This is a genomic window from Pseudomonas sp. VD-NE ins, assembly GCF_031882575.1.
Lineage (GTDB): Bacteria > Pseudomonadota > Gammaproteobacteria > Pseudomonadales > Pseudomonadaceae > Aquipseudomonas > Aquipseudomonas fluorescens_BZ.
Map to the genome: position 1 here is coordinate 5,085,407 of NZ_CP134772.1, position 57,671 is coordinate 5,143,077.

Below are 57,671 nucleotides of genomic sequence, written 5' to 3' on the forward strand. Positions count from 1 at the left end.
GCCGATCGAGGTGTAATGAGCTTTCCGCCGACCTGAAATACCGAGTCGATTATGGATTCGCTACCGGACTTCCAGGTCGGCGTATCTCTGCAGCATCCCCCCGGTCAGTCCCCTCTCCCGGAGGTAGAGGGGGCCGATCGAAGTGTAATGAGCTTTCCGCCGACCTGAAATACCGAGTCGATTATGGATTCGCTACCGGACTTCCAGGTCGGCGTATCTCTGCAGCATCCCCCCGGTCAGTCCCCTCTCCCGGAGGTAGAGGGGGCCGATCGAAGTGTAATGAGCTTTCCGCCGACCTGAAATACCGAGTCGATTATGGATTCGCTACCGGACTTCCAGGTCGGCGTATCTCTGCAGCATCCCCCCGGTCAGTCCCCTCTCCCGGAGGTAGAGGGGGCCGATCGAAGTGTAATGAGCTTTCCGCCGACCTGAAATACCGAGTCGATTATGGATTCGCTACCGGACTTCCAGGTCGGCGTATCTCTGCAGCATCCCCCGATCGGTCCCCTCTCCCCCTGGGAGAGGGCTAGGGTGAGGGAAAGCTTTTGACTCAATCCGCCGAACGCGGCAACTGCAGAGTCACCCGCAACCCACCCTCACGCAAATTCTGCAACGTCACCTCACCACCATGACTGTGGGCAATATTGCGCGCAATGCCCAACCCCAGCCCATACCCCTGTTGCTGCCCCGCCAACCTGAAGTGCGGCTCAAACACCTGCTCCAAGCGCTGCTCCGGCACCCCCGGCCCTTCATCATCAACGTGCAAGACAAACGCGCTGTCATCGTCATCGATGTGCAGATGCGCGTTCTGCCCATACTTCAACGCGTTGTCGATCAGATTGCCGATGCAGCGTTTCAACGCCAAAGGCTTGCCCGGATACGCCGCCAACGCCCGGCCATGCTGAGTCACGCGACCGTTGCCGTTCGGCGCCAGGTACGGCTCGACCAGACAATCCAGCACATGGTTGAGATCCACCGGCTCGATGTTCTCGTGGATGTCGGTGTCTTTCACGCATTGCAGCGCGCCTTTGACCAACAACTCCAACTCATCCAGATCGCGGCCGAACTTGGCTTGCAGCTTCTCGTCCTCAAGCAACTCGACGCGCAAACGCAAACGGGTAATCGGTGTGCGCAGGTCATGGGAAATCGCGCTGAACAACTGGCTGCGTTCAGTCAGGTAACGGCTGATGCGCTCGCGCATGGTGTTGAAGGCGCGCCCCACTTCGACCACTTCACTGCCACCGCCCTCGGCCACCGGTTCGACGTCAGCGCCCAGCGACAGATCCCGCGCTGCCCGCGCCAGACGTTTGAGCGGCCGGCTCTGCCAGTGCACCAGCAGACCGATGAACAGCAGCAAGAACCCGCTGGTGAGCACGATGAACCACACCTGTTGCGAGGGCAGGCCTTGCTCTTCAAGACTGGTGTACGGCTCGGGCAACAGTGAGGCGATGTACAGCCATTCGCCCGGGGCCATCTGAATCTGCGTGACCAGCACGGGTGGATTGACCGGTTCCAGAGTCAGCGCGTAATGCGCCCACGAGCGCGGCAGCTCATCGAGTTTCAGCCCGGCGTTGAAGATGCGCAGATCTTCGGGACTGACAAAGGTCACCGAAATATCCGTGTCATTGCCGAGGGTCTGGCGCAGCACTTCGTCGACCGCTTTCATCACCGCCGCTTTGCGTGGCGTGACCGGCAACACATCCATGCCCAAAGGTTTGTCGTTGAGAGTCACGACGAAGCGGGTGCCGCCCATGCTGCGCAACTGGTCGAGCACCAACGGTCGATAAGCCACCGGCAACGAGCGGAAGTAACTGACGCTGGCGGTCATCGAATGGGCGAGGCTGCGGGCGCTGGTGACCAGGCCTTCGAGCTGCGTGGCGCGCAGTTGCGAAACCCAGATCACGCTGGACAACGCCTGCGCGAACAACACCGCCAGCAAGGTCAGCAACAACATCCGCCCAAGCAGCGAGCGCGGCACCGGCACTTTGGCGGCGAGTTTACGCAGCGACTCAGTGACCATTGCCGGCAACCACGTTGGCTGCCAGTTGGTAGCCGCTACCGCGTACGGTACGGATCAGCCGTGGCGGTTTCTCGGTATCGCGCAGGCGTTGGCGCAAACGGCTGACGGCCATGTCGACGATGCGATCGAGCGGCATCAGGTCGCGGCCACGGGTGGCATTGCCGATGGTGTCGCGGTCGAGGATTTCCTGCGGGTGATCGAGGAACAGTTTCAGCAAGGCGAAGTCGGCGCCGGAGAGAATCACTTCCTCGCCGTCCGTGTGAAACAGGCGATGGCTGACCATGTCCAGCCGCCACTCGTCAAAGGCCAGTACGTCGCTGCCGCTGCGTTCCTGGCCGAATTGCGCACGACGCAGCAATGCCTTGATGCGCGCTTGCAGTTCGCGGGGGCTGAAGGGTTTGCCGAGGTAGTCGTCGGCGCCGAGTTCGAGACCGATCACGCGGTCGGCTTCGTCGGAACTGGCGGTGAGCATGATGATCGGCACCTGCGCCTGACGCGGATGCTGACGCACCCAACGGCACAGGCTGAAGCCGTCTTCGTCGGGCAGCATGACATCGAGGATCACCAGATCGCTCGGCGCCTCGTTGAGGGCCTGGCGGAAACTGGCACCGTCGGCGGTGGCCCGCACCTGAAACCCGGCGCGGGTCAGGTAGGTTTCCAGCAACTCGCGTATTTCCTGGTCGTCATCGACCAACAATATCGACTTGTTGACTGAGCTCACTTCGAAGGCATCCTTGTTGTTGGAATTGGGGCGGATTATGCCTGATGAACCTTGGAGATTTGTTGTCTGTTCTGGCCTCATCGCTGGCAAGCCAGCTCCCACAAGGATCTGTGTCGTTCACAAAACCTGTGGGAGCTGGCTTGCCAGCGATGAAAGCGACTCGGTATCAAGCTTGTTCGAGGGCCACACCGGCGCCCACCAGGCCGGAATACGGCGCTGTCACCAGCCACACCGGAATGCCTTTGAAGTAATCGCTCATGCAGCCTTTGTCAGCAAAGCTGCGGGCAAAACCACTTTCCAGGAAGAAGTCGGCAAAGCGTGGAATCACTCCACCAACGATATACACCCCGCCACGCCCACCCGTGGTCAACACGTTGTTGCCGGCCACGCGGCCGAGCCAGCAGCAAAACTGCTCGAGCACTTCCAGGGCAATCGGATCACCCGCCAGGCCAGCAGCCGTAATCGCTTCCGGTGTGTCGAGTGTCGGCTCGTGCCCATCCACCGCACAGATCGCCCGGTAAACCCGCGGCAATCCACCACCGCTCAACGCGGTTTCCGCGCTGACATGGCCGATTTCGTTATGGATGTGCTGCCACAACTGGGTTTCACGCGGACTGCTCAGCGGCAGATCAACGTGACCGCCCTCGCCCGGCAAAGCCGCGAAACGACCTTCACCGAGATCGAGCAAGGTGCCGACGCCAAGGCCAGTACCCGGGCCGATCACCACGGCAGGACGCAACGGCTCCGGCGTGCCCTCGCAGACCACACGAAATTCGCCCGGCTGCAAACGGGTCATGCCCAGGGCCATCGCCGAGAAGTCGTTGACCAGCAACAACTGCTCGACCTGCAAGGTTTTGCAGAATGCGCTGCGGCTCAGGCGCCAGTGGTTGTTGGTGAACTTGAATTCATCACCACTCACCGGCCCCGCCACCGACAGGCACACCGAACCGATCGAACCCGGCGCCAGACCGAGCCCGCTCAGATAGAGGCTGATCGCCTCTTCCGGGCTGGCGTGGTCGGCCGTGGCCAGCACCTGAACCGATTCCAATTGCTGGTTTTTCCACAACGCGAACCGCGCGTTGGTGCCTCCGATGTCACCGACCAAAGCCAGTTTCAATTAAGCGTCTCCAGGGCAGAAGTGAAGGCGCTGGCGCCCTGCTCCGCCGAGCTGAAGGCCAAACGCATAAAGCCAAACAGTTCACGACCGCTGCCGATGTTGTTGCCCAACAGGCCTTTGGCAGGTTCGCGCGCTGCAAATTCGGCGGCGTCGACCTTGAGTTCCAAGGTGCCTTTGACGCCATCGACGCGGATGATATCGCCCTCTTGCACGCGCGCCAAAGCACCACCGACATAAGCTTCGGGGCTGACGTGAATCGCCGCCGGGATTTTCCCCGACGCGCCGGACATCCGCCCGTCAGTCACCAGCGCGACTTTGAAGCCGCGATCCTGTAGCACGCCGAGGAACGGCGTCATCTTGTGCAGCTCGGGCATGCCGTTGGAACGCGGGCCCTGAAAGCGCATCACCGCAACGAAATCCTTTTCCAGCAGACCGGCCTTGAACGCATCGGCAAGGTCCTGCTGATCCTGGAACACCATGGCTGGCGCTTCGACAATCTGGTTTTCCAGGGCGACGGCGGACACCTTCATCACACCGCGACCGAGGTTGCCTTCCATCACGCGCAAACCGCCTTCCTGCGAGAACGCACGGGCGACCGGGCGCAGAATGTTTTCGTCGAGGCTGTCGACCGGGCCTTCACGCCAGACCAGTTCACCGTTATCAAGGAACGGCTCTTTGGTGTATTTGCTCAAGCCGTGGCCGAGTACGGTGTTGACGTCTTCGTGCAGCAGGCCGGCACCGAGCAGTTCGCGGATCAGGAACGACATGCCGCCCGCTGCCTGGAAGTGGTTGATGTCGGCTTTGCCGTTCGGGTAGACGTGGCTCAGGGTCGGCACGACTTCGGAGAGGTCGGCCATGTCCTGCCAGGTCAGTTGAATGCCCGCGGCCATGGCGATGGCCGGCATGTGCAGGGTGTGGTTGGTCGAGCCGCCGGTGGCGTGCAAGGCGACGATCGAGTTGACCAGCGACTTCTCGTCGACGATTTCACCGATCGGCATGAAGTTGCCGTTCTGCTTGGTCAGACGCGTAACCTGGTGCGCGGCTTCACGGGTCAGCGCATCACGCAGCGGCGTGTTCGGGTTGACGAACGAGGCACCCGGCAAATGCAGGCCCATGACTTCCATCAGTAACTGGTTGGTGTTGGCGGTGCCGTAGAAGGTGCACGTGCCCGGGCTGTGGTAGGACTTCATCTCCGATTCCAGCAGCTCTTCGCGGGTCGCCTTGCCTTCGGCGTACTTCTGCCGTACGTCGGCTTTTTCCTTGTTGGAAATCCCCGAGACCATCGGCCCGCCCGGGACGAAAATCGTCGGCAGGTGGCCGAAACGCAGCGAACCCATCATCAGACCCGGGACGATTTTGTCGCAGATGCCGAGCATCAGTGCGCCGTCGAACATGTTGTGCGACAGCGCCACGGCGGTCGACATGGCGATCACTTCGCGGCTCGGCAGGCTCAGTTCCATGCCCGGCTCGCCTTGGGTGACGCCGTCGCACATCGCTGGAGTGCCGCCAGCGAATTGGCCGACCGAGCCGATTTCGCGCAGGGCGTTCTTGATCTGTTCCGGGAACACTTCGTACGGCTGGTGCGCCGAGAGCATGTCGTTATACGAAGAAACAATGGCGATGTTCGCCGAGTTCATCATCCGCAGGCTGTGCTTGTCTTCGCTGCCGCACCCGGCCACGCCGTGGGCAAAGTTGGCGCATTGCAGCTTGCCGCGCATCGGCCCGTCAGTGGCGGCGCCGCGAATCAGTGCAAGGTAAGCCTGACGCGTGGCGCGGCTGCGGGCGATAAGCCGTTCGGTGACCTCAAGGACGCGGGGATGCATGTGTAGAACTCCAGGCTAACGGATGTGGCGACCTGATTGTCTATGCTGATCAAACGCCGTTGTTGTTGGAATGACAGACGGCTTTTTTGACCATTCGGACCAGTTGATTCAGGTCACTCGTTGTAGATAAAACAAAATATTGCCACTAAAAAGGCTTGTTTTCTATTTTTATGCGAATAATCTTGTAATTCCAACAACAAAACGACGGTGGCGCTGTTCCATGACTCTTCGAATCGCAATCAATGGTTTTGGCCGCATTGGCCGTAATGTCCTGCGCGCACTGTATACCCAAGGCTATCGACAGGATTTGCAGATCGTCGCCATCAACGATCTTGGCGACAGCTCGATCAATGCCCATCTGCTCAAATACGACACCGTTCACGGCACGTTCGACGCGCAAGTCGAGCATGACAATGAAAGTCTGACCGTCAACGGCGACCGCATTGCGGTCAGCGCGATTCGCAACCCGGCCGAGTTGCCATGGGCGGCGGAAAAGATTGATGTGGTGTTCGAATGCACCGGTCTCTTCACCGACCGCGCCAAAGCGGCTGCGCATATTACTGCCGGCGCGCGCAAAGTGATCATCTCGGCGCCGGCCAAAGGCGCCGACGCTACCGTGGTTTATGGTGTGAACCACGACATTCTGCGCCAGTCGCACCAGATCATCTCCAACGCTTCGTGCACCACCAACTGCCTGGCGCCGGTGGCGCAAGTGCTGCACCGCGAGCTGGGAATCGAAAGCGGTCTGATGACCACCATTCATGCCTACACCAACGATCAGAACCTGACCGACGTCTATCACACCGACCCGTACCGCGCGCGTTCGGCCACGCAGAACATGATCCCGAGCAAGACCGGCGCCGCTGAAGCAGTGGGCCTGGTGCTGCCGGAACTGGCGGGCAAACTGACCGGCATGGCCGTGCGCGTGCCGGTGATCAATGTGTCGCTGGTGGACCTGACCGTGCAGCTGAAAAAAGAAGCCAGCGCCGAGGAAGTCAACGCGCTGATGAAAGCGGCCAGCCAACACTCGAAGATTCTCGGCTTTAACACCCTGCCGCTGGTGTCCAGCGACTTCAACCACAATCCGCTGTCGTCGATCTTCGATGCCAACCACACCAAATCCACCGGCAAACTGCTGAAGGTGCTGGCCTGGTATGACAACGAGTGGGGCTTCTCCAACCGCATGCTGGATAACTGCCTGGCGTTGTGCAACGCCGAGTAACCCCAGGTTATCCCCTATCCCTGTGGGAGCGAGCCTGCTCGCGAATACGATGCGTCATTCAACATTCATGTTGGCTGATACACCGCTTTCGCGAGCAGGCTCGCTCCCACAGTTTTTTGCGCAGCTTTCAAAATCAGGGCTTGACCACTCGACTAGATGATAAGCATTATCATTCGCTTGAAATGGATCAGGTCCTCCCGTGAGTCAATCGCGCTTCAACCACGTCTTCCTCACCCAGCGCACATCCTTGCTGCGCACGCTGGAACGGATGGTCAACAATCACAGCACCGCTGAAGACCTGCTGCAGGAGACCTACCTGCGCGTGACGCGGGCGCTGAGCGAGCGGGCCATCGATCACCTCGAACCTTTTGTTTTCCAGACCGCGCGCAATCTGGCGCTGGATCATTTGCGCGCGCGCAAGATCCACTCGCGAACCATGGTCGATGATGTGCCGCAGGATGTCGTGCACAGCATCGCCGCCCCGGCCAGCAGCGCCGAAGATGCCGCCCACGCCGAACAGATGCTGGAGCGCTTGAACGTGAGCCTCAGTCAACTCAGCCCCCGCCAGCAGCAGATTTTCATCCTCAGCCGTTTGCACGGGAACAGCTATCAGGAAATCGCTGATGAGCTGAATGTTTCCCTCAGCACTGTGCAGAAAGAACTGAAGCTGATCATGAGCATTTGCATCGGCGTCGCCGAACGACACGACAGCAGCGGCAAGCTGTAAGCTTCAGCTCCAAGTAAAAACGAAAAGCAGTACACGCATCTGGCTTGCAGCTTGCAGCTTGCAGCTTGCAGCTTGACGCTAGAAACTGCTTCGCCAGAAGCCCGAGGAAACACCGTGACGGACACCCACCGCTCGCCTTCGCCGGATTCGGTGCAGGACGCTGCAAACGCAATGGACCAGGCACTGGACTGGCTCATCGTGCTCGGCAGCCCGGACGATGAGCAGACCCGGCAGTTCCATGCCTGGCTGGCGGCCGATCCGCTGAATGCCGAAGCGTTCGACAAGGCCCAGGCGATCTGGGACGGCCCGCAAGTCGCCCAGTGCGCGCAAAGCCTGGCGGCCAAACCTGCGAAGGTCACCTTCTTAAAGCGTCTGCGTCCGCACTGGAAACCGCTGGCCACCGCCGCCGTGCTGGTGCTCGGTTTGTTCAGTTTCAGTAATTTGCCGATGCGCCTTCAGGCCGATCACCTCACGGTGGTTGGCGAGCGCCAGCGTCTGCAATTGGAGGACGGCTCGAAAGTCCTGCTCAATACCAATTCGGCATTCTCCAGCACCATCAACGATCAGCAGCGTGTTGCCCGGCTGTTTCAGGGCGAGGCGTTTTTCGAAATCGCCAGCGGCCGCAGTCAACCGCTGGAAATCGATGCCGGACCAGTCACCGCCAGCGTGCGCGATACCGCGTTCGCCGTGCGTTATCTCGACGGCGTGGCGCAGGTCAATGTGCAGCGCGGCGACGTCGATTTGCGCGCCACGCACAACGACGCCCGCGTGCGTCTGACTGCCGGTGAGAGCATCCGCATCGGCCCCAACGGTTTCGACCGCCCGGCCAAACTTGATGCCAACACGGATCTTGCCTGGGTCCAGGGCCGACTGGTGTTCGAGAACTGCCCGCTGAATCAGGTGCTGGCCGAATTGCGCCGCTACTATCCGGGCTGGATCATCAACACCAACGAACAACTGGCCGACGTCGCCGTGACCGGTAATTACCGTCTCGACCAGCCGCTCGACGTGGTTCGTTCCCTCGCTCAGATCACCTCGGCGCAACTGAAAGAATTCCCTGCCCTGGTCATCTTGAACTAAATGAGAATTATTTTTACTCGATAGCCAACGCCAGTACGTCTCGTTATAGCCAATGCAATTGATTCGCAACACGCGAAGCCAATCAGCCCCTATAAAGATTCGTGCGACACGGAGCGCTATCGATGTCCTCACGCCTTACCCGCCAGACTTCCTCCCCTTCTCGCGTCTTGTCGCTGCTGACCGCGGCCATCCTGATGGCCGGCACTGCGCCGCTGATGGCGGCCACCGAGCAACCGACGCGCAACATGGGCGATTACTCGTTCGCCATCGGCCAGCAGCCGCTGGTGTCGGCGCTTAATGCCTTCACCGCCGTGACCGGTTGGCAGGTCGGCTTGCCGGCAGAACTGGGTCAGGGCGTGTCGTCGCCGGGCGTGCGTGGCTCGTTGCCCCCGGAAAAAGCCCTGGAGCGTCTGTTGGTGGGGACCAACCTGAGCTTCCGCAAAATCAGCAATAACAACGTCGTACTGGAAAAGCGCAACGCCAGCGGCACACTCAATCTGGATCAGGTGACCATCAGCGCCACCCGTCAGGAGCAGTCGGTCAATAGCGTGCCGGCTACCGTCACCGTGCAGACCCGTCAGGATCTGGACCGCAACAACGTCAACACCATCAAGGATCTGGTGCGTTACGAGCCGGGGGTTTCCGTCGGCGGCGCCGGTCAGCGTGGCGGTATCAGCGGCTATAACATTCGCGGCATCGACGGCGACCGCGTCCTGACCCAGGTCGACGGCGTCGAAGTGCCGGACGGTTTCTTCAACGGCCCTTACGCCAAGACCCAGCGCAACTACGTCGATCCGGAAATCGTCAAACGCGTGGAAATTCTCCGTGGCCCGGCCTCGGTGCTGTACGGCAGCAACGCCATCGGCGGCGCCGTCAGCTATTACACCCTCGATGCCGACGACATTATCAAGCCGGGCAAAGACGTCGGTGCGCGCCTGAAAACCGGTTACAGCTCGGCCGATGACAGCTGGTTGAAGTCCGCCACCGTGGCCGGCCGCGCCGAGCAGTTCGATGGATTGCTGCACTACAGCCAGCGCGACGGGCACGAGACCGACTCCTACGGCAGCAACAACGGCACCGGTCTGGAACGCACTGCGGCCAACCCGGAAGACGTCAACGCCTACAACGTGCTGGCCAAGATCGGCTGGAACTACAACGAAGACTCGCGTCTGGGTCTGACCTACGAAAAGTACAAGGATGATCGCGACACCGATCAGAAAAGTGCTTACGGCGGCCCGTACTTCAACGGCGCGCCGACCATTCCGAACAGCGTGCTGCCCGGCGGCATGTACCAGTGGCGCACCGGCAACGACACCATCACTCGTGAGCGTTTCGGCATCGAGCACTCGTTCGCCCTCGACAGCCTGCTGGTCGACAACGTTAAGTGGAGCCTCAACCACCAGATCGCCAAGACCGACCAGAGCACCACCGAGTTCTACTACCCGATCACCCGTAAAGTGCTGCGTACTCGCGACACCATTTACGAAGAGAAACAGTGGGTGTTCGACGCGCAACTGGACAAGGCGTTTGCCATCGGCGACACCGATCACGTGCTGACTTACGGCACCACCATCAAGCAACAGAAAGTCACCGGTTCGCGCAGCGGCGACGGCACCTGCCTGGCCGTCGGTCGTGGCTGCACCGCCATCGGTGCGACCAGTACCGCTGACGTGTTGGCCAAGGCCACCGACTTCCCGGACCCGACCATCAACACCTATAGCGTGTTCGCTCAGGATCAGATCAGCTGGAACAACTGGACCTTCCTGCCGGGCCTGCGCTACGACTACACCCAGCTCAAGCCGCACATCACTCAGGAATTCCTCAACACCGTGGCGGCTGACGGCCAAGGCACGGTCAGCGACAAGAACAAGACCTGGCACAGAGTTTCGCCGAAATTCGGCCTGACCTATGCCCTGACCGAAAACTACACCTGGTACGGTCAGTACGCCGAAGGCTTCCGCACGCCGACCGCGAAAGCCCTGTACGGCCGCTTCGAAAACACCACCACCGGTTACAGCGTGGCGCCGAATCCCGACCTGGAACCGGAAAAAAGCAAAAGCTATGAAACCGGTCTGCGCGGCAACTTCGAGCAAGGCTCGTTCGATGTGGCGGTGTTCTATAACAAGTACCGCGACTTCATCAACGAAGACGCCGTGACCCCGGGCCGCAACGAGCTGACCTTCCAGTCGGCCAACATCAAGCACGCCACCATCAAGGGTGCGGAAGTCAAAGGTCGCCTGAATCTGGATGCGTTTGGCGCCCCACAAGGCCTCTACACCCAGGGCTCGATCGCCTACGCCTACGGTCGCAACAACGACAATGGCGAGCCGATCAACAGCGTCAACCCGCTGACCGGCGTGTTCGGTCTGGGTTACGACCAGGACAACTACGGCGGCCTGCTGAGCTGGACGGTGGTGAAGAAAAAGGATCGCGTCGACGACAGCAACTTCAAGTCGCCAGATGGCGTCAGCAGCCAGTTCAAAACCCCGGGCTTCGGCATTCTTGATCTGGCCGGGTACTACAAAGTCACCGACGACGTCACCGTCAGCGGCGGCATCTACAACCTGACCGACAAGAAATACTGGCTGTGGGATGACGTCCGTGGTTACGACAGCGTCGGCGAAGCATCGGTAACGCAACCGGCCAACCTTGATCGCCTGACGCAACCGGGCCGCAACTTCGCGATCAACCTGATCTGGGACATCTGATCCGGTGAACCTCACCGCGCGTGTTCCGGCACCGCGCAGTGAGGTTTTTTTACGCTTGCACGGCGTCTTGTTCGTCTCGTTATCAAGCGCCTCTTTTATCAAGGACATGTCATGACCACTTCGGAAAAAGCCCTGCGTTCGCAACGCTTGAACCAGATCACCAACGAACCGCACAGCAAACTCGATGCGCTGGTGAAGGCGCATGCGCCGTTCGAGACCCGCGCCAACTTCGCCCGTTTTGTCGTTGCGCAGTACCTGTTCCAGTCGGAGCTGGTCGAGCTGTACAACGATGCCGAACTGACCGCCATCGTCCCGGATCTTCCGGCCCGTTGCCGCGCCGAAGCGGCCAAGGCTGACCTCGCCGATCTCGACACCGAAGTACCGGAACCGGTGGCGGGCGCAGTGAAAAACCCAAGCAAGGCCCGCGCACTCGGCTGGATCTTTGTCTCCGAAGGCTCGAAGCTCGGTGCGGCGTTCCTGATCAAACGCGCTGTGGCCCTGGAGCTGAGCGAAACCTTCGGCGCCCGCCACCTCGGCGAGCCGGAAGGTGGCCGTGCCGAAGGCTGGAAAAGCTTCGTGCGCACCCTCGATTCGCTGCAGTTCACTGCCGAGGAAGAAGCCGAAGTCGAGCAAGGCGCGATCGACGCGTTCAACCGCTTTACCGTGCTGCTGGAACAGGCTTACGCCACAGAAGCCGAAATGGCCTGACACAACACACATCCCCTGTAGGAGTGAGCCTGCTCGCGATGGCGTCCTGTCATTCAACATGAATGTCGACTGATACACCGCTATCGCGAGCAGGCTCACTCCTACAGGGGAACTGCGTAAGCCTGTAAGATCTCCCTTCCGCTTCAGAAGCCACCGCGTAGCCCATGCCGCAACCCGCCTCCTCGAAACTCGCCCGTCTGCTGTTCGGCCTGCTGGCCTACGTCAGCCTTGGCATCGGCTTGATCGCCATCGTCGTGCCCGGCCTGCCGACCACCGAGTTCATCCTTCTCGCCGCCTGGGCCGCGACTCGCAGTTCGCCGCGCCTGAGTGCCTGGCTGGAAAACCATCGGCTGTTCGGGCCGATCCTCAGTAACTGGCGCAACGGCAAAATCATCGCGCGCAAGGCCAAAGTCAGTGCGACGGTGAGCATGTTGCTCTGCGCGACTTTAATGCTGGTGATGCTCGACCACGGCTGGCCGGTCTATCTGGCGATTGCCGGGATGAGCCTGGGCAATCTGTGGATCTGGTCGCGCCCGGAATCCATGCGGGTCTGCACTGACCCGTCATCGCACTGAAACATCCCTGTAATTAATCGCTTTTTCAGCACATTCCCCTGCGCAAACGTTTAGCGCTGACCGTCCGTCGGCACGCGCCTCATGCCCTCTGCTTCCACGCCGATGAGCATTGAATGGCGCTGAATGGATTTGGCGAACCGGATAGTTCATATCCGCCTGCCACCCGTTTATTCATTCGCGAGATCGCCCCATGTTCGACTCTCTGTCCATTCGCCTGAAAATCGTCCTGCTCTCCGGCCTGTGCCTGCTCGGTGTAGTCGCGCTGATCGTCGGCATGAACATCTACCAGACCAACCAGAACGACGAACTGGTCAGCAACTCCAGCAACAAATTGCTCACCGCCAGTGTGCAGAATCTGTTGCAAGCCAAAGCCGCCGAACAAGCGGTGCGGGTGCAAAAGACCTTCGGCGAAAGCCTGACGGTGATCACGGCCGTAGCGGATCAGATCAAGGACATGCGCGTCATGGCCGCCAAGCGCTCGCTGGACGCCGGCGCCTTGCGCGAAGAGTTGAACCTGAGCCTGAAAACCGCCTTCGAGCGCAACGACAAAGTGCTCGGCATCTGGCTCGCTTTCGAACCGAACGCTCTCGACGGCAAGGACAGCGAATTCGCCAACGACGCCGCGCGCCAGTCCAACGAAGCCGGACGTTTTGCCACCTACTGGAGCCGCGCAGCCGGCGCCTCACTGAACACGATCATGGTCGAAGAAGACCTGACCAAAACCACCCTCAGCGTCAGTGGCACACCCTACAACAGCTGGTACACCTGCCCTCGCGATGCCAAGCGCACCTGCTTGCTCGACCCGTACGCCGACACCGTCGGTGGCAAGGAAATGCTCATGACGACCATTTCCGTGCCGTTGATCGTCGACGGCAAAGCCATCGGCGTGGTCGGTGTCGATATCGCCCTCGACGCCCTGCAAGCAGCGGCCGTGGATTCCCAGCGCAGCCTGTTCAACAACGCCGGGCACATGCTGATCGTCTCTGGCAGCGGCGTGCTCGGGGCTGACAGTTCCGACGCGAGCAAGGTCGGCAAGAAAATCAGCGACACCCTCGGTGCCGATGGCAAAGATGTGCTGCAACTGCTGACCTCCGGCACACCGAAGATTCTCGAACAAGGTGATTTGATTCGCGCCGTTTACCCGGTCGACCCGATCGGCAACTCGCGCGCCTGGGGCGTGGTCATCGACCTGCCGAAACAAGTGCTGCTGGCCGACTCGGTCAAGCTGCAAGCGGTACTCGACGATGCTCAGGAAACCGGCGTGCTCACCGCGCTGCTGGTTGCCGTGGTCGCCGGTCTGGTTGGCCTGCTGCTGATCTGGCTGACCGCGTCCGGCGTCACCCGACCGATCAACAGCGTCGCCGAAATGCTGAAAAATATTGCCAGCGGCGAAGGCGATCTGACCCAGCGCCTGAACTACAGCAAGCAGGATGAACTGGGCGAACTGGTCAACTGGTTCAACCGCTTCCTCGACAAGCTGCAACCGACCATCGCGCAGATCAAACAAAGCATCACCGAAGCACGCGGCACCGCCGACCAGTCCTCGGAAATCGCCCGCCAGACCAGCGAAGGCATGCAGGTGCAGTTCCGCGAGATCGACCAGGTCGCCACCGCCTCCAACGAAATGAGCGCCACCGCCCACGACGTCGCCAACAGCGCATCCAACGCAGCCAATGCGGCAAAAGGTGCCGATCAGTCGGCCAGGGACGGCATGTCAATCATCGAGCGCAGCACCCGCGACATCAACCAACTGGCCGATGAAGTCAGCAAAGCGGTGACCGAAGTTGAAGCACTGGCAGTCAACAGCGAGCAGATCGGCTCGGTGCTGGAAGTGATCCGCAGCATCGCCGAGCAGACCAACCTGCTCGCCCTTAACGCGGCCATTGAAGCGGCCCGCGCCGGTGAGAGCGGCCGTGGTTTCGCCGTGGTTGCCGACGAGGTACGCAACCTCGCCAAGCGCACGCAGGATTCGGTGGAAGAGATTCGCATCGTGATCGAGCGGATTCAGACCGGTACGCGGGGCGTAGTCGCGACCATGCATTCGAGCCAGACCCAGGCCCACAACAACGCCGGGCAGATTCGTCAGGCGGTGGATGCGCTGGGCAAGATCAGCGACGCGGTGACGGTGATCAGCGACATGAACCTGCAGATTGCCAGCGCGGCCGAACAGCAGAGTGCGGTGGCTGAAGAAGTGAATCGCAATGTCTCGGCGATTCGTACCGTCACCGAAACGCTGACTGAGCAAGCCACCGAATCGGCAGCGATCAGCAGCCAACTCAATGCCCTGGCCAGCCAGCAGATGAAATTGATGGATCAGTTCCGCGTCTGAACGCGCCATTCAATCCACCACAAAACCTTGTGGGAGCTGGCTTGCCAGCGATGGCGGCACTTCAGTCAGTACATTGTTGACTGACACTCCGCTATCGCTGGCAAGCCAGCTCCCACAGGGTCAAGTGGCAACACTGCAATCGGGGATTTCATCTGACTCGGGATTGTTTTGCACTATCATCGCCCTCTCGCTCCGGAGGGCCTTCGATGACTGATTTACTCACGTCCATTCAAGCCGCACTCGGCTTGTCGCACACGCCGATTCCGTTCACCAACAGCGGCGCCCTGCCCTCGGCGTTCGCCGTCACTGACCTTGCCTGCGCCAGCATGGCCGCAGCCGGTCAGGCTGTCAGCCAATTGATCGAGCAACAGACCGGTCACTTGCCCGCTGTAGAAGTCGACCGACGCCTGGCCTCGTTCTGGTTTTCGACCTCGCTGCGCCCGATGGGCTGGCAAGTGCCACCGCTGTGGGACCCGGTTGCCGGCGACTACTCCACACAGGACGGCTGGATCCGTCTGCACACCAACGCCCCGCATCACCGCGCCGCCGCTGAACGCGTGCTCGGTGCCTGCGCCGATCGTGCCGCGATGGCGGCGAAAGTTGCGCGATGGGCGAGTATGGATCTGGAACAAGCAGTGGTCGACGCCAAGGGTTGCGCCGCCGAAATGCGCAGCTGGGCACAATGGCAAACGCATCCGCAGGGGCTGGCGGTAAATGCCGAGCCGCTGGTGAATTTCCTCGATTCGCCGGATGAACACAGCCAACCGTGGCAAGGCTCGGTGGCGCAGCCGTTGGCCGGGATCAAGGTGCTGGATTTGACGCGGGTACTCGCCGGTCCCACCGCCAGCCGTTTTCTCGCCGGCCTTGGCGCCGATGTATTGCGCATCGATTCCCCGACCTGGAACGAGCCCGGTGTCGTCCCGGAAATGACCCTCGGCAAACGTTGCGCGCGACTGGATTTGCATGACCCGGCGGATCGTGCGGTGTTCGAAAGTCTATTGAAGGACGCCGATATTCTGCTGCACGGGTACCGCGCCGACGCACTGGAAAATCTCGGTTTCGGCGTTGAGCGTCGCCGCCAGCTCGCGCCGGGCCTGATCGATGTCGGCCTCAATGCCTACGGCTGGAGCGGCCCGTGGCAGAACCGCCGCGGCTTCGACAGTCTGGTGCAGATGAGCAGCGGCATTGCTGAGGCCGGGCAGCGCTGGCAGCAGGCAAACAAACCGACGCCGTTGCCGGTGCAGGCGCTGGATCATGCGACGGGGTATTTGATGGCGGCGAGTGCGCTCAGATTGCTGACTGAGCGGTTGGCGAATGGCCGAGCGGGCTCAGCGCGATTGTCGCTGGCGCGCACGGCGAAACTGTTGATCGAGCATGGGCCGGGGACAACGCAAGCGTTGCGCGTCGAGGATGAACAGGATCAAGGTTTGCTGGTGGAGCAGACCCCGTGGGGACCGGCGCATCGGTTGCAGGTGCCGGTGAAGATCAGCGGCACACCGATTCAGTGGGCGTTGCCGGCTACAGAATTAGGTTCACATCACCCTCAGTGGAATTAAAAGCCCCTCACCCTAACCCTCTCCCAGAGGGAGAGGGGACTGATTAGGGGATATTGAAGAGATTCACCGACCTGAACGCTTGGCGCTGAATCCATAATCGACTCGGTCTTGCAGGTCGATGGACAGAGCAACACACCACGGTCGGCCCCCTCTCCCTCCGGGAGAGGGCTGGGGTGAGGGCTGCAATTTCAGGCCGAGCGACGATGTTTCAATCTGCCCGGCTCAAAGATGTCCACAAAAGCTGCGCCGCATACCCTCGATAAGGCCGCCAGGCCTCGGCCCGTAAAGACAATTCCCGCGCTGCCGGCCGCTCGCCTTCCAGCACCTCCAGCGCTCGCAACAACCCGACATCCCCGGTCGGAAACCCATCCAGATCGCGCAACTGCCGCAACGCAATGTACTGCGCGGTCCACTCGCCAATCCCGTGCAACGCCAACAACCGCGCCACGCCACCCTCGCGATTCGGTTCAAACAATGAAGGCTCATCCAGCAACGCCTGCGCCACACCCGACAGCGTCCGCCCACGACTTTTCGGCATGCCCAGCGCCGCCAGATCTGCCGCCGCCAACACCTGCGCCTCGGGAAACACATGCGTCAATCCAGGCACTGAGGAATCCATCGGCGCGCCATATTGCGCAACCAGTTTCCCGGCCAAACGAATCGCCGCGACCACCGTAATCTGCTGCCCCAGCACCGCGCGAAACGCCAACTCTAACCCGTCCCACGCCCCGGGAATCCGCAACCCCGGACGCTCGGCGATCAACCGCGCCAGCAGTGGATCATTTGCCAGATGCCCTTGCATCAGCGTCAGATCCGAATCCAGATCAAACATCCGCCGCAACCTGACAACGATCTCGGGCACCATCAACGGATCAGGAAAATCCAGCTCAACGGCCAAGGCATTCCCTGCCTCAGGCCAAATTGAAACCATGCCATGAAGCCCATTCAAACCGATGCTGCGTGAATACACACCATCGACCACGACCTCCATCCCGACCACCGCCCGCGCCGCGAAAAACCCCAACATCGCCGCCCAGTCATACGGCGGCGCATACGCAAGCGCCAACCTCACAACGACAGCACACCGCTGTACAACCCATACGCCGCCAGCCCCGCACCGATGACCACGCAGGTGAAAATGCCTTTCTCGACATGGGTGAACAACGGCTCGCCCTGTTCATGCTTAGCCTTGGCAAACAAAATCACCCCCGGCGCATACAGCAACGCCGACAGCAGCAAATACTTCACCCCGCCGGCATACAGCAACCACACCGCATAACCGAGCGCGATGCCGCCGATCAGCAGGTCCTTGGTGCGCTCGGCCGAGGCGTGTTCGTAAGTTTCGCCGCGCCCGCTGAGCAGCACCGCGTACGCCGCCGACCACAGGTACGGCACCAGAATCATCGACGACGCCAGATAAATCAGGCTGGTGTAAGTGCCCGCCGAAAACAGCGTGATCAACAGGAAAATCTGGATCATCGCGTTGGTCAGCCACAACGCGTTGACCGGCACGTGGTTCTTGTTTTCCTTTTTCAGGAACGCCGGCATGGTCTTGTCCTTGGCCGTGGCGAAGAGGATTTCCGCACACAGCAATGCCCAGGACAGCAACGCACCGAGCAGTGAAATCGCCAGGCCAATGCTGATCAACAGTGCGCCCCACGGCCCGACGATGTGCTCAAGCACCGCCGCCAGTGACGGGTTTTGCAGATTCGCCAGTTCCGGCTGGCTCATGATCCCCAGCGACAACACGTTGACCAGCACCAGCAGCGCCAGCACGCCGACAAAACCGATCACCGTGGCGCGACCAACGTCGCTGCGTTTTTCCGCCCGCGCCGAGTACACACTGGCGCCTTCGATGCCGATGAACACGAACACCGTGACCAGCATCATGTTGCGCACCTGATCCATCACCCCGCCGAAATTCGGGTTGCTGGTGCCCCAGATGTCACGGGTAAAAATGTCAGCCTTGAATGCCACCGCCGCGATGACGATGAACATGATCAGCGGTACGACTTTGGCCACCGTGGTCAGTTGATTGATCAGCGCCGCCTCCTTGATCCCGCGCATCACCAGGAAATGCACGGCCCACAGCAGCACCGATGCACAGCCGATGGCGATCGGCGTATTGCCCTGGCCGAACACCGGAAAGAAGTAACCGAGGGTGCTGAACAGCAGGACGAAATAACCGACGTTGCCCAGCCAGGCACTGATCCAGTAACCCCAGGCTGACGAGAAACCCATGTAGTCGCCAAACCCGGCCTTGGCGTAGGCATACACGCCGGAATCCAGTTCGGGTTTGCGATTGGCCAGGGTCTGAAACACGAACGCCAGAGTCAGCATGCCGATCGCGGTAATCCCCCAACCGATCAGGATCGCCCCGGCATCGGCGCGTGCCGCCATGTTCTGCGGCAGCGAGAAAATCCCCCCGCCAATCATCGAACCCACCACCAGGGCGATCAACGCGCCTAATCGCAGCTTTTGCGTCGGTTGCGACATTTCAGTTTCCCTTTGAATGTGTGGTGATAATTTGGTTTTAAAGACGATTAACTAAACGGATAAAGGTAGATGACGTTTATCAAGTAACGCCAATTAACGCCCATTTATATATAGCCGATGACGCTAACGCCCTAGCACGCTAAGTCGGTTTTGTGCGCTGATCCCGGTAATTCAATTCTGTACTGAAAACAGAGGCGGAAAATTTGCCAAAAGCTGAAAAAGAACTAGCGTGATAATTCGAAAGTAATAATAGCCATTCCCAAAGATGTAGCCACAACGCCTCTAGGACGGGCCTTGCGGGCAGGAGCTTTATGCCTTCAGCCGAAGCCTAAGTCATTCATTAACAATGGAATGTGACCATGCACTGATCTAAGTCAGCTGTTTGAACAGACAACAGAACTACGCTGTGATCTCTTCTCTCCTGCAATGGAGTCATGCAAATGTCTGAAGCTCCTGGAAAACTACGACTAGGTGCACTGGTTGCATTGGTAGTCGGCTCAATGATCGGTGGCGGGATATTTTCTTTGCCACAAAACATGGCCGCCAGCGCCGACGTCGGTGCGGTACTTATCGGTTGGGCCATCACCGCTGTCGGCATGCTCACCCTCGCTTTTGTCTTTCAAACCCTCGCCAATCGCAAGCCTGACCTGGACGGCGGTGTCTACGCCTACGCCAAGGCCGGTTTCGGCGATTACATGGGTTTCTCGTCCGCTTGGGGTTACTGGATCAGTGCCTGGCTGGGCAACGTTGGTTACTTCGTTCTGCTGTTCAGCACACTCGGCTATTTCTTTCCGGTTTTCGGTGAGGGCAACACCGTTGCTGCGGTGATTGGCGCTTCAGTGCTGCTGTGGGCCGTGCACTTTCTGGTGTTGCGCGGGATCAAGGAAGCGGCGTTCATCAACCTGGTGACCACGGTCGCCAAGGTCGTACCGCTGCTGCTGTTTGTGTTGATCGCGGTGTTCGCCTTCAAACTGGACATCTTCACCGCCGACATCTGGGGCATCAAAAATCCCGATCTGGGCAGTGTGATGAACCAGGTGCGCAACATGATGCTGGTCACCGTGTGGGTGTTCATCGGCATCGAGGGCGCGAGCATCTTCTCCGCCCGTGCCGAAAAACGCTCGGACGTCGGTAAAGCCACCGTGATCGGCTTCATCACCGTGCTGTTGTTCCTCGTACTGGTGAACGTGCTGTCGCTGGGCATCATGACCCAACCGGAACTGGCGAAACTGCAGAACCCGTCGATGGCCGCCGTGCTTGAGCACGTGGTCGGTCACTGGGGCGCGGTGCTGATCAGCGTCGGTCTGATCATCTCGCTGCTGGGGGCGCTGCTGTCGTGGGTGCTGCTGTGCGCGGAGATCATGTTCGCCGCCGCCAAAGACCACACCATGCCGGAGTTCCTGCGCAAGGAAAACGCCAACCACGTACCGGTCAACGCCCTGTGGCTGACCAACGCGATGGTGCAGATTTTCCTGATCATCACGCTGTTCTCGGCCAGCACTTACCTGTCGCTGATCTACCTCGCCACTTCGATGATTCTGGTGCCGTACCTGTGGTCGGCAGCCTATGCCCTGCTGCTGGCGGTGCGCGGCGAAAGCTACGAAGGCTTTGCGGCCGAACGGCGCAAGGATCTGATTATCGGCGGCATCGCGCTGATCTATGCGGTGTGGCTGCTGTATGCCGGCGGGGTCAAGTATCTGCTGCTCTCGGCCCTGCTCTACGCACCTGGCGCGATCCTGTTCGCCAAAGCCAAACTGGAACTCAAACAACCGATTTTCACTAACGTCGAGAAGCTGATTTTCGCCGCAGTGGTCGTGGGTGCCCTGGTGGCTGCCTACGGTCTCTACGACGGCTTCCTGACTCTGTAATCCCTGATTGATTTGTTATCTGGAGGATCTGAAATGACCACGGAAAAAGTTAAGTACGGCGTCCATTCCGAAGCCGGCAAACTGCGCAAAGTCATGGTGTGCTCCCCAGGTCTGGCCCATCAGCGGCTGACCCCGAACAACTGCGATGAACTGCTGTTCGATGACGTGCTCTGGGTGGCTCAGGCCAAGCGCGACCACTTCGACTTTGTCACCAAGATGCGTGAGCGCGGCATCGATGTGCTGGAAATGCACAATCTGCTGACCGACATCGTCGCCATCCCTGAGGCGCTAGACTGGATTCTCGAGCGCAAGGTCACCGCTGACTCGGTGGGCCTGGGCCTGATCAACGAAGTGAAATCCTGGCTGAAGAGCCTGGAGCCACGGCACATCGCCGAGTTCCTGATTGGCGGCGTGTCTGCCGATGACCTGCCGGACAGCTTCGGTGGCAAGACCATCCAGATGTTCCGCGACTTCCTCGGCCACTCCAGCTTCATTCTGCCGCCGCTGCCGAACACTCAGTTCACCCGTGACACCACCTGCTGGATCTACGGCGGCGTGACGCTGAACCCGATGTACTGGCCAGCGCGCCGTCAGGAAACCCTGCTGACCACCGCGATCTACAAATTCCACCCGCAGTTCACCAACGCCGAATTCGAGATCTGGTACGGCGACCCGGACAAGGAACACGGCAGCTCGACCCTTGAAGGCGGCGACGTCATGCCAATCGGCAACGGCGTGGTGTTGATCGGCATGGGCGAACGCTCGTCCCGTCAAGCCATCGGCCAACTGGCGCTGAACCTGTTCAAGAACAAAGCCGTGGAAAAAGTCATCGTCGCCGGCCTGCCGAAGTCGCGGGCGGCGATGCACCTCGACACCGTGTTCAGCTTCTGCGACCGCGACCTGGTGACGATTTTCCCGGAAGTGGTGAACCAGATTGTCGCCTTCACTCTGCGACCTGACGAAAGCAAACAGGGCGGCATCGACATCCGCCGCGAAGAGGGCACCTTCCTCGACACCGTGGCAAAAGCCCTCAACCTGCCGAAACTGCGCGTGGTGGAAACCGGCGGCAACAGCTTCGCCGCCGAACGCGAGCAATGGGACGACGGCAACAACGTGGTGGCCGTGGAGCCGGGCGTGGTCATCGGCTACGACCGCAACACCTACACCAACACCCTGCTGCGCAAGGCCGGCGTGGAAGTCATCACCATCAGCGCCGGGGAACTGGGCCGAGGCCGTGGCGGCGGCCACTGCATGACCTGCCCGATCATCCGCGACCCTATCGATTACTAAACGACCATCTCCCCGGCCGCATCCATCCCGTAGCGGCCGGGCCGATTACCGAATCCAAGGAGAATCATCATGGCGTTCAACATTCACAACCGTAACCTGCTCAGCCTGGAACACCACACCCCACGTGAGCTGCGTTACTTGCTCGACCTGTCCCGCGATCTCAAACGCGCGAAGTACACCGGCACCGAGCAGCAACACCTGAAGGGCAACAATATCGCCCTGATCTTCGAAAAAACCTCGACCCGCACCCGTTGCGCCTTCGAAGTGGCGGCCTATGACCAGGGCGCCAACGTCACCTACATCGACCCGAACTCGTCGCAGATCGGCCATAAAGAAAGCATGAAAGACACCGCCCGCGTGCTGGGGCGCATGTACGACGCCATCGAGTACCGCGGCTTCAAACAGGAAATCGTCGAAGAGCTGGCCAAGTTCGCCGGCGTGCCGGTGTTCAACGGTCTGACCGATGAATATCACCCGACTCAGATGATCGCCGACGTGCTGACCATGCGTGAACACGCCGACAAGCCGATCCACGAAATCAGCTACGCCTACCTCGGTGATGCACGCAACAACATGGGCAACTCGCTGCTGCTGGTCGGCGCCAAGCTCGGCATGGACGTGCGCATCTGCGCGCCGAAAGCCCTGTGGCCACTGGATGATCTGGTCGAGCGTTGCCACAAATATGCGCAAGAAAGTGGCGCACGTATCACCCTGACTGAAGACCCGAAAGCGGCGGTCAAAGGCGTCGACTTCATCCACACCGACGTTTGGGTATCGATGGGCGAACCGGTGGAAGCCTGGGCCGAGCGTATCCAGCAACTGCTGCCGTACCAGGTCAACGCCGAGCTGATGAAAGCCTCCGGTAACCCGCGCACCAAGTTCATGCACTGCCTGCCGGCGTTCCACAACAGTGATACCAAAGTCGGCAAGCAAATCGCCGAACAGTATCCGCACCTGAAAAACGGCATCGAAGTGACCGACGACGTGTTCGAGTCGCCCGCCTGCATCGCCTTCGAGCAAGCGGAAAACCGCATGCACACGATCAAGGCGATTCTGGTCTCGACCCTCGCTGATCTGTAACAGCTGATCGGGATTTCCTGATCAACCACTGACCTGTAGGAGCTGCCGAAGGCTGCGATCTTTTGATCTGGATCTTAAGAAACAAAGTCAAAAGATCGCAGCCTTCGGCAGCTCCTACAGGGTCATCGAATTCTGAAAGGATTGCATTATGCGTATCGTCGTAGCTCTGGGCGGTAACGCCCTGCTCCGCCGTGGTGAACCGATGACCGCTGACAATCAGCGCGCCAACATCCGCATCGCCACCGAGCAAATCGCCAAGATCCATCCCGGCAACCAACTGGTCATCGCTCACGGCAATGGCCCGCAAGTCGGCCTGCTGTCGCTGCAGGCGGCGGCCTACACCTCCGTCACCCCTTACCCGCTGGACGTGCTCGGCGCCGAAACCGAAGGCATGATCGGCTACATCATCGAACAGGAACTGGGCAACCTGCTCGATTTCGAAGTGCCGTTTGCCACCCTGCTCACTCAGGTCGAAGTCGACGCCAAGGATCCGGCCTTCCAGAACCCGACCAAGCCGATCGGTCCGGTTTACGACAAGGCCGAAGCGGAAAAACTCGCCGCCGATAAAGGCTGGGCGATTGCCCCGGACGGCGACAAATTCCGCCGCGTGGTCGCCAGTCCACGGCCAAAACGCATCTTCGAAATACGCCCGATCAAGTGGTTGCTCGACAAGGGCAGCATCGTGATTTGCGCCGGTGGTGGCGGGATTCCGACCATGTACGACGAGAACCGTAATCTCAAGGGGATCGAGGCGGTGATCGACAAGGATCTGTGCTCGTCGCTGCTCGCCGAGCAACTGGAAGCCGACCTGCTGGTGATCGCCACGGACGTCAACGCGGCGTTCATCGACTACGGTAAACCGACGCAGAAAGCCATTGCCGAAGCGCACCCGGACGAACTCGAACGCCTCGGCTTCGCCGCCGGCTCGATGGGGCCGAAGGTGCAGGCAGCCTGCGAATTTGCGCGCCATACTGGCAAGGTCGCGGTGATCGGTTCGCTGGCGGACATCGAAGCGATTGTCCAGGGCACTGCCGGTACTCGCGTGACCACGGCGAAGCCTGGCATCAGCTACCGATAATCAGAAACTCCGGGGGCAGACCGAGGGTCTGCCCTTCTCCCATGCCTTGAAAGGAGAAAACCATGGCCCAGTTTGAACCCGGTCATTTGCATATTGAGCGGCACGCGTTGACGCCGGATGACGTCAGTTACAACGTGTGCCTCGACTATGAAGTGTTTACCGATCCTTCGAAAGTCAAAGGAATACAGTTCACCCTGCATGGCAGCATGCAGGGCAAGGACATGAAGGAAACGTTTTTCCTGCCCAAGGAAGAGGCTTACAACTTCGCCCGCGACGTGACCCGGATCGCCGAGAAGTACGGGATTCCCAAGGCGCACAGCCAGATCGGCTCGGTGCACAAGCATTACGATCTGATGTTTGAAGACATTCGGCAGAAGTTGAATATGCAATCCGGGGATCCGGTCAATCTTGAGCATTTCGAGTAACCCGCAAAAGCCCCTCACCCTAGCCCTCTCCCAAAGGGAGAGGGGACTGATTGGGGGATGCTCTAGAGTTACACCGACCTGACCTTGCTTTACCGAATCCATATTCGACTGGTTCTTTCAGGTCGATGTCAAACCTCAGACACCTCGGTCGGCCCCCTCTCCCTCCGAGAGAGGGCTGGGGTGAGGGGACTGATTGGGAGATGTTGCAGTATTACGCCTACCTGATCCTGCATCACTGAATCCATAATCGACTCGATTTTTCAGGTCGACGTGTAGCGCCAGACACCTCGGTCGACCCCCTCTCCCCCGGGAGAGGGCTGGGGTGAGGGGACTGATTGGGAGATGTTGCAGTATTACGCCTACCTGATCCTGCATCACTGAATCCATAATCGACTCGATTTTTCAGGTCGACGTGTAGCGCCAGACACCTCGGTCGACCCCCTCTCCCCCCGGGAGTGTATGTACCGGACACATGGTGGACGGGTGTTCGGAGACATGGTGGACACATTTTAATAGACACATTGCTCATCACCAAGGAGATGACCTGTGTCCTGGGAAGAGGTGTCCACTGTGCAGCTTCGTTCAGAATTCGTGCTGTTGGCTCGGCAAGAAGGGGCCAATGTTCGGCAGCTTTGCCGTCGATTCAGTATCAGCCCAAGCACTGCCTACAAATGGCTCAACAGGTTTGAAAATCTCGGTGCGCAAGGGTTGATCGATCAGTCTCGACGACCAAAGACGTCACCCAAACGCTGCGCTGAAGAGGTTGAGCAGCAGATTTTGACCGTGAGTCAGGAGTACGCCGCTTGGGGCGCTCGCAAGCTCAAGCGCGTGTTGGAAGACGACGGCAAAGTGATGCCCTCTGTCAGCACCGTGCATGCGGTTTTACAGCGTCATTCGCGCGTTGACCCAAAGGCTGCCGAGGTCAAACCGTTTATCCGGTTCGAGCACGAGGCGCCCAACGATCTTTGGCAAATCGACTTCAAGGGTCATATCAGCCTGAACCACGGACGTTGCCATCCGCTGACGATACTGGACGATCACTCGCGGTTCTCACTGTGCATCGCTGCGTGCGCCAATGAGCAGCGCCGAACCGTTCAGGAGCAACTAATGCGGGCCTTTCGGCTCTACGGTCTGCCTCTGCGCATGACGATGGACAACGGTTCGCCATGGGGTGACCAGACCGGCGTTTATACCGCGCTGGAGGTCTGGCTGATGAGCCAGGGCATCAAGGTCGGCCACTCCCGACCTTATCACCCGCAAACCCAAGGAAAGCTGGAGCGCTTCCACCGCAGCCTGAAAAGGGAAGTCCTGCAAGGCCAACTCTTCATCGATCTGGACGATGCACAACGGGCGTTTGATATCTGGCGTGATATCTACAACCAGAAGCGTCCTCATCAAGCACTGGGCATGCAGGTTCCTGCTACTCGCTACAGCAGCAGCCCGCGGGAATATCAGGAGCAACCGGCGGCGCCTGAGTACGACGATGGAGATGTGGTCAGGAAGGTTCAGGTGAAGGGCGAGATCTACTGGGGCAACCGTGAATACACTGTCGGGAAGGCGTTTTACGGGAGGTCAGTGGCTATCCGGGAAACGACGGAGGACGGCATCCACGATGTCTACTGGAGTAGACATCGTATCGCCCGAATCGACTTGAACTTGCAGATCGTCACGGCAGGTAAGAAGATCTAAAACCGTCCACCATGTCTCCGAACATGTGTCCACCATGTGTCCGGTACATACAGGGAGAGGGCTGGGGTGAGGGTGCTTTTGCTTTCACCTCTCTCCAAGCCCAAGGCATACTTGCCCCCCTCCGCTCTGCAGATCACTGAACCGCCCCATGCGTATCCACGTCAGCTTCATCGACCGCGTCGGCATCACCCAGGAAGTCCTGGCTATCCTCGGTGGGCGCAATCTCAATCTGGATGCGGTGGAGATGATCCCGCCCAACGTCTACATCGACGCGCCGACCCTGAGCCCGCAAGTGCTCGAAGAGCTGAAAGATGCGCTGTTCCGCGTGCTCGGTGTAGAGGCTGTGACCGTGGTCGACATCCTCCCCGGCCAGCGTCGGCACTTGCAGCTCGATGCGTTGCTGGCGGCGATGACCGATCCTGTCTTGGCGCTCGACAGTGCCGGCAAAGTGCTGCTGGCCAACCCGGCGTTGATCGCGTTGTACGGGCGTGAACCGGCCGGTGAAAGCGTCTCTGAACTGTTCAACGATCCCGCCCTGCTCGACAGCTTGCTCGAACACGGCTTCCGTCTGCCACTGCGCGAAATCACCGTCAACGGCCAGACCCTGTTGCTCGACGCCACGCCGATCACCGACGCCGGCGCCCTGCTGACTTTGTATCAACCAAACCGCATCGGCGAACAACTCTCGGCATTGCACCACGACCATGCCGAAGGTTTCGATGCGCTGCTCGGCGAGTCCCCAGCGATCCGCACCCTTAAGGCCCGCGCGCAAAGGGTGGCTGCCCTTGATGCGCCGCTGCTGATTCAAGGCGAAACCGGCACCGGTAAAGAGCTGGTCGCGCGTGCCTGTCACGCGATCAGCGCGCGACACAGTGCACCGTTTCTCGCTCTCAACTGCGCAGCGTTGCCGGAGAACCTCGCGGAAAGCGAACTGTTCGGCTACGCCCCCGGCGCTTTCACCGGCGCGGCGCGCGGCGGTAAACCGGGGCTGATGGAACTGGCCAACCAGGGCACGGTGTTTCTCGACGAGATCGGCGAGATGTCGCCGTATCTGCAGGCCAAGCTGCTGCGCTTCTTGAACGACGGCAGCTTCCGCCGCGTGGGCGGTGATCGCGAGGTGAAGGTCAACGTGCGCATCCTCAGCGCGACCCATCGCAATCTGGAGAAAATGGTCAGCGAAGGTTTGTTCCGCGAAGACCTGTTCTATCGCCTCAACGTGCTCAACGTTGAAGTGCCGCCGCTGCGTGAACGCGGCCAGGATATTTTGCTGTTGGCGCGCTATTTCATGCAGCAGGCCTGCGCGCAGATCCAGCGCCCGGTCTGCCGCCTCGCCCCCGGGACTTACCCGGCGCTGCTCGGCAATCGCTGGCCGGGCAACGTGCGGCAATTGCAGAACGTGATCTTCCGCGCGGCGGCAATTTGCGAGAGCAGCCTGGTGGATATCGGCGATCTCGACATTGCCGGCACCTCGGTCGCGCGTCAGGCCGACAGCGATGTCGATAGCCTTGAACAAGCGGTCGAATCTTTCGAAAAAACGCTGCTGGAAAAACTCTACGTCAGCTACCCCTCGACCCGCCAACTGGCCAGCCGCCTGCAGACTTCGCACACCGCGATCGCCCATCGCCTGCGCAAATACGGCATCCCCAACAAGCCCTGAACACACCATAAATTCCCCTGTGGGAAATGCCCCCCTGTGGGAGCGAGCCTGCTCGCGAAAGCGGTATATCAGCAGAATCATTGGTGACTGACACACCCTCTTCGCGAGCAGGCTCGCTCCCACAGTAGTTAGAGGGTGGATTCGAAGTCGCATTAAAAACGACCTCCAACTGTACTGAAAGCGCTACAGCGGAACGATATCGCTACACACGCCTCGGATCACCGCTGTGCAAGGCTTTGATCCCGTTCAGCTTTTCTCCTCGCCCCAGCCTGTAGCGATTTCGCTACACACCCCAGCTCAAGCCCTCTCACCAAAACAGATAAATTGTTGATTTATATAGATAAGTAAACCTTGGCCGCATTCTTGCTAATCAACCCCTCATAAATAAGGGCCTTCGCGCCCGACTATTCCACCGCGTCCACCAGACGAGTCTGGCCCCCTGAGGAGTTTCCATGAGCGAGTTGCGTTTTACTGAAGATCACGAATGGCTGCGCACCGAAGCTGACGGCAGCGTTACTGTCGGCATCACCGCTTTCGCGCAGAACGCCCTGGGCGACGTGGTGTTCGTGCAACTGCCTGAGCTGCAGGCTTACGACAAAGGCGCCGAAGCCGCCACCGTGGAGTCGGTGAAAGCCGCCAGCGGCGTGTACATGCCTCTGGACGGTGAAGTGCTGGCCACCAACCCGGCACTGGAAGACAGGCCTGAGCTGGTCAACGAAGATCCGCTGGGCGAAGGCTGGTTCTTCCGCTTCCAGCCAAGCGACGCCGCCGCTGTCGGCAAACTGCTCGACCAGGACGCGTACGACCGTCTGATCAAAGCCCAAGCCGAAGCCTGAGGAACACCGACATGACCCAAGTAAACCTCGGCACCGCCAACGAATTCATCGCCCGTCACATCGGCCCGCGCGCCGGTGACGAGCAAGCCATGCTCAACAGCCTCGGCTTCGACTCGCTCGAAGCCCTGAGCGCCAGCGTCATCCCGGAAAGCATCAAGGGCACCAGCGTGCTCGGCATGGACGACGGCCTCAGCGAAGCCGATGCACTGGCGATGATCAAATCCATCGCCGGCAAGAATCAGCTGTTCAAGACTTACATCGGTCAGGGCTACTACAACTGTCACACGCCGTCGCCGATCCTCCGTAACCTCCTGGAAAACCCGGCCTGGTACACCGCTTACACGCCGTACCAGCCAGAAATTTCCCAGGGCCGTCTCGAAGCGCTGCTGAACTTCCAGACCATGATCAGCGACCTCACCGGCCTGCCGATCGCCAACGCTTCCCTGCTCGACGAAGCCACCGCCGCTGCCGAAGCCATGACCTTCTGCAAACGCCTGAGCAAGAACAAGGGCAGCCACCAATTCTTCGCCTCGATCCACAGCCACCCGCAAACCCTCGACGTGCTTCGCACCCGTGCCGAGCCGCTGGGTATCGACGTGGTGGTGGGCGATGAGCGTGAACTGAGCGACGTGACGCCGTTCTTCGGCGCACTGCTGCAATACCCGGCGAGCAACGGTGATGTGTTCGACTACCGCGAACTGACCGAACGCTTCCACGCCGCCAACGCCTTGGTGGCCGTGGCCGCTGACCTGCTGGCCCTGACCCTGCTGACCGCGCCGGGCGAGTTCGGCGCTGACGTCGCCATCGGTTCCGCGCAACGCTTCGGCGTGCCGCTGGGCTTCGGTGGCCCCCACGCCGCTTACTTCTCCACCAAGGATGCGTTCAAGCGCGACATGCCGGGCCGTCTGGTCGGTGTTTCGGTTGACCGTTTCGGCAAGCCGGCGCTGCGTCTGGCGATGCAGACTCGCGAGCAACACATCCGCCGCGAGAAGGCCACGTCGAATATCTGCACCGCACAAGTGCTGCTGGCCAACATCGCCAGCATGTACGCCGTCTACCACGGCCCGAAAGGCCTGACGCAGATCGCCAACCGCGTGCATCACCTGACCGCGATTCTGGCCAAGGGCCTGACCGCGCTGGGCGCGAAAGTCGAACAAGCCAGCTTCTTCGACACCCTGACCGTGGCCACCGGCGCACAAACCGCTGCGCTGCACGACAAGGCGCACGCTGCGCAGATCAACCTGCGCGTGATCGACGCTCAGCGTCTGGGCCTGTCGGTCGACGAAACCACCACCCAGGCTGACATCGAAACCCTGTGGGGCCTGTTCGCCGACGGCAAAACCCTGCCGGACTTCGCTGCCCTCGCTGCTTCCGTGCAGAGCACCATCCCTGCATCGCTGGCACGCCAGTCGCCAATCCTCAGCCACCCGGTGTTCAACCGTTATCACTCGGAAACCGAGCTGATGCGCTACCTGCGCAAACTGGCCGACAAGGACCTGGCACTGGATCGCACCATGATCCCGCTGGGCTCGTGCACCATGAAACTCAACGCCGCCAGCGAAATGATCCCGGTGACCTGGGCTGAATTCGGTGCGCTGCACCCGTTCGCCCCAGCCGCGCAAAGTGCCGGTTATCAGCAACTGACCGACGAGCTGGAAGCGATGCTTTGTGCCGCCACTGGTTACGACGCGATCTCGCTGCAACCGAACGCCGGTTCGCAAGGTGAATACGCTGGCCTGCTGGCGATTCGTGCTTACCACCAGAGCCGTGGCGATGAGCGCCGCGACATCTGCCTGATCCCGTCGTCCGCCCACGGCACCAACCCGGCTACCGCCAACATGGCTGGCATGCGCGTGGTCGTGACCGCGTGCGATGCGCGCGGCAACGTCGACATCGAAGACCTGCGAGCCAAAGCCATCGAGCACCGCGAACACCTCGCCGCGCTGATGATCACTTACCCGTCGACCCACGGCGTGTTCGAAGAAGGCATCCGCGAAATCTGCGGAATCATTCATGACAACGGCGGCCAGGTGTACATCGACGGCGCCAACATGAACGCAATGGTTGGCCTCTGCGCACCGGGTAAGTTCGGCGGCGACGTCTCGCACCTGAACCTGCACAAAACCTTCTGCATCCCCCACGGCGGTGGCGGCCCGGGCGTCGGCCCGATCGGCGTCAAGTCGCACCTGACCCCGTTCCTGCCGGGCCACGGCCAGATGGAGCGCAAGGAAGGCGCGGTCTGCGCGGCACCGTTCGGCAGCGCAAGTATTTTGCCGATCACCTGGATGTACATTCGCATGATGGGTGGCGCCGGCCTGAAGCGCGCTTCGCAACTGGCAATCCTCAACGCCAACTACATTTCCCGTCGCCTCGAAGAGCACTACCCCGTGCTGTACACCGGCAGCAATGGTTTGGTGGCGCACGAGTGCATCCTTGATCTGCGTCCGTTGAAAGACAGCAGCGGCATCAGCGTCGATGACGTCGCCAAGCGCCTGATCGACTTCGGCTTCCACGCGCCGACCATGTCGTTCCCGGTTGCTGGCACGCTGATGATCGAGCCGACCGAAAGTGAATCCAAAGAAGAACTGGATCGCTTCTGCGACGCGATGATCCGCATCCGCGAAGAAATCCGCGCAGTGGAAAACGGCACGCTGGACAAGGACGACAACCCGCTGAAAAACGCTCCGCACACGGCGGCAGAGCTGGTCGGCGAGTGGACTCACCCGTACAGCCGCGAGCAAGCGGTGTACCCGGTTGCGTCGTTGATTGAAGGCAAATACTGGCCGCCGGTCGGTCGTGTCGACAACGTCTTCGGTGATCGCAACCTGGTGTGCGCCTGCCCGTCGATCGAAAGCTACGCTTAAGGAAAGCAGCTGCGAGCTTTGAGCTACAAGCTGCAAGTAAGGGCTGATCTGCTTTTTACTTGCGGTTTGTATCTTGCTGCACGCACTGCGGCGTGAACACGAGCCGCAAGGAAAAGTCGATCCGGCTTTACTTGCAGCTTGCCGCTTGAAGCTCACCACTGCTCCGCAGGAGCCCCCCTCATGTCGTTAAGCGTGTTCGACCTGTTCAAGATTGGCATCGGCCCCTCCAGTTCCCACACTGTCGGCCCGATGCGCGCAGCCGCGCGTTTCGCCGAAGGCCTGCGACGGGAAAACCTGCTGACCACCACCGCCAGCGTGCGCGTTGAACTCTACGGATCCCTCGGCGCCACCGGTAAAGGTCACGGCAGCGACAAAGCCGTGCTGCTCGGCCTCGAAGGCGAACACCCGGACACCGTTGATACCGAAACCGTCGCCGCACGCCTGCAAGAGATTCGCGGCAACGGCCGGCTGAACCTGCTCGGTGAACACAGCATTGCGTTCAACGAGAAAGAACACCTGGCGATGATCCGCAAGCCGCTGGCCTATCACCCCAACGGCATGATCTTCCGCGCCTTCGACGCAGCGGGGATCCAGATCCGCAGCCGCGAGTACTACTCGGTCGGCGGTGGCTTTGTTGTCGACGAGGACGCGGCCGGTGCCGATCGCATCGTCGAAGACGCCACGCAGCTGACCTTCCCGTTCAAAAGTGCCAAGGACTTGCTCAGTCATTGCGCCACCTATGGGCTGTCGATCAGCCAGGTGATGCTGACCAACGAAAGCGCCTGGCGCCCGGAAGCGGAAACCCGCGCCGGCCTGCTGAAAATCTGGCAGGTGATGCAGGACTGCGTGGCTGCAGGTTGCCGTAACGAAGGTATTTTGCCGGGCGGTTTGAAGGTCAAACGGCGTGCCGCAGCGCTGCATCGGCAATTGTGCAAGAACCCGGAATCAGCGCTGCGCGATCCATTGTCGGTGCTCGACTGGGTCAACCTCTACGCACTCGCCGTCAACGAAGAAAACGCCAACGGCGGGCGCGTGGTCACCGCACCCACCAATGGCGCGGCGGGGATCATTCCGGCGGTACTGCATTACTACATGCGCTTTATTCCCGGTGCGAATGATGACGGCGTCGTACGGTTTCTGCTGACCGCAGCGGCCATCGGCATTCTCTACAAGGAAAACGCCTCGATCTCCGGCGCCGAAGTCGGCTGTCAGGGTGAAGTCGGTGTTGCCTGCTCAATGGCGGCCGGTGCGTTGTGCGAAGTGCTCGGTGGCAGCGTGCAGCAAGTCGAGAACGCCGCGGAAATCGGCATGGAGCACAACCTCGGCCTGACCTGCGACCCGATTGGCGGACTGGTGCAAGTGCCATGCATCGAACGCAATGCGATGGGCTCGGTGAAAGCCATCAACGCGGTGCGCATGGCCATGCGCGGCGACGGCCAGCATTTCGTCTCCCTCGACAAAGTCATCCGCACCATGCGCCAGACCGGCGCCGACATGAAAAGCAAATACAAAGAGACCGCCCGCGGCGGTCTGGCGGTCAACATTATCGAATGCTGATCACGAAACGTAACTAGCCCCCTCTCCCTCTGGGAGATAAACGTACCTAACTCCCTCTCCCTCCGGGAGATAAACGTACCTAACTCCCTCTCCCTCCGGGAGAGGGCTGGGGTGAGGGGCATTTGATCTTGATCTTGCCCCCGATCCCGAACCACATTTTCAAGGAGCCACGCATGTCCACCGAACAACTGTCGAAAACCCCGCTGCACGCTCTGCACATCGAACTCGGCGCCCGCATGGTGCCATTCGCCGGCTACGACATGCCGGTGCAATATCCACTCGGCGTGATGAAAGAACACCAGCACACCCGTGAACAGGCCGGGTTGTTCGATGTCTCGCACATGGGCCAGATCCGCCTGACCGGTGCCAATGCCGCCAAAGCCCTGGAAACCCTGGTACCGGTGGACATCATCGACCTGCCGGTGGGCATGCAGCGCTACGCGATGTTCACCAACGAGACCGGCGGCATTCTCGATGACCTGATGGTCGCCAACCTCGGCAACGACGAACTGTTCCTGGTGGTCAACGCCGCGTGCAAGGATCAGGACCTGGCTCACCTGCAAAAACACATCGGCGCTCAGTGCACCATTACGGCGCTGTTCGAAGAGCGCGCGCTCTTGGCACTGCAGGGTCCGGCAGCCGTAACCGTGCTGGCGCGACTGGCTCCCGACGTGGCAAAAATGACGTTCATGCAGTTCAACCGCGTGTCGTTATTGGGCGTGGATTGCTTTGTCAGCCGTTCGGGCTACACCGGTGAAGACGGTTTCGAAATCTCCGTTCCGGCCGCCGATGCGGAAAAACTCGCCCGCGCCCTGCTCGCCGAACCGGAAGTCCAGGCCATTGGCCTAGGCGCCCGCGACTCGCTGCGCCTGGAGGCCGGCCTGTGCCTGTATGGCCACGACATGAACACCGAGACCACGCCGATCGAAGCCAGCCTGCTGTGGGCGATCTCCAAGCCACGCCGTGCTGACGGCGCACGCGCTGGCGGTTTCCCGGGCGCTGAGACCGTGTTCGCCCAGCAACAAAATGGCGTAGCGCGCAAACGTGTAGGCCTGCTGCCACAAGAACGCACCCCGGTGCGCGAAGGCGCAGAAATCGTCAACGAAGCCGGCGAGATCATCGGCAGCGTGTGCAGCGGTGGCTTTGGTCCGACCTTGGGCGGGCCGTTGGCGATGGGTTACCTCGACAGCGCTTATGTCACCCTCGACACACCGGTTTGGGCCATCGTGCGTGGGAAAAAGGTGCAAATGCTTGTAAGCAAAATGCCATTCGTTCCACAACGCTACTATCGCGGTTGAATGACTGTTTCTATAAGTAACGCGATTGCGTAATGCGTGCACTAATGTGTAACGCAATCGCCACAAAAAAGTGCATTTTCTAACATCCGATTCGAATATGAACTTTGCTTATAACGTTCGAAAACAATTGAACAAGCTAATCGTCTAAGCCGCACTAGTGGAATGACTAACTGCCAGCAAGCGCAGGAAAACCGGGGCCTTCGCGGGGCTTGTTTTTTCTCCCGTAGTTGGCGTAGAGTTTGTCCACTGTGTTTGCATGGGTCAGCTTGGAATCGTGACCTGGGCAGTAGCCTACAAGTTAGCTACATCCCGTTCGACGTCTTCTTACTCTCCTGCAACCAGCCCCAGTACTCTTTCATGTGAAGGAGACTGTCATTAATTTTTTGCGTCAAAGGAAATAAGAAATGGCTGAACGTCAGAGCGGTACCGTCAAGTGGTTTAACGACGAGAAAGGTTTTGGTTTTATCACTCCTGAAAGCGGTCCGGATCTGTTCGTGCATTTCCGCGCCATTCAGGGCAACGGCTTCAAAAGCCTGAAAGAAGGCCAGAAAGTGACCTTCGTTGCTGTGCAGGGCCAGAAAGGCATGCAGGCTGACGAAGTACAAGCAGAAGGCTAATCTTCTGTAACGAAAAAGCCCCTGATATTGATATCAGGGGCTTTTTTGTGCGCGCGAATCCGTAAAATGACGCTTCATTTTGCTTCCAGAGGCTGCCATGTCGAAAAACCTGCTCACGCCCCAAGGGGACTTCCCTCCGGTAGGCCTTGGCCGTCGCCTGGCAGCGATGTTCTACGACTTTCTGCTGTGCACCGCCCTGCTCATCGTCACCGGTGGCATCTACAAGATGATTCAGGCGGCGATCATCGGTGAAGAGCGCCTGCGGGTGATGACCGATGCCGGCAAGCTCGACGGTGATCCGCTCTACTCCACCGTACTGCTGTTGGTGCTGTTTGGGTTCTTCGCCAAGTTCTGGACCCATGGCGGGCAGACGCTGGGCATGCAGGTGTGGGGCATTCGCGTGCAGAACGCCAATGGTACGGCGATCAGCCTGTGGCAGGCGCTGTTGCGGTTTATGGTGTCGATTGCGTCGTGGCTGTGCGTGGGGCTGGGATTCTTATGGTCGCTGTATGACAAGCAGAAGCGCACGTGGCACGACATCTATTCCGATACCCGGCTCGTGCGAATTCCGAAAAAGACCAAATAACTTCCGGACGCCAAATACCACTGTGGGAGCGAGCCTGCTCGCGAAGGCGGCGTATCAGTCGATTTCAATGGTGACTGATACACCGCCTTCGCGAGCAGGCTCGCTCCCACAGTTTTTGTGGCGCTTTTCAGAATTTAGGCGTTACCGGCCAGCTTCATCCGTGCGGCCTGGGTGAAATCCAGCATCCGCTTGAGCGGCCGAATAGCCTGCGGAATCAACGCTGGATCGACAAAGATCTCGTTCGTCCCTTCCTTCAAGCTCTTGAGCGTGCGCTCAAGGGTGTTCATGGCCATCCACGGGCAATGTGCGCAACTGCGGCACGCAGCGCCGTTACCGGCGGTTGGCGCTTCGATGAAGACCTTGTCCGGGCACAACTGCTGCATCTTGTAGAAGATGCCACGGTCGGTAGCCACGATCAGCGTCTTGTTCGGCAGGCTCTGCGCGGCAGCGATCAACTGGCTGGTGGAACCGACGGCGTCCGCCAGCTCGATCACCGACGTTGGCGATTCCGGGTGCACCAGAATCGCAGCGTCCGGGTACAGCGCCTTCATGTCTTCGAGCTGCTTGGACTTGAACTCTTCGTGAACGATGCAGGCACCGTCCCAGAGCAGCATGTCCGCGCCGGTCTTGCGCTGGATGTAAGTGCCCAGGTGCTTGTCCGGCCCCCAGATGATGGTCTCGCCGTTGTCCATCAGGCTTTCGACGATTTCCAGCGCGCAACTTGAAGTCACCACCCAATCCGCCCGAGCCTTAACGGCTGCAGAGGTGTTGGCATAGACCACCACCGTACGCTTCGGGTGCTGATCGCAGAACGCCGAGAACTCGTCGACCGGGCAACCCAGGTCGAGCGAGCAAGTCGCCTCCAGCGTGGGCATCAGCACGCGTTTTTCCGGGTTGAGAATCTTCGCGGTTTCGCCCATGAACTTCACGCCGGCAACCACCACAGTCTTCGCCGGGTGAGCGTTGCCGAAGCGGGCCATTTCCAGGGAGTCAGAGACACAGCCACCGGTTTCTTCGGCCAGAGCCTGAATCACCGGGTCGCAATAAAAGTGAGCCACCAACACCGCGTCCTGAGCCTTGAGCTCGGCGGCGATGGCAGAACGGTAATAAGCCTCTTCCTCAGCCGTCAGCGGTTTGGGCTGTTTGGCATCGAGGTGGGCTTGAACCAGAAGGCGTTCGGAAATCTGCGTCATGTTCGCAAGACCTGCAGGCGCGTTCGCGCGAAAGTCGAGTATACACCCGGCTCCGGACCGCTTGAGGGTACCGCCGGGAGAGTGAGTATTATCAGGCACGGACAGCGTTGAAGCTGCGCAAGGCTACAGAATATCCCGTTGATACAAAAGATGATTCTGACCTGCGTCAGCGCTGCGGGTATTGAAAAAACGCATAGCGAAATTGCAGGCAAAAAAAAACCCGGAAATCCTCACTTTCGTGGGCCTTCCGGATTTTCTAAACCGCCAAATATGGTGGGTCGTGTGGGATTCGAACCTACGACCAATTGGTTAAAAGCCAACTGCTCTACCAACTGAGCTAACGACCCGCTGTGTGGTGGCGCGTATAATACTGATTTTTAAGGACTATTCAACACCTTTTTGAAAATAATCAAAAATAAGGTGTTGGGTCGTCCACACCAGCGGCCGCAAAGCCTTCTGCGCGCAGCCGGCAGCTGTCGCATTTGCCGCACGCGCGGCCGTCATCGTCGGCCTGATAGCAGGACACGGTGAGGCCATAATCAACGCCGAGCTTCACGCCCGCCTGGACGATCTGTGCCTTGCTCAGGTTCTGCAGTGGCGCCTGAATACGGAAGCCGTTGCCTTCGACGCCGGCCTTGGTCGCCAGATTGGCCATGCGCTCGAACGACTCGATGAACTCCGGACGGCAATCCGGGTAACCGGAATAGTCCACGGCGTTGACACCAATAAAGATGTCACGTGCACCGAGCACTTCTGCCCAGCCCAACGCCAGCGACAGGAACACCGTGTTACGCGCCGGCACGTACGTCACCGGAATGCCTTCGCCCAGCTCTTCGGGGATGTCGATGCTGCTGTCGGTCAGTGCCGAGCCGCCCATACCATTCAGGTTGAGGCCAATCACCTTGTGTTCGATCACACCCAGGTCGCGGGCGACGCGGGCAGCGGCGTGCAGTTCGGCGTGCGAGCGCTGGCCGTAGTCGAAGCTCATGGTGTAGCAGCTGTAGCCTTCAGCGCGTGCCATAGCCACGACGGTCGCCGAGTCCAGACCACCGGACAACAGGATGACGGCACGCTTTTCAGTGGTGTTCAGTGGTTCTGTCATATCAGCGCCCCGGCTCGTCATTCCAAAGGTATTTATGCAGCTGCAATTGCAAGCGCACTGGCAGGTTGTCCGCCACCACCCAGTCCGCCAGATCCCGAGCATTCAGGTCGTGGTGACTTGGGGAGAACAGCACTTCACCGGCACGCCGTTCAAGACCGTACTGGATCAGCTTGGACACCGCCCAGTCATAGTCTTCCCGCGAGCAGATGACAAACTTCACCTGATCGTTGGGGGTCAGCAGTTCGATGTTCTCGTAACGATTGCGATGGGCTTCTTTCGAGTCCGGCGTTTTCAGATCGACAACCCGACTGACGCGCGGATCGACGGCTGAAATGTCGAGAGCGCCACTGGTTTCCAGCGAAACCTCGTAACCGGCATCACACAACTGTTTGAGCAAAGGAATGGCGTTCGGCTGCGCCAGCGGCTCACCGCCAGTGACACAGACATAACGCGGACGAAATCCGGCCACTTGCTCGAGGATGTCGTCGAGGGTGCGGATGGTGCCGCCACTGAACGCATAGGCGCTGTCGCAGTATTGGCAACGCAGAGGACAACCGGTCAGGCGCACAAAAACCGTGGGCAGCCCGGCAGTCCGCGTTTCCCCCTGCAACGAGTAGAAAACTTCGGTGATTCTCAATGTGTCTTGCATAGTCGCCACGGGCGTAACAGCTAAACAGGCTGTCCGCCTCCGTCAGGCACTTCAGGCAATCCCGCCAACGCGTAGACCGCAAGAAGCGTGTTTCAGAAAAAGGGCGTGAATTCTAACGAAAAAACCCGCGACAAGCGCGGGTTTCTTCTAAACGGGTAACACGACCTTACATGCGTTGCAGATCGCGTTGAGCCAACTGAGCGGCGGAGGTACCCGGATATTGGGCAACCACCTGCTGCAGAATGCCTTTGACCTTGTCGGTGTGACCGAGGCGGCGCTCTACGTCAGCCAGCTTGTACAGCGAATCCGGCACTTTGGCGTGCTTGGGATACAGCTGCGAAACCTTGGCGAAAGCCTGACCTGCACCTTGCAGATCGCCTTTGGCCAGATTGACTTCGCCCAACCAGTACTGGGCGTTGCCCGCGTATTGGCTGTTCGGGTATTTGCGCAGGAAAGCGGCAAAAGCCTGGCTGGCCTTGTCGAAATCCTTGGCTTTGATCAGGTCGAAAGCGGCATCGTAATACAGCTTTTCCTTGGCCGGATCACCCGGTTCGCTGCTTGCAGCAGGTGCCTGGGCAGCAGCCCCGGCGCCAGCGGCAGCACCGGCAGCAGCACTTGCATCGCCACCGGCAGAAGAATTCTCAGGAGTCGCGGCAGGTGCAGCACCGGATCCTATGCGCCGATCAAGATCCTGGTATCGCTCCAGGGATTCCTGCTTCATGCGCGCAACTTGATTCTGCAGTTCTTCAATCACGCCTTGCTGGCGCGAAATCTGATCCTGCATTTGTTGCAGTTGGTTGAACAGCATGCCTTGTGCCGAGGCAGGGGCCGAAGCCGCTCCCCCGGCATAGGCGCCGTTCGTACCGTAACCTGCAGGCGGATAACTGCTCCCGCTATTGTTATAACCGGAGTTGTCATCGACCACAGGAACCGCAGCCCACGCCGCAAGCGGCGCGAGGCTGAGAGCCAGAACAGTTACAGCACGACGGCACGTTCGCATATCGAATTACTTACGCAGTTCGACGCGACGGTTTTGAGCCCAGGACTGCTCGTCGTTGCCGGTAGCAACTGGACGCTCTTCGCCGTAGGAAACCAGTTCCAGCTGAGCTGGGGAAACACCTTGCAGTACCAGGTAGCGCTGAACGGCTTTCGCACGACGCTCGCCCAGTGCCATGTTGTACTCACGAGTACCACGTTCGTCGGTGTTGCCTTCCAGAACAACGCGAGCGCCGTTTGCTTTCAGGTCTTTGGCGTGAACGTCCAGAGCGCGCATGGCTTCTGGCTTCAGGTCCGAGCTGTCGTATTCGAAGTAGAAGGTGGTGATTGCGCGCAGAGCAGCTTCTTCGCTCAGGGAACCGTCAACGGCACCAGTGTTTGCGCCGTAACCAGCGTTTGGATCAACAGCGCCTTCACCGGCGTTGTCGCCGCCTTTGGACGAGCAACCTACAGCTACAGCCATGGCCAGAGCCAGCGCAGCAAATTTACCAAACTTCAGCATTTCCATCGTGAAACTCCTAATGAACCCCAGTGTGTTAAGTAAAACGTGTAGCGCCCGCTCACTTCAGGTAAGGGGACCAGGACGGTTCTCTGACTTCGCCTTGAGCGGTAGGAAGCGGGAGCCTAACGCGTCCATTAATGGACACGAGCATCAAGACTCCCCGGCCCTGTTGGCGGGTGGCGTAGATTACCATGGTGCCGTTGGGCGCAACAGTAGGTGACTCGTCCAGAGTGCTATCAGTGAGGATCTTTACACTCCCTCGCTGCAGATCCTGGGCTGCCACCTTGAAATTGGTGAAGCCATCCTGACGATGGATCATCACCAAAGTCTTTTCATCTGCCGAAAGCTTAGGGTTGGCGTTGTAGTTACCTACAAACGTCACACGCTCGGCACCACCGCCACTGGCGCTGGTTTTGTAGATCTGAGGCTTGCCGCCGCGGTCCGAGGTGAAGTAGATGGTCGAACCATCCTTGCCCCAGTACGGTTCGGTGTTGATGCCTGGACCTGCAGTCACGCGGGTGATCTGGCGCGAAGCCAGGTTCATCACGTAGATGTCCGGGTTACCGTCCTTCGACAATACAAAGGCCAGGCGATCGCCATTCGGCGACCAGGCTGGCGCGCCGTTCAGGCCTTCGAAGTTGGTGATCTGCTCACGGCGACCGGTGTCGATGTTCTGCATGAAGATGCGTGGGCGCTTCTGCTCGAACGACACGTAGGCAATGCGCTTGCCATCCGGCGCAAAGCGCGGCGACAGGATTGGCTCACGCGATTGCAGCAAGGTCACGGCGCGAGCACCGTCGTAGTCCGAACGCTGCAGGGTGTAACGGGTGTTCTTCTCGGAGAAGCGTTCAGCCGTTACGTACAGCAGGCGAGTCGAAAACGCACCTTCAATACCGGTCAGCTTCTGGAACGACTGGTCAGAGATGAAGTGCGCCATGTCACGCAGTTGCTCGGTGGTGCCGGACACACTGCCATCAGCCACTTTCTGTTCGGTGGCCACGTTGAACAGTGCCCACTGCACCTGCAGGCGACCGCCGGCTGGCGCAATGCTGCCGACCATCATGTACTGAGCACCTACCGCCTTCCAGTCACGGAAGATGATTTCGCTCGGTTGGCTTGGCTGGCTGATCATGTTTTGCTTTGGAATCGGCGAGTAGTAGCCCGAGTTACGCAAATCGTTACCAATGATTTCAGCCATGTCATCCGGCAGCACGGCACCGCCCTGCATACCGAACGGTACAACGGCGATCGGAGTTGCCCGATCGCTGCCGCTGGTGACCAGAATGTTCTTTTCATCAGCCATCGCGATCCCTGCCATGCAGCAGATCACGACCAGCATTCCTCGAAGAAGGTTTCTCACAAGGCTAGATCCTCAGGTGTGAATGTCATCTTGAATGAACGATACGGAGCGAAATCGCTCGGCTTCATTCCCTGCATTTCTGTCAAACGTCCAATATTCTTCACTGCCGCGACTGCCGATGCATCGAACGGACCATCACCACTGGACTTGGCCACGCTGACCGAAGTCACCGTACCGTCCGGCAACATGCCGATCTGCAGCACAACTGTCATGCCTTTGCGTGCCGAAGGTGGACGGGCCCAACCCTCTGCTGCTCGCGCACGAATCAGGTCGTCGAAACTGCCCGCGACTTCGTCACCCTGCTCATCGGCCAAGGCCTGCTGGCGCTGCGGCGTGTCGGAAAGCAGATCGGCCAAGGCCTGAGCCTTTTTGTCTTCGGTCGATTTACGTGCCGCATCCTGCGCTTTCTTCTTCGCAGCATCGGCAGCAGCTTTCTTTTTCGCTTCGTCGGCGATTTTCTTCTTCGCCTCTTCAGCTTCAGCTTTCTTCTTGGCGTCTTCGGCGGCTTTCTTCTTCGCGTCTTCGACAATCTTCTTCTTGGCTTCTTCAGCAGCGGCTTTCTTGGCCTCTTCTTCAGCAGCCTTTTTCGCTTCTTCTTCAGATTTCTTCTTGGCTATATCAGCCAATTGTTTCTCTTCAGCCTTCTTGGCTTCGGCGGTCTTCTTGGCTTCGTCGGCTTTTTTGGCTTCGTCAGCCTTTTTCGCCTCGTCTGCTTTCTTCGACTCGTCGGCCTTCTTGGCTTCCTCGGCTTTTTGAGCCGCTTCTTCTTTCTTTTGTTCCGCAGCGGCCTTGATCTCTTCCTGCTCGACCTTCTTCTGCTCCATCTGCTCGACTTCAGTCTGGCGCGCGGCGGATTTCTTCGCCTCACCCGCAATCTTCTGATTGGTCTGGGTGGTTGCCTGACTTTTCGATTTCAGTTGGTAGAGGGTCGCCTGGACAATCGGTTTGGCCGGCGGCAGCTCTGGTGTGAAGGCAAAACTGACGAACAGCATGCCGAACACCAGCACGTGCAGGACAATTGCCAGAACACTAGGCCAGAAGTAGCTTTCCGAGGCGGACGGCTCTCGCTGTTGCTGCATCAGGGGGCCTCGGTAATCAAACCAACATTACCGACCCCGGCTTTCTGCAACCCGCCCATGGCGCCCATGACGGAACCATAGTCGACGGTCTTGTCACCGCGGATGAAGACCTGGGTACGCTTGCCGCCTTCAGTGCCGGCACGAATGATCTTGGTCACCGCGTCGGTCATTTGCGGCAGGGTCATGGCCCTGTCCTGTTGCTTCTCGGTATCGACTTCGCTGCCAAGGTTCCAGTAATAGGTCTTGTCAGCCTTGATCGAAATGGTCAGGACTTGCGTGTTGTTGTCCTGCGGCAAGGCTTCGCTGGAAACCTTGGGCAGATCAACTTTCACGCCCTGATTGAGCATCGGCGCGGTCACCATGAAGATGACCAGCAGCACCAACATCACGTCGATGTAAGGCACCACGTTCATCTCGGCGACCGGCTTGCGCTTTTTGCGAGCTCGAGCGATTAAAGCCATTGGAAATTACCTGCTTATTCTTCGCTGGTGTGCACTTTGCGGTGCAGGATCGCCTGGAATTCGTCGGCGAAGGTGTAGTAGCGGCCCAGCAAGGTTTCGCTGCGAGCGGCGAAACGGTTGTAAGCGATAACTGCAGGGATCGCAGCGAACAGACCGATCGCGGTGGCGATCAGGGCTTCGGCGATACCCGGGGCCACAGTGGCCAAGGTCGCTTGCTGAGCGCTGGCCAGACCGCGGAAGGAGTTCATGATGCCCCACACGGTACCGAACAGACCGATGTACGGGCTGACCGAACCAACGGTGGCGAGGAACGGCAGGCTCTGCTCGAGTTTCTCTTCTTCGCGGGAGATGGCCACGCGCATGGCACGGGCCACACCTTCCATCACCGCTTCAGGATCGACACCTGGCTGCTGACGCAGACGGGAGAACTCCTTGAAACCGGCACGGAAGATTTGCTCGACGCCCGAATCCGGATCCGGATTGCTGCCCGCCTGACGGTACAGCTTGGACAGATCGATACCCGACCAGAAGCGCTCTTCGAAGCTCTCCAGGGCGCGTCGACCGGCACGCAGCAGATTGCTGCGCTGAAAGATCATGATCCATGAGGTCACCGATGCGGCCACCAGGGTCAACATTACCAACTGCACCACGATGCTGGCATTGCTGACCAGGCTCCACATGGAGGAATGGTCGACGACGTTAGCTTCCACGCTTTATCTCCTGCTTTGAGTGTGTACCCGGGCCGACCGCGTCGGCGAAGGCCGCACGCAAGTCTTCGGGAAGGGCCCGGGGTTTCAAACTGTTAGTGCGCACACAGGCCACCAAAAACTGCCCTTCACAGAGCAGCACATTATCCGTTGCCCGCCTGACCTGCTGTTTGAAGCGCAGGCTGACCCGGTTCAATTCGATTACATCAGCGCTTACCAGCAGTTCGTCGTCCAGTCGCGCCGGCGCGTGATAGCGCGCTTCGCTGGAATGCACGACGAACAACAGGTCCTCCCCTGCCAGCTGCGACTGGGCAAAGCCCAGCTCGCGAAGCCGCTCGGTTCGAGCCCGTTCCATAAACTTGAGGTAATTAACGTAATACACGATGCCGCCCGCATCGGTGTCCTCGTAATAAACGCGACAACGATGTGCGAACGGCTCAAGCCCGTTTTGCGCGCGCATACTCTAGTGCTTACTCCTCGGGTTGCCAATCCGGCCAGGCAACTGTTTTTCATGGTTTCAGAGCTTTACCGCAAAAGTACCGTCCTATGACCGTACAAACCCTGAATAAATCGACAACAAATGTGTATTAGTCGTCCACAGCATCGAGAAACTCGTCTGCCACGGGCATTTCACCCATTCGTGACGGAATGTTTAAACCGAAATGCAGATACGCATGCCGTGTCACCACCCTGCCCCGTGGCGTACGCATGATGTAACCCTGCTGGATCAGGTACGGCTCCAGCACATCTTCAATGGTGTGGCGCTCTTCGCTGATTGCAGCGGCGAGGCTGTCGATACCGACCGGGCCGCCATCGAACTTCTCGATCATGGTCAGCAGCAGACGCCGGTCCTGATGATCGAAACCGTGTTCGTCGACATCCAGCAGGTTCAACGCCAGGTCCGCCACCGCCTTGGTGATATGGCCCTTGGCGCGGACTTCGGCGAAGTCACGCACGCGGCGCAACAGACGGTTGGCGATTCGCGGCGTGCCACGGGCGCGACGAGCGATCTCGAAAGAACCTTCCGGATCCAGCGGCAGACCGAGAATGGCTGCCGAACGGCTGACAATCGTCGCCAGGTCTGCCGTGCTGTAGAACTCAAGACGCTGGACGATACCGAAGCGGTCACGCAACGGATTGGTCAGCATGCCGGCGCGAGTCGTTGCGCCCACCAGGGTGAATGGCGGCAGATCGAGCTTGATCGAGCGCGCTGCCGGCCCTTCGCCGATCATGATGTCGAGCTGGAAATCTTCCATCGCCGGGTACAGGACTTCTTCAACGATCGGCGACAAACGATGGATTTCGTCGATGAACAGCACATCATGCGGCTCAAGATTGGTCAGCAGCGCTGCCAGATCGCCCGGGCGCTCCAGCACCGGACCGGAAGTGCTCTTGATCGATACGCCCATTTCCTGCGCGATGATGTTGGCGAGCGTGGTTTTACCCAGCCCCGGCGGGCCGAAGATCAGTGTGTGATCGAGGGATTCGTTGCGGCCACGGGCGGCCTGGATGAACAGTTCCATCTGCTCGCGCACGGTCGGCTGGCCAATATAGTCGGCCAGACTGACCGGGCGAATCGCGCGGTCCTGGACTTCTTCGCGCTCGCGCGGACTGTGCGCGGCGGTGATCAGACGATCAGCTTCAATCACTTAAATCATTCCCTTCAGGGCACGGCGGATCAGGTCTTCACTGCTCAAATTCTTGTCCTTGATGGCGGTAATCGCCTTGCTCGCTTCCTGCGGCTTGTAACCCAGGGAAATCAGCGCGCTGACCGCATCGTTTTCGGCGGTGTTGACCGGCGCCGGACCATCCGGCTGATTCGGCACGAGCGCGAACATGGCGGGCGAGGTTTCCCAGGCCTTGAAGCGGTCTTTCAGCTCGACCAGCAGGCGTTCGGCGGTTTTCTTGCCGACACCCGGTACTTTGGTCAACGCCGAGGTGTCCTGAGACTGCACGCAGCGGATCAGTTCGTCGACTTCCAGACTCGACATCAAGGCCAGGGCCAATTTTGGCCCGACACCATTGAGACGAATCAACTCGCGAAAAAAGTCTCGCTCACGCTTGCCGGCAAAACCATAGAGTAATTGCGCGTCTTCGCGCACGACCAAATGGGTGTGCAGGGTCAGCGGTTCGCCGACCGACGGCAGGCGATAAAGGGTGGTCATGGGCACTTCCAGCTCATACCCGAGGCCGTTTACATCCAGAATCAGGTGCGGCGGCTGTTTCTCAGCCAGGGTGCCGCGCAAGCGTCCAATCACGTTTCAGATCCTTGAGCGTTGGCCAGCCGTGGGCTGGCGACTGTCGAAAGGCGGATTTCGGGCCGACGACCCAGGCGCAGGAAATCCGCTTTCAGGAAAATTGATGCTGATGCTATCAGAGACGCAGGCGCCCGCCACGACTGCGTGCGGTTCCCAAACCGTGCGGCAGCAGACTGGAGCGTGTGTGCGCATGGCAAATGGCAATGGCCAGGGCGTCCGAGGCATCGATTTGCGGTTTGCTGGTGAGCTTGAGCATGTGCATGACCATCATCTGCACCTGTTCTTTATTCGCCGCGCCGGTACCGACCACGGCCTGTTTGACCTGGGTGGCGGTGTACTCGGCAATCTCCAGGCACTCTTCAGCGCCGGCAACAATCGCTGCACCGCGAGCCTGCCCAAGCTTCAACGCCGAATCGGCGTTTTTCGCCATGAACACCTTTTCGATGCCCATGGTCACCGGACCGTAGGTCTGAATGATTTCGCGAACACCGCGATAAACGATTTGCAAACGTTCGTGCAACTCACCCGCACCGGTACGGATGCAGCCCGAAGCCACATAAATGCAACCACCACGCCCGGTATCGCGAACAATCCCGTAACCGGTAATGCGCGAACCGGGGTCGATACCAAGAATTAAAGTCATAACGCCTGCAGAAATTGATGCGAAAGCTGAGGGTACATGTAGGAGCTGCCGAAGGCTGCGATCTTTTGATCGTTTAAAAACAGAAAGATCGCAGCCTTCGGCAGCTCCTACAGGTGAAGTGTAGAGCCAGCAAAAACTGCGACCTTTCTATTTACATCAACCGAGCTGAGCGGCCACGTCTTCCGGAATATCAGCGTTGGAATAGACGTTCTGCACGTCATCCAGATCCTCAAGCATGTCGATCAGCTTGAGCACCTTTTCCGCACCTTCCAGATCCAGCTCGGCGCTGGTGGTTGGCTGCATGACGATTTCCGCATCATCACCTTTGAAACCCGCAGCTTCCAGCGCGTTTCGCACGGCGTAGAAACTGGTGAACGAAGTGAACACGTCGATCGAACCGTCTTCGTGAGTGACCACATCATCGGCATCGGCTTCCAGCGCCGCTTCGGTCAGTGCGTCCTCATCGACGCCCGGCGCGAAACTGATCTGGCCCTTGCGCTCGAACAGATAGGCCACCGAACCGTCGGTGCCGAGGTTGCCGCCGCACTTGCTGAACGCATGGCGCACGGCTGCAGCGGTACGGTTGCGGTTGTCGGTCATGCACTCGACCATCACCGCCACGCCGCCCGGGCCGTAACCTTCGTAGGTCAGCTCTTCAACGTTGTCCGCTTCGGTCGCACCGGCGCCGCGCGCGACGGCGCGGTCGATGATGTCGCGGCTCATGTTTGCGCTCAGCGCCTTGTCCAGGGCCAGACGCAGACGCGGGTTGGAGCCCGGATCACCGCCGCCCTGACGGGCCGCAACGGTCAGTTCACGGATCCACTTGGTGAAGATCTTGCCTCTCTTGGCATCCTGACGTTCTTTGCGGTGCTTGATGTTCGCCCACTTGGAATGACCTGCCATAACTCGCTCCGAATTCTCTTTGAAACGTTGCCCGCCCTGCTTGTGCAGCGGCCAGCAAACAAAAAAATCTCGACCTGCTCTCTATAGAAAGAAAAAAGGCGCATCCGAAGATGCGCCTTCAGGCCCGTCTTACTCAGCCTTTGGCGTTTCGCGCAAACGAATGTGCAGCTCGCGCAGTGCCTTGGCATCCACCACACCCGGCGCTTGCGTCATCACGTCAGCAGCACTCTGGGTTTTCGGGAAGGCGATCACTTCACGGATCGACTGGGCGCCGGTCATCAGCATCACCAGACGGTCGAGACCGAAGGCCAGACCACCGTGCGGCGGTGCACCGTACTTCAGCGCGTCGAGCAGGAAGCCGAACTTCTCTTCCTGTTCCGCTTCATCGATACCCAGTAGACGGAATACCGACTGCTGCATCTCTTTGCGGTGGATACGGATCGAACCGCCACCCAGTTCGGTGCCGTTCAGCACCATGTCGTACGCGCGGGACAGAGCGCCAGCCGGGTTGGCTTCGAGCTCTTGCGGCGTGCACTTCGGCGCGGTGAACGGGTGGTGCAGCGCGGAGAAGCTGCCGTCGTCGTTCTCTTCGAACATCGGGAAGTCGACGACCCACATTGGCGCCCACTCGCAGGTCAGCAGCTTCAGGTCGTGACCCAGCTTGATGCGCAGTGCGCCCAAGGCTTCGCTAACGATCTTGGCCTTGTCGGCACCGAAGAACACGATGTCGCCATCGACTGCACCAACGCGATCGAGGATCACGTTCAGCTTGTCTTCAGGGATGTTTTTCACGATCGGCGATTGCAGACCGTCAACACCTGCAGCGCGCTCGTTGACCTTGATGTACGCCAGGCCCTTGGCACCGTAAATGCCGACGAACTTGGTGTAATCGTCGATCTGCTTGCGCGGCATGCTCGCCCCGCCTGGAACGCGCAGAGCGGCGATACGGCATTTCGGATCGTTGGCCGGGCCGCTGAACACTTTGAAATCGACTTCTTTCAGTTGATCGGCAACGTCAACCAGTTCCAGCGGGTTACGCAGGTCTGGCTTGTCGGAACCGTAGCGGCGCATGGCCTCTTCGAAGGTCATGTGCGGGAAGTCGCCGAATTCCAGACCCAGCACTTCCTTGAACAGGTTGCGGATCATTTCTTCGGTCAGGCCCATGATCTCTTTTTCATCGAGGAAGCTGGTCTCGATGTCGATCTGGGTGAATTCTGGCTGACGGTCAGCACGCAGGTCTTCGTCGCGGAAGCACTTGGCGATCTGGTAGTAACGGTCGAAGCCGGCCACCATCAGCAGTTGCTTGAACAACTGCGGCGATTGCGGCAGGGCGAAGAACGAACCGGCGTGGGTACGGCTCGGCACCAGATAATCACGCGCACCTTCAGGGGTGGCACGGGTCAGGATCGGCGTTTCAACGTCGAGGAAGCCGTTCTCGTCGAGGAAGCGACGGATGCTGGTGGTCATGCGCGAACGCAGACGCAGCTTCTCGGCCATTTCCGGGCGACGCAGGTCAAGGAAGCGATAACGCAGACGGGTTTCTTCGCCGACGTCGGAGAACTCGTTCAGCGGGAACGGCGGGGTTTCCGACTCGTTCAGCACTTCCAGTTCGTAGCCCAGCACTTCGATCATGCCCGACGCCATGTTGGCGTTGGTCGCACCGGCCGGACGCAGACGCACCTTACCGGTGATCTTCACGACGTATTCGCTGCGCACGCGATCGGCAGCGGCGAAGCTCTCGGCGCGATCCGGATCGAATACCACTTGGGCCAGACCGTCACGATCACGGATATCGAGGAAAATCACCCCGCCGTGGTCGCGGCGACGGTGAACCCATCCGCAAAGGGTAATTTCCTGACCTTCCAGGCTTTCGTTCAGTTGGCCGCAATAGTGGCTGCGCATCATGATAATGGTTCGCTTCTCGTCATTCGATATTCGGTGGAGATCCCGTTGCTTTCAGGCAATGCGGAAACTCACGCGTGTCGTTCAACCTGGGGTTGAACCCTAGTCAGATTTGTCGCCACCGGCCAGATTCTTCTTGGCGCCGGTCTTGAAATCGGTTTCGTACCAACCACCGCCACTGAGGCGAAAGCCTGGCATCGACAGCTGTTTCTTGAGCTCTGGCGCCTGACAGGCAGGGCAGTCGACCAGCGGTGCCTCGCTGATCTTTTGAATGGCTTCCAACTGATGACCACAGGAAGCACATTGATAATCGTACATCGGCATGGGGGGTGTCTCGGCGATCAGATTGCCACCGCGCGCAGGGCTTTGCGGCGAAAGAGCGGGATTATATCGATTAAATGCGGCCTGTGCAGCCGTAAGACTGCACAGGCCGCGACCTCGTTTGCAAACCCTGATTCAGAGCGATTCAGTCGGTGCAGCGTCCTTGATGCCGTTCATGACACACACCACTCGTACCAACGCGCTGAAATTCTTCACCCCACCGAGACGCAGATGCACTTCACGGTCGACGTGGGACAACAGCGAGCTGATCGAACAGCAATTGATCGTGGCCATATTACCGAGGATGTTCCAGTAGACCTGCTCCAGCCGCAGGCAGGTCGCATAACCGTTCAGGCGCACGGATCGCGACGATGGCTGAACCAATGCCATGTCGAATTCGCTGACGAACGGATCAATTTTCAATTCATAGGGCGAAGCGACAATCCTGTCGCCTCGCCTGTCTTCCTCTACCATATCGGTGACACTCCTTTGCCATCTCTGCTTGTTTGAAAAGTCACATCCTGTGGCTTTCATAAAAGCGCAGACACAAAGTTATATCCAGACGACTTATTGACCGTCCCCGTAGGATAAGCCGACGACACAGGTAGGATTGCGGACAGCGCGCGAACCTCGGCTGGCTGGCCCGCGCGCCTGTCATTACGCTTCCAGCAATGCGCGCAGCATCCACGCAGTTTTCTCGTGAACCTGCATGCGCTGCGTCAGCAGATCTGCAGTCGGCTCATCGCTGACCTTGTCGAGCAGCGGAAAAATGCCGCGCGCCGTGCGGGTGACAGCTTCCTGACCATCGACCAATTGCTTGATCATGTCTTCAGCACTCGGCACCCCCACTTCTTCCTTGATCGAGGAAAGACGTGCATACGTCGCATAGGCGCCCGGCGCCGGAAAGCCCAGAGCGCGAATACGCTCGGCGATCGAATCCACGGCCAGCGCCAGTTCGTTGTATTGCTCTTCGAACATCAAGTGCAGCGTCCGAAACATCGGCCCCGTGACGTTCCAGTGGAAGTTATGGGTTTTCAGATACAGCACGTAGGTGTCCGACAACAGACGGGATAGTCCTTCGACGATGGACTTGCGATCTTCTTCACTGATACCGATATCGATTGCCATGCTTACCCCCTAACGGCGATTGAATTCATCCAACAGGTGCAGACCCACTCTAGCAAGGCAACCGACACCCCGCAGCCCTGATTGGCTGCAAACGCTGCGACAAATCGACCGACGCTATGCCGCTGGCCGGGCTGATTTGAGTAGCCGCAGGCTTTGCTGTTAAATAGACAGTGTGTCGCCATGCCCCATTTTTCGGGGCGTTGCGCATAGGCTGATGCCGTGAACGTGTCCACCGCCTCTTATTTTGTTCCGAAGCGAACCGTGCGCCTTCAGCTCTTCCTTGTGAGCCGTCATAAACGTGAGCCAATCAAAATGTTGAAAATCGTCCACCTGCTAATGGGCGCAGCAGCATTGCTGCTGTCGTTCATACCTAGCTTGAAATCCGAAGCCGTTCCCTACCTGCAACAACCCGATGCACTTTACCTGGCCTTTTTCGGCCTGCTGAACCTGGTGATTGCCCCAGTGATTCCTTTCTGGAACAAAGGCCCTCGTCAGCATCTGCAAAACCTCGTCAGCGCTCTTCTGGTACTGACCGTTGTCCTGCAAACCCTGACCCTGATCGCCCCGATGCCCGTCATCGCCGGTCAGCCAGCCGTGCTGTTCACCTTGGTGATTGCACTGGTTGCGGTGGTCTTGCACCTGGCCGTCAGCTTCTATCGTTCTTCACCGACTGCCGCTCCGACCAGCTATGACATGACCAATCGTGATACCGGTACCGTCAAGTGGTTCAACACCTCCAAAGGCTTCGGCTTTATCTCCCGGGATTCCGGCGATGATATTTTCGTGCACTTTCGCGCGATCCGTGGCGAAGGTCACCGCGTCCTGGTCGAAGGCCAGCGCGTGGAGTTCTCGGTAATGAACCGGGACAAGGGCCTGCAAGCCGAGGACGTGATCGCCGCTCTGCCGCGACGCTGATCCAAGGCATAAAAAAACCGCGAGCAGCGTGCTGTTCGCGGTTTTTTTACGCCTGATGAAAAGTACCTGAATCAGTAGTGCGGCGGTGGCGTCTCATCCTCGAAGGACTCGAACTGGCCGACCATTTCTTCCTGGCGCTTGAGCAGGGCCGCCATCTGCAATTGCAGGCGCTCGACCACGCGCTGCTGAGCCACCAGCACGTCGTTCAACGCCTGAATGGTGTCGTCCTGAAACGCCAGGCGGCTTTCCAGATCGGTAACGCGATCTTCCAGGCTCATGACTCAGCCCTCCAAAAAAGTGAAATGCTCGGTCAGGACCAGACGCAACCGTTCGCGAATGGCGGCGACCTGCTCGGCACTGTAAGGCTTGGCCGGGTGCTTGCCCCAGACCGGCGCCGGCCAGGCTGCGTCGTCGCGTTTGCGCACAATCACATGCATGTGCAACTGGCTGACAACATTACCCAAGGTCGCGACGTTCATTTTGTCGGCATCGAACAGGTCCTTGAGCAGCTCAGCCAGCGCGGTGGTTTCCTGCCACAGCTGCTGTTGATCGGCGACATCCAACTGAAACAACTCACTGATATCGTCGCGACGAGGCACCAGGATGAACCAAGGGTAACTTGCATCATTGGACAGCAGCAGTCGGCAGAGAGGGAAATCACCGATGGTCAGCGTGTCCTGTTGAAGTCGTGAATCTAAAGCAAACACTGAGCGTACTCCCGGCTGATCTTGTTTATTCAGCTTAGCGGCGTTCCACACGGACAGCGCACCAAGCGACAGGACCGCAGCATACCTGCGAATGCGCCAGCCTTCACGACGACGGTGTACCCGGTCGCCCTGCCAACGCCCCGACATGTGACATTTGCGAGTACAACGCACCAGCATGAAACCAGCATCGACGCTCAACCCGAAAAATGACCGAAAACAGCAGAGGCGCTCAGTGTCATCACCCGCGCAAGCTGTATGAATTCAGAACAGCTGTAAATTTTTTTGCACCAAAACCGCACAGTGCGTCTACGCTCACTGCGTCGGGCATCCGCCAAATACTCACTGACGGGGTGAACCGGTAACGTTTTTGGTTGTCATGCGCGCTTTTCGGCGTGGCAACACCATAGGAGAAATGGCGTCAAGCACTGAAAAAATCAGGCTTGAAGCCCAGCTTTCACAAGGTTTTCACAAGCGCAGGCGGGTGTTCAGAAAAATAACCGCAACGAAATTACGGTTTGTGCACGCTTGTTGCATTCGTACCCATATGGACTATAAGCGCACCACTGGAAGTGGATGCCTTAAGCCCCATAAGAACAGTGGCAGGGTTGCCCGATGGAGATTCAAGTGTTTTGCCAGGGACTCTTTTTTACCGATGCAAAAAGGCCCATAAACAGCGAGAAAGTTGTCAGTCCGGCTGCATTGGTACTGTGAATTTGCGACATCCACCGCGCCATTTGCGACAACGTCGTAAAGAAGGTGAAAGGTTAGATTCGCAAGTATCGCCAACATTGTCGGCGTGATATAAGTTTGCGCCGACACAAAAAGAAAGAGCCGCCCAGATAATAAAACAGGTGGGACGGCAGTACTCTTCTAAAACCAAAGGAGCAAATCACGATGCGCGTGATGAAGTGGAGCATGATCGCACTGGCAGTTGCTGCAGCAGCCAGTACTCAAATGGCTACGGCCGCACCGTTTGTAAGTGACCAGTCTGAAGCCAAAGGTTTTGTTGAAGACGCAAAACTCACCGAGACGTTGAAGAACTACTACTTCAACCGCGACAACAAGAACGGCGGCCACGACCAGAAAGACTGGACCCAGGGTTTCCTCGGCAACTTCACCTCCGGTTATACCCAAGGTACCGTTGGTGTAGGCATTGATGCTTACGGCTATCTGGCCTTGAAACTGGATGGCGGTGACGGTACTTCCGGTACTGGCAACATGAGCCGTAGCGATACCGTCAAGGCCAACGGCTATGCTCACGACGTCAACGACAGTCAGGGCAAGGCTGGCGCGTCCATCAAGTTCCGCGTTTCCAAAACCGAACTGAAATTCGGCGACATGCAGCCAAGCACCTCTCCGGTGTTCGCTGTTGGCGGTTCCCGTATCCTTCCGCAAACTGCCACTGGCTTCCAGTTGCAGAGCAGCGAAGTCAAAGACCTTGACCTCGAAGCCGGCCACTTCTACTCGGCTTCCAGCCAAGACAAAAACGCCCGTAACGGCGGCCTGTACGCCAACTACGCGGGTGTAGAAGCCGACACGATCGACTACTTCGGCGGCAAATACAGCATCACCGAAAACCTGAGCGCCTCGCTCTACGGTGCCAAGCTGGAAGATATCTGGAACCAGTACTACGCCAACGTGAACCTCACCACTCCATTCAGTGGTGACACTTCGCTGAACACTGACTTCAACATCTACCGCACCACCGATACCGGTGACAAGCTGGCCGGTGACATCAGCAACACCGCCTTCTCCCTGGCAACCGCGCTGTCGTTCCTGAAGGCACACACCTTCACCCTGGCCTTCCAGAAGGTCAACGGCGATACCCCGTTCGACTACATCGGCGTGGGCAAGAACAACCGTGGTGGCGACTCGATCTTCCTGGCTAACTCCATCCAGTACTCTGACTTCAACGGTCCTGGCGAGAAATCCGTTCAAGCTCGCTACGACCTGAAAATGGCCGAGTATGGCGTTCCAGGCCTGAGCTTCATGGTTCGTTACGTTAAAGGTTGGGACATCGACGGTACCAGCACTCCAGCGGGCAGCCCTTACACCGGCCTGTACGGTGAAGATGGCAAACACCACGAAACCAACTTTGAAGCCAAGTATGTTGTTCAAACTGGCCCAGCCAAAGACCTGTCCTTCCGCATTCGTCAAGCATGGCACACTGCCAACGCCGACCAAGGCGAAGGCGACGTCAAAGAGTTCCGCCTGATCACCGAATACCCACTGAACATCTTGTAATCATCAGTGGTTAGTTTGGAAGCATAAAAAAAGGCCCATCTCGCGATGGGCCTTTTTTATTGCCTGTCATTTGCAATAGTTGCCTGACCGACAAGTCAGGCAATTAATTAGCAACCTATCATTGTGTAGCCGATTCCTGCACCACACGAATCACCCGTTGTGGAAAAGGAATATCAATGCCGGCAGTCTTTAAACGATCACGCGACTGTTCGTTAAACATGAACATCACATCCCAGTAGTCTGCAGTTTTAACCCACACACGCAGGGAAACAGTGATCGAACTGTCGCCCAAGGTCGAAATCACGGCTTGCGGTGCAGGATCCTGCAACACACGCTCATCCTTGGCCAGATCAAGCAGCACCTGACGGGCCTTTTGCAGATCGGCTTCGTAATCCACGCCGACATCAAACACGACCTTGCGAGTCGGCTGACGGTTGGTGTTGGTGATAATGCCGTTCGACAGGTTGCCGTTTGGCACGATGATGGTTTTGTTGTCACCGGTACGCAGCACGGTGTGGAAGATCTGGATGCTGTCGACTGTACCCGATACGCCTTGCGCTTCGATCCAGTCACCGATCCGGAACGGACGGAACAGCAGAATCAGCACGCCGCCAGCGAAGTTCGCCAGGCTGCCCTGCAACGCCAGACCGATGGCCAGGCCGGCAGCACCGATCGCTGCAACGAAGGAGGTGGTTTCAACACCGATCATCGAAGCGACGCTGACAATCAGCAGCACTTTGAGAATGATGTTCGCCAGACTGCTGATAAAGCCTTGCAGTGCCAGATCGGCATTGCGCAGGGCCAGCAGGCCACCGAGTTTTTGCGTGACCTTGTTGATCAGCCACCAGCCGATGGCCAGGGTAATGACCGCCAGCAGCACACGGCTGCCGTATTCCATGATCATCGGGATCCACGCCTGGGATGCCTTGACCAGGTTGTCCACCTCAGCATTCAAATCCATGTTCTATCTCCTGATTTCCGGCCATTCGGCACGCGAAAAATAAGCGGCAGAAAGCCGCCGGGTGTACACAAAACAATGTGGGAGCGAGCTTGCTCGCGAAGGCGGTGTGTCAGTCAACTCATTGCTGAATGACATACAGCTTTCGCGAGCAAGCTCGCTCCCACAGGTCATCTGACCGAGCTTAGTCGCGGAAGTTGTTGAACTGCAGTGGCATGCCGAACTCTTTGGCCCGCAGCGCCGCAATGGCCTCTTGCAGGTCATCACGCTTCTTGCCGGTCACGCGCACTTGCTCGCCCTGAATGGCGGCCTGCACTTTGAGCTTGGCGTCCTTGATGTGGCCGACGATCTTCTTCGCCAGCTCCTTGTCGATGCCTTCCTTGAGGATCGCATCCTGCTTCATCAGCTTGCCCGATGCGTAAGCGTCCTTGACCTCAAGGCACTGCACGTCGATCTTGCGCTTGACCAGTGCCAGCTTGAGGATTTCGATCATCGCTTCCAGCTGGAATCCGGCTTCAGCGGTCAGGCTGACGGTGAGGTCCTTTTCCTTGAACTCGAAGCTGCCTTTGCCTTTCAGGTCATAACGACGATCGAGTTCCTTCACGGCGTTCTCGACCGCGTTGGTGAGTTCGTGTTTGTCCAGTTCGGATACCACGTCGAACGACGGCATGTAATCTCTCCAATAAAAAGGCGCGCTCGATGTGGATGGAGCGCGCTTGGCTTGCGGTTAAAATCGGGCTCATTATAACGGGTCTTTTCCCACCGACACGGCGAGCCGCACATGCCTGTACGCAATCGAGCAAAAAACTGATGTCCACCACCTGGCATATATTGGGCGCCGGCAGTCTCGGCACGCTTTGGGCAACGCGTCTGGCCCGTGCCAGTCTGCCGGTCAGATTGATCGTGCGTGATGCCGAGCGCTTGCGCAGCTATGAAGCGGTGGGCGGATTGACGTTGGTTGAACAAGGCCAGGCCAGCACCTACGCCGTGCCCGCGGAAACACCCGACAGCCCCGAGCCGATTCGCCGCTTGCTGGTGGCTTGCAAGGCCTACGACGCCGAAAACGCCGTCGCCCGCCTCGCCTCGCGCCTGAGCGACGATGCCGAGGTGATCCTCCTGCAAAACGGCCTCGGCAGTCAGGACGCCGTCGCCAACCTTGTGCCATTGGCACGCTGCATCAGCGCTTCCAGTACAGAGGGCGCGTTTCGCGATGGCGACTGGCGCGTAGTGTTTGCCGGCCACGGCTTCACCTGGCTGGGCGACGCTGGCCATCCCGTCGCGCCGATCTGGCTGGACGATCTGGATGCGGCGAAAATCCCCCACGAATGGAGCACCGATATCCTCACGCGGCTGTGGCGCAAACTGGCGCTCAACTGTGCAATCAATCCGTTGACCGTGCTGCATAACTGCCGCAACGGCGGGTTGCAGGAACACCATTGCGAAGTCGCCACGCTGTGCGGCGAACTGGCCGAACTGCTGGAGCGTTGCGGCCAGCCGGCCGCCGCCGACAATCTGCAACAGGAAGTCGAACGGGTCATCCACGCGACCGCCGCCAATTACTCGTCGATGTATCAGGACGTCGCCAATCAACGCCGCACCGAAATCAGCTATCTGTTGGGCTATGCCTGCAAAGTCGCCGCGCGCCACCAGTTGAACCTGCCGCACCTCAATCAATTGCAGCAGCGCCTGGTCGCTCATCTGCACAGCCTTGGATTG

Annotated in this window: 51 protein-coding genes, 1 tRNA gene and 2 pseudogenes (1 of these 54 cut by a window edge); 25 read left to right on the forward strand and 29 right to left on the reverse strand. The window is 59.1% G+C overall.

What is annotated here, in order from left to right; translation table 11 throughout:
* Positions 1-550: 550 nt before the first annotated feature.
* The 4 genes from RMV17_RS22710 to edd all read right to left on the reverse strand — a co-directional run bounded on the left by RMV17_RS22710 (position 551) and on the right by edd (position 5,681).
* A complete protein-coding gene (locus RMV17_RS22710) occupies positions 551-2,020 on the reverse strand; it encodes an ATP-binding protein (RefSeq protein ID WP_311882670.1) in 1,470 nt (489 codons plus the stop codon).
* On the reverse strand, positions 2,010-2,741 hold the full coding sequence (locus tag RMV17_RS22715) for a response regulator (protein WP_003227460.1): 732 nt from the start codon (positions 2,739-2,741) through the stop codon (positions 2,010-2,012). Before RMV17_RS22715 ends, RMV17_RS22710 begins: the two co-directional genes overlap by 11 nt.
* Positions 2,742-2,907: 166 nt before the next feature.
* Positions 2,908-3,858 (reverse strand): glucokinase, encoded by a 951-nt coding sequence (locus RMV17_RS22720; RefSeq protein ID WP_311882672.1) that lies wholly within the window; start codon positions 3,856-3,858, stop codon positions 2,908-2,910.
* Positions 3,855-5,681 (reverse strand): phosphogluconate dehydratase, encoded by a 1,827-nt coding sequence (gene edd, locus RMV17_RS22725; RefSeq protein WP_137218817.1) that lies wholly within the window; start codon positions 5,679-5,681, stop codon positions 3,855-3,857. Before edd ends, RMV17_RS22720 begins: the two co-directional genes overlap by 4 nt.
* A 220-nt stretch (positions 5,682-5,901) precedes the next feature.
* Between edd and gap the strand changes: the two genes are divergently transcribed.
* The 9 genes and pseudogenes from gap to RMV17_RS22765 all read left to right on the forward strand — a co-directional run bounded on the left by gap (position 5,902) and on the right by RMV17_RS22765 (position 16,586).
* Positions 5,902-6,903: a type I glyceraldehyde-3-phosphate dehydrogenase gene (gap, locus tag RMV17_RS22730; protein WP_311882676.1), complete on the forward strand. Its 1,002-nt coding sequence runs from the start codon at positions 5,902-5,904 to the stop codon at positions 6,901-6,903.
* A 199-nt stretch (positions 6,904-7,102) separates the two neighbouring features.
* Complete coding sequence (locus tag RMV17_RS22735) at positions 7,103-7,630, forward strand: RNA polymerase sigma factor (protein ID WP_064391734.1); 528 nt, start codon at positions 7,103-7,105, stop codon at positions 7,628-7,630.
* Between the two features lie 114 nt (positions 7,631-7,744).
* Entirely contained in the window at positions 7,745-8,710 is a 966-nt protein-coding gene (locus tag RMV17_RS22740) for a FecR domain-containing protein (protein WP_311882679.1), read from the forward strand.
* Between the two features lie 122 nt (positions 8,711-8,832).
* Positions 8,833-11,418 carry a TonB-dependent receptor gene (locus RMV17_RS22745; RefSeq protein ID WP_311882681.1) on the forward strand — a complete coding sequence of 862 codons (2,586 nt, stop codon included), beginning with the start codon at positions 8,833-8,835 and terminating at the stop codon, positions 11,416-11,418.
* Between the two features lie 111 nt (positions 11,419-11,529).
* Positions 11,530-12,126, forward strand: a complete 597-nt coding sequence (locus tag RMV17_RS22750) for a biliverdin-producing heme oxygenase (RefSeq protein WP_311882683.1) — start codon at positions 11,530-11,532, stop codon at positions 12,124-12,126.
* Positions 12,127-12,290: 164 nt separating this feature from the next.
* The gene (locus RMV17_RS22755; RefSeq protein WP_311882685.1) at positions 12,291-12,701 is read left to right on the forward strand and encodes a YbaN family protein; all 411 of its coding nucleotides are present in this window, start codon (positions 12,291-12,293) and stop codon (positions 12,699-12,701) included.
* A gap of 463 nt (positions 12,702-13,164) precedes the next feature.
* Positions 13,165-14,124: pseudogene (locus tag RMV17_RS30200) on the forward strand (chemotaxis protein); the annotation flags it as partial.
* 378 nt (positions 14,125-14,502) lie between these two features.
* Positions 14,503-15,030, forward strand: a pseudogene (locus RMV17_RS30205) (methyl-accepting chemotaxis protein); the annotation flags it as partial.
* A gap of 206 nt (positions 15,031-15,236) precedes the next feature.
* Positions 15,237-16,586: a CoA transferase gene (locus RMV17_RS22765; protein WP_311882689.1), complete on the forward strand. Its 1,350-nt coding sequence runs from the start codon at positions 15,237-15,239 to the stop codon at positions 16,584-16,586.
* Between the two features lie 208 nt (positions 16,587-16,794).
* Here the strand turns inward: RMV17_RS22765 and RMV17_RS22770 are convergent, their stop codons facing one another.
* Together RMV17_RS22770 and arcD (RMV17_RS22775) are read right to left on the reverse strand one after the other, a co-directional pair.
* Entirely contained in the window at positions 16,795-17,658 is an 864-nt protein-coding gene (locus tag RMV17_RS22770; protein WP_311882690.1) for a DNA-3-methyladenine glycosylase, read from the reverse strand.
* Positions 17,655-19,082: an arginine-ornithine antiporter gene (gene arcD, locus RMV17_RS22775; protein ID WP_311882692.1), complete on the reverse strand. Its 1,428-nt coding sequence runs from the start codon at positions 19,080-19,082 to the stop codon at positions 17,655-17,657. Before arcD (RMV17_RS22775) ends, RMV17_RS22770 begins: the two co-directional genes overlap by 4 nt.
* Before the next feature lie 440 nt (positions 19,083-19,522).
* Between arcD (RMV17_RS22775) and arcD (RMV17_RS22780) the strand changes: the two genes are divergently transcribed.
* From arcD (RMV17_RS22780) to RMV17_RS22840, 13 genes are all read left to right on the forward strand, one after another.
* Positions 19,523-20,950, forward strand: coding sequence for an arginine-ornithine antiporter (gene arcD, locus RMV17_RS22780; protein ID WP_008086807.1), 1,428 nt, complete (start codon positions 19,523-19,525; stop codon positions 20,948-20,950).
* A gap of 33 nt (positions 20,951-20,983) precedes the next feature.
* On the forward strand, positions 20,984-22,240 hold the full coding sequence (gene arcA, locus RMV17_RS22785; protein ID WP_034153406.1) for an arginine deiminase: 1,257 nt from the start codon (positions 20,984-20,986) through the stop codon (positions 22,238-22,240).
* Positions 22,241-22,309: 69 nt separating this feature from the next.
* Positions 22,310-23,320 (forward strand): ornithine carbamoyltransferase, encoded by a 1,011-nt coding sequence (locus RMV17_RS22790; protein WP_311882697.1) that lies wholly within the window; start codon positions 22,310-22,312, stop codon positions 23,318-23,320.
* A gap of 148 nt (positions 23,321-23,468) precedes the next feature.
* A complete protein-coding gene (arcC, locus tag RMV17_RS22795; protein ID WP_311882698.1) occupies positions 23,469-24,398 on the forward strand; it encodes a carbamate kinase in 930 nt (309 codons plus the stop codon).
* A 62-nt stretch (positions 24,399-24,460) separates the two neighbouring features.
* Positions 24,461-24,823, forward strand: a complete 363-nt coding sequence (locus RMV17_RS22800) for a DUF5064 family protein (RefSeq protein ID WP_311882700.1) — start codon at positions 24,461-24,463, stop codon at positions 24,821-24,823.
* A gap of 546 nt (positions 24,824-25,369) precedes the next feature.
* A complete protein-coding gene (locus tag RMV17_RS22805) occupies positions 25,370-26,512 on the forward strand; it encodes an IS481 family transposase (RefSeq protein ID WP_409373099.1) in 1,143 nt (380 codons plus the stop codon).
* 148 nt (positions 26,513-26,660) lie between these two features.
* Positions 26,661-28,169, forward strand: a complete 1,509-nt coding sequence (locus tag RMV17_RS22810; protein ID WP_311882702.1) for a sigma-54-dependent transcriptional regulator — start codon at positions 26,661-26,663, stop codon at positions 28,167-28,169.
* A gap of 452 nt (positions 28,170-28,621) precedes the next feature.
* Positions 28,622-29,005: a glycine cleavage system protein GcvH gene (gene gcvH / locus RMV17_RS22815; protein ID WP_311882704.1), complete on the forward strand. Its 384-nt coding sequence runs from the start codon at positions 28,622-28,624 to the stop codon at positions 29,003-29,005.
* A gap of 11 nt (positions 29,006-29,016) precedes the next feature.
* A complete protein-coding gene (gene gcvP, locus RMV17_RS22820) occupies positions 29,017-31,869 on the forward strand; it encodes an aminomethyl-transferring glycine dehydrogenase (RefSeq protein ID WP_311882706.1) in 2,853 nt (950 codons plus the stop codon).
* A 180-nt stretch (positions 31,870-32,049) separates the two neighbouring features.
* Positions 32,050-33,426 carry an L-serine ammonia-lyase gene (locus tag RMV17_RS22825; RefSeq protein WP_311882708.1) on the forward strand — a complete coding sequence of 459 codons (1,377 nt, stop codon included), beginning with the start codon at positions 32,050-32,052 and terminating at the stop codon, positions 33,424-33,426.
* Positions 33,427-33,599: 173 nt separating this feature from the next.
* Positions 33,600-34,724 (forward strand): glycine cleavage system aminomethyltransferase GcvT, encoded by a 1,125-nt coding sequence (gene gcvT / locus RMV17_RS22830; protein WP_311882710.1) that lies wholly within the window; start codon positions 33,600-33,602, stop codon positions 34,722-34,724.
* A 404-nt stretch (positions 34,725-35,128) separates the two neighbouring features.
* Complete coding sequence (locus tag RMV17_RS22835; protein WP_003365337.1) at positions 35,129-35,341, forward strand: cold-shock protein; 213 nt, start codon at positions 35,129-35,131, stop codon at positions 35,339-35,341.
* A gap of 97 nt (positions 35,342-35,438) precedes the next feature.
* The gene (locus tag RMV17_RS22840) at positions 35,439-35,927 is read left to right on the forward strand and encodes an RDD family protein (RefSeq protein ID WP_311882713.1); all 489 of its coding nucleotides are present in this window, start codon (positions 35,439-35,441) and stop codon (positions 35,925-35,927) included.
* Between the two features lie 134 nt (positions 35,928-36,061).
* Here RMV17_RS22840 and nadA read toward each other — a convergent pair whose 3' ends face one another.
* The 19 genes from nadA to RMV17_RS22935 all read right to left on the reverse strand — a co-directional run bounded on the left by nadA (position 36,062) and on the right by RMV17_RS22935 (position 51,131).
* Complete coding sequence (gene nadA / locus RMV17_RS22845) at positions 36,062-37,120, reverse strand: quinolinate synthase NadA (RefSeq protein ID WP_311882716.1); 1,059 nt, start codon at positions 37,118-37,120, stop codon at positions 36,062-36,064.
* A 271-nt stretch (positions 37,121-37,391) separates the two neighbouring features.
* Positions 37,392-37,467 (reverse strand) — tRNA-Lys (locus RMV17_RS22850).
* A gap of 62 nt (positions 37,468-37,529) precedes the next feature.
* Positions 37,530-38,222, reverse strand: a complete 693-nt coding sequence (gene queC / locus RMV17_RS22855; RefSeq protein WP_034153415.1) for a 7-cyano-7-deazaguanine synthase QueC — start codon at positions 38,220-38,222, stop codon at positions 37,530-37,532.
* A gap of 1 nt (position 38,223) precedes the next feature.
* Positions 38,224-38,871, reverse strand: a complete 648-nt coding sequence (queE, locus tag RMV17_RS22860; RefSeq protein ID WP_007951198.1) for a 7-carboxy-7-deazaguanine synthase QueE — start codon at positions 38,869-38,871, stop codon at positions 38,224-38,226.
* Between the two features lie 166 nt (positions 38,872-39,037).
* Positions 39,038-39,871, reverse strand: a complete 834-nt coding sequence (ybgF, locus tag RMV17_RS22865) for a tol-pal system protein YbgF (RefSeq protein ID WP_016983829.1) — start codon at positions 39,869-39,871, stop codon at positions 39,038-39,040.
* Between the two features lie 6 nt (positions 39,872-39,877).
* Positions 39,878-40,375: a peptidoglycan-associated lipoprotein Pal gene (gene pal, locus RMV17_RS22870; RefSeq protein ID WP_003178634.1), complete on the reverse strand. Its 498-nt coding sequence runs from the start codon at positions 40,373-40,375 to the stop codon at positions 39,878-39,880.
* 52 nt (positions 40,376-40,427) lie between these two features.
* Complete coding sequence (gene tolB, locus RMV17_RS22875; protein ID WP_016983828.1) at positions 40,428-41,708, reverse strand: Tol-Pal system beta propeller repeat protein TolB; 1,281 nt, start codon at positions 41,706-41,708, stop codon at positions 40,428-40,430.
* A 17-nt stretch (positions 41,709-41,725) separates the two neighbouring features.
* Complete coding sequence (tolA, locus tag RMV17_RS22880) at positions 41,726-42,808, reverse strand: cell envelope integrity protein TolA (protein WP_016983827.1); 1,083 nt, start codon at positions 42,806-42,808, stop codon at positions 41,726-41,728.
* A complete protein-coding gene (gene tolR, locus RMV17_RS22885) occupies positions 42,808-43,260 on the reverse strand; it encodes a protein TolR (protein WP_161806672.1) in 453 nt (150 codons plus the stop codon). Before tolR ends, tolA begins: the two co-directional genes overlap by 1 nt.
* A 23-nt stretch (positions 43,261-43,283) precedes the next feature.
* The gene (gene tolQ, locus RMV17_RS22890) at positions 43,284-43,979 is read right to left on the reverse strand and encodes a protein TolQ (protein ID WP_008080223.1); all 696 of its coding nucleotides are present in this window, start codon (positions 43,977-43,979) and stop codon (positions 43,284-43,286) included.
* Positions 43,969-44,436 carry a tol-pal system-associated acyl-CoA thioesterase gene (ybgC, locus tag RMV17_RS22895; RefSeq protein ID WP_007912735.1) on the reverse strand — a complete coding sequence of 156 codons (468 nt, stop codon included), beginning with the start codon at positions 44,434-44,436 and terminating at the stop codon, positions 43,969-43,971. The genes tolQ and ybgC overlap by 11 nt, the downstream gene beginning before the upstream one ends.
* A gap of 127 nt (positions 44,437-44,563) precedes the next feature.
* Complete coding sequence (gene ruvB / locus RMV17_RS22900) at positions 44,564-45,625, reverse strand: Holliday junction branch migration DNA helicase RuvB (protein WP_034153417.1); 1,062 nt, start codon at positions 45,623-45,625, stop codon at positions 44,564-44,566.
* Positions 45,626-46,234 carry a Holliday junction branch migration protein RuvA gene (gene ruvA / locus RMV17_RS22905; protein ID WP_003227522.1) on the reverse strand — a complete coding sequence of 203 codons (609 nt, stop codon included), beginning with the start codon at positions 46,232-46,234 and terminating at the stop codon, positions 45,626-45,628.
* A 115-nt stretch (positions 46,235-46,349) separates the two neighbouring features.
* Positions 46,350-46,877 carry a crossover junction endodeoxyribonuclease RuvC gene (ruvC, locus tag RMV17_RS22910; RefSeq protein ID WP_007962095.1) on the reverse strand — a complete coding sequence of 176 codons (528 nt, stop codon included), beginning with the start codon at positions 46,875-46,877 and terminating at the stop codon, positions 46,350-46,352.
* Positions 46,878-47,033: 156 nt separating this feature from the next.
* Positions 47,034-47,780: a YebC/PmpR family DNA-binding transcriptional regulator gene (locus RMV17_RS22915; RefSeq protein ID WP_034153419.1), complete on the reverse strand. Its 747-nt coding sequence runs from the start codon at positions 47,778-47,780 to the stop codon at positions 47,034-47,036.
* Positions 47,781-47,909: 129 nt separating this feature from the next.
* Positions 47,910-49,685, reverse strand: a complete 1,776-nt coding sequence (gene aspS, locus RMV17_RS22920) for an aspartate--tRNA ligase (RefSeq protein ID WP_311882727.1) — start codon at positions 49,683-49,685, stop codon at positions 47,910-47,912.
* Between the two features lie 99 nt (positions 49,686-49,784).
* The gene (locus RMV17_RS22925; RefSeq protein ID WP_007912741.1) at positions 49,785-50,006 is read right to left on the reverse strand and encodes an FmdB family zinc ribbon protein; all 222 of its coding nucleotides are present in this window, start codon (positions 50,004-50,006) and stop codon (positions 49,785-49,787) included.
* Between the two features lie 132 nt (positions 50,007-50,138).
* Positions 50,139-50,477, reverse strand: a complete 339-nt coding sequence (locus RMV17_RS22930; protein ID WP_311882730.1) for a ribbon-helix-helix domain-containing protein — start codon at positions 50,475-50,477, stop codon at positions 50,139-50,141.
* Between the two features lie 183 nt (positions 50,478-50,660).
* Positions 50,661-51,131, reverse strand: a complete 471-nt coding sequence (locus RMV17_RS22935; protein ID WP_034153422.1) for a Dps family protein — start codon at positions 51,129-51,131, stop codon at positions 50,661-50,663.
* Positions 51,132-51,443: 312 nt separating this feature from the next.
* Between RMV17_RS22935 and RMV17_RS22940 the strand changes: the two genes are divergently transcribed.
* Positions 51,444-52,046, forward strand: a complete 603-nt coding sequence (locus tag RMV17_RS22940) for a cold-shock protein (protein WP_034153423.1) — start codon at positions 51,444-51,446, stop codon at positions 52,044-52,046.
* Between the two features lie 71 nt (positions 52,047-52,117).
* On the opposite strand, the gene RMV17_RS22945 is transcribed toward RMV17_RS22940, so the two are convergent.
* Both RMV17_RS22945 and RMV17_RS22950 read right to left on the reverse strand, forming a co-directional pair.
* Positions 52,118-52,324, reverse strand: coding sequence for a SlyX family protein (locus tag RMV17_RS22945; RefSeq protein WP_311882734.1), 207 nt, complete (start codon positions 52,322-52,324; stop codon positions 52,118-52,120).
* Between the two features lie 3 nt (positions 52,325-52,327).
* Positions 52,328-52,753 carry an HIT family protein gene (locus RMV17_RS22950; RefSeq protein ID WP_034153569.1) on the reverse strand — a complete coding sequence of 142 codons (426 nt, stop codon included), beginning with the start codon at positions 52,751-52,753 and terminating at the stop codon, positions 52,328-52,330.
* An 894-nt stretch (positions 52,754-53,647) separates the two neighbouring features.
* Here RMV17_RS22950 and RMV17_RS22955 point away from each other — a divergent pair.
* Positions 53,648-54,997 (forward strand): OprD family porin, encoded by a 1,350-nt coding sequence (locus RMV17_RS22955; protein ID WP_034153425.1) that lies wholly within the window; start codon positions 53,648-53,650, stop codon positions 54,995-54,997.
* Between the two features lie 118 nt (positions 54,998-55,115).
* Here RMV17_RS22955 and RMV17_RS22960 read toward each other — a convergent pair whose 3' ends face one another.
* Positions 55,116-55,958 (reverse strand): mechanosensitive ion channel family protein, encoded by an 843-nt coding sequence (locus RMV17_RS22960; protein WP_034153426.1) that lies wholly within the window; start codon positions 55,956-55,958, stop codon positions 55,116-55,118.
* A 181-nt stretch (positions 55,959-56,139) separates the two neighbouring features.
* Entirely contained in the window at positions 56,140-56,625 is a 486-nt protein-coding gene (locus RMV17_RS22965) for a YajQ family cyclic di-GMP-binding protein (RefSeq protein ID WP_008080210.1), read from the reverse strand.
* A 140-nt stretch (positions 56,626-56,765) separates the two neighbouring features.
* Between RMV17_RS22965 and RMV17_RS22970 the strand changes: the two genes are divergently transcribed.
* Positions 56,766-57,671: the 5' portion of a putative 2-dehydropantoate 2-reductase gene (locus RMV17_RS22970; protein WP_311882738.1), read on the forward strand. The gene runs 12 nt beyond the window's last position; only the first 906 of its 918 coding nucleotides appear in the window; its start codon is at positions 56,766-56,768; its stop codon lies beyond the right edge, outside the window.

Bases quoted from the DNA above. Each gene is read 5' to 3' on its own strand.
- RMV17_RS22800 (WP_311882700.1), top strand. From the start codon at position 24,461: ATGGCCCAGTTTGAACCCGGTCATTTGCATATTGAGCGGCACGCGTTG.
- pal (WP_003178634.1), bottom strand. From the start codon at position 40,375: ATGGAAATGCTGAAGTTTGGTAAATTTGCTGCGCTGGCTCTGGCCATG.
- RMV17_RS22930 (WP_311882730.1), bottom strand. From the start codon at position 50,477: ATGGTAGAGGAAGACAGGCGAGGCGACAGGATTGTCGCTTCGCCCTAT.
- RMV17_RS22810 (WP_311882702.1), top strand. From the start codon at position 26,661: ATGCGTATCCACGTCAGCTTCATCGACCGCGTCGGCATCACCCAGGAA.
- RMV17_RS22765 (WP_311882689.1), top strand. From the start codon at position 15,237: ATGACTGATTTACTCACGTCCATTCAAGCCGCACTCGGCTTGTCGCAC.
- RMV17_RS22840 (WP_311882713.1), top strand. From the start codon at position 35,439: ATGTCGAAAAACCTGCTCACGCCCCAAGGGGACTTCCCTCCGGTAGGC.
- RMV17_RS22940 (WP_034153423.1), top strand. From the start codon at position 51,444: ATGTTGAAAATCGTCCACCTGCTAATGGGCGCAGCAGCATTGCTGCTG.
- RMV17_RS22825 (WP_311882708.1), top strand. From the start codon at position 32,050: ATGTCGTTAAGCGTGTTCGACCTGTTCAAGATTGGCATCGGCCCCTCC.
- tolA (WP_016983827.1), bottom strand. From the start codon at position 42,808: ATGCAGCAACAGCGAGAGCCGTCCGCCTCGGAAAGCTACTTCTGGCCT.
- ruvC (WP_007962095.1), bottom strand. From the start codon at position 46,877: ATGACTTTAATTCTTGGTATCGACCCCGGTTCGCGCATTACCGGTTAC.
- arcD (WP_311882692.1), bottom strand. From the start codon at position 19,082: ATGTCGCAACCGACGCAAAAGCTGCGATTAGGCGCGTTGATCGCCCTG.
- RMV17_RS22915 (WP_034153419.1), bottom strand. From the start codon at position 47,780: ATGGCAGGTCATTCCAAGTGGGCGAACATCAAGCACCGCAAAGAACGT.
- nadA (WP_311882716.1), bottom strand. From the start codon at position 37,120: ATGACGCAGATTTCCGAACGCCTTCTGGTTCAAGCCCACCTCGATGCC.
- RMV17_RS22835 (WP_003365337.1), top strand. From the start codon at position 35,129: ATGGCTGAACGTCAGAGCGGTACCGTCAAGTGGTTTAACGACGAGAAA.
- queC (WP_034153415.1), bottom strand. From the start codon at position 38,222: ATGACAGAACCACTGAACACCACTGAAAAGCGTGCCGTCATCCTGTTG.
- queE (WP_007951198.1), bottom strand. From the start codon at position 38,871: ATGCAAGACACATTGAGAATCACCGAAGTTTTCTACTCGTTGCAGGGG.
- RMV17_RS22710 (WP_311882670.1), bottom strand. From the start codon at position 2,020: ATGGTCACTGAGTCGCTGCGTAAACTCGCCGCCAAAGTGCCGGTGCCG.
- RMV17_RS22935 (WP_034153422.1), bottom strand. From the start codon at position 51,131: ATGGCAATCGATATCGGTATCAGTGAAGAAGATCGCAAGTCCATCGTC.
- aspS (WP_311882727.1), bottom strand. From the start codon at position 49,685: ATGATGCGCAGCCACTATTGCGGCCAACTGAACGAAAGCCTGGAAGGT.
- gcvP (WP_311882706.1), top strand. From the start codon at position 29,017: ATGACCCAAGTAAACCTCGGCACCGCCAACGAATTCATCGCCCGTCAC.
- arcC (WP_311882698.1), top strand. From the start codon at position 23,469: ATGCGTATCGTCGTAGCTCTGGGCGGTAACGCCCTGCTCCGCCGTGGT.
- RMV17_RS22925 (WP_007912741.1), bottom strand. From the start codon at position 50,006: ATGCCGATGTACGATTATCAATGTGCTTCCTGTGGTCATCAGTTGGAA.
- ybgC (WP_007912735.1), bottom strand. From the start codon at position 44,436: ATGCGCGCGCAAAACGGGCTTGAGCCGTTCGCACATCGTTGTCGCGTT.
- gap (WP_311882676.1), top strand. From the start codon at position 5,902: ATGACTCTTCGAATCGCAATCAATGGTTTTGGCCGCATTGGCCGTAAT.
- RMV17_RS22790 (WP_311882697.1), top strand. From the start codon at position 22,310: ATGGCGTTCAACATTCACAACCGTAACCTGCTCAGCCTGGAACACCAC.
- RMV17_RS22955 (WP_034153425.1), top strand. From the start codon at position 53,648: ATGCGCGTGATGAAGTGGAGCATGATCGCACTGGCAGTTGCTGCAGCA.
- arcD (WP_008086807.1), top strand. From the start codon at position 19,523: ATGTCTGAAGCTCCTGGAAAACTACGACTAGGTGCACTGGTTGCATTG.
- gcvT (WP_311882710.1), top strand. From the start codon at position 33,600: ATGTCCACCGAACAACTGTCGAAAACCCCGCTGCACGCTCTGCACATC.
- RMV17_RS22945 (WP_311882734.1), bottom strand. From the start codon at position 52,324: ATGAGCCTGGAAGATCGCGTTACCGATCTGGAAAGCCGCCTGGCGTTT.
- RMV17_RS22750 (WP_311882683.1), top strand. From the start codon at position 11,530: ATGACCACTTCGGAAAAAGCCCTGCGTTCGCAACGCTTGAACCAGATC.
- RMV17_RS22745 (WP_311882681.1), top strand. From the start codon at position 8,833: ATGTCCTCACGCCTTACCCGCCAGACTTCCTCCCCTTCTCGCGTCTTG.
- gcvH (WP_311882704.1), top strand. From the start codon at position 28,622: ATGAGCGAGTTGCGTTTTACTGAAGATCACGAATGGCTGCGCACCGAA.
- arcA (WP_034153406.1), top strand. From the start codon at position 20,984: ATGACCACGGAAAAAGTTAAGTACGGCGTCCATTCCGAAGCCGGCAAA.
- ybgF (WP_016983829.1), bottom strand. From the start codon at position 39,871: ATGCGAACGTGCCGTCGTGCTGTAACTGTTCTGGCTCTCAGCCTCGCG.
- tolB (WP_016983828.1), bottom strand. From the start codon at position 41,708: ATGCTGGTCGTGATCTGCTGCATGGCAGGGATCGCGATGGCTGATGAA.
- RMV17_RS22965 (WP_008080210.1), bottom strand. From the start codon at position 56,625: ATGCCGTCGTTCGACGTGGTATCCGAACTGGACAAACACGAACTCACC.
- RMV17_RS22960 (WP_034153426.1), bottom strand. From the start codon at position 55,958: ATGGATTTGAATGCTGAGGTGGACAACCTGGTCAAGGCATCCCAGGCG.
- edd (WP_137218817.1), bottom strand. From the start codon at position 5,681: ATGCATCCCCGCGTCCTTGAGGTCACCGAACGGCTTATCGCCCGCAGC.
- RMV17_RS22755 (WP_311882685.1), top strand. From the start codon at position 12,291: ATGCCGCAACCCGCCTCCTCGAAACTCGCCCGTCTGCTGTTCGGCCTG.